General features: G+C 61.6%; 52 protein-coding genes and 1 pseudogene. 32 read left to right on the plus strand and 21 right to left on the minus strand.

What is annotated here, in order from left to right; genetic code table 11:
- Positions 1 to 47: 47 nt before the first annotated feature.
- The 7 genes from IVB27_RS09680 to IVB27_RS09710 all read left to right on the plus strand — a co-directional run bounded on the left by IVB27_RS09680 (position 48) and on the right by IVB27_RS09710 (position 11,366).
- Positions 48 to 1,919 (plus strand): N-6 DNA methylase, encoded by a 1,872-nt coding sequence (locus IVB27_RS09680; protein WP_247443162.1) that lies wholly within the window; start codon positions 48 to 50, stop codon positions 1,917 to 1,919.
- On the plus strand, positions 1,912 to 3,210 hold the full coding sequence (locus IVB27_RS09685; protein ID WP_247443164.1) for a restriction endonuclease subunit S: 1,299 nt from the start codon (positions 1,912 to 1,914) through the stop codon (positions 3,208 to 3,210). Before IVB27_RS09680 ends, IVB27_RS09685 begins: the two co-directional genes overlap by 8 nt.
- Positions 3,207 to 6,464, plus strand: coding sequence for a type I restriction endonuclease subunit R (locus tag IVB27_RS09690; protein ID WP_247443165.1), 3,258 nt, complete (start codon positions 3,207 to 3,209; stop codon positions 6,462 to 6,464). Before IVB27_RS09685 ends, IVB27_RS09690 begins: the two co-directional genes overlap by 4 nt.
- Positions 6,461 to 7,162, plus strand: coding sequence for a M48 family metallopeptidase (locus IVB27_RS09695; protein WP_247443167.1), 702 nt, complete (start codon positions 6,461 to 6,463; stop codon positions 7,160 to 7,162). Before IVB27_RS09690 ends, IVB27_RS09695 begins: the two co-directional genes overlap by 4 nt.
- 130 nt (positions 7,163 to 7,292) lie before the next feature.
- Positions 7,293 to 7,961 carry a recombinase family protein gene (locus IVB27_RS09700; protein WP_247443169.1) on the plus strand — a complete coding sequence of 223 codons (669 nt, stop codon included), beginning with the start codon at positions 7,293 to 7,295 and terminating at the stop codon, positions 7,959 to 7,961.
- 625 nt (positions 7,962 to 8,586) lie between these two features.
- Positions 8,587 to 9,567 (plus strand): hypothetical protein, encoded by a 981-nt coding sequence (locus IVB27_RS09705; RefSeq protein WP_247443172.1) that lies wholly within the window; start codon positions 8,587 to 8,589, stop codon positions 9,565 to 9,567.
- 131 nt (positions 9,568 to 9,698) lie between these two features.
- Entirely contained in the window at positions 9,699 to 11,366 is a 1,668-nt protein-coding gene (locus IVB27_RS09710; RefSeq protein WP_247443174.1) for a nitrilase-related carbon-nitrogen hydrolase, read from the plus strand.
- 788 nt (positions 11,367 to 12,154) lie between these two features.
- On the opposite strand, the gene IVB27_RS09715 is transcribed toward IVB27_RS09710, so the two are convergent.
- Positions 12,155 to 13,003, minus strand: a complete 849-nt coding sequence (locus tag IVB27_RS09715; protein WP_247443176.1) for a hypothetical protein — start codon at positions 13,001 to 13,003, stop codon at positions 12,155 to 12,157.
- A 47-nt stretch (positions 13,004 to 13,050) separates the two neighbouring features.
- Between IVB27_RS09715 and IVB27_RS09720 the strand changes: the two genes are divergently transcribed.
- The 4 genes and pseudogenes from IVB27_RS09720 (at position 13,051) to IVB27_RS09730 (ending at position 16,004) form a co-directional block, all read left to right on the plus strand.
- Positions 13,051 to 13,656, plus strand: a complete 606-nt coding sequence (locus tag IVB27_RS09720; RefSeq protein ID WP_247443178.1) for a hypothetical protein — start codon at positions 13,051 to 13,053, stop codon at positions 13,654 to 13,656.
- Between the two features lie 481 nt (positions 13,657 to 14,137).
- Complete coding sequence (locus IVB27_RS09725) at positions 14,138 to 14,686, plus strand: hypothetical protein (protein ID WP_247443180.1); 549 nt, start codon at positions 14,138 to 14,140, stop codon at positions 14,684 to 14,686.
- Positions 14,686 to 14,850, plus strand: a pseudogene (locus tag IVB27_RS43580) (helix-turn-helix domain-containing protein); the annotation flags it as partial. The gene IVB27_RS09725 and the pseudogene IVB27_RS43580, both read left to right, overlap by 1 nt.
- Before the next feature lie 29 nt (positions 14,851 to 14,879).
- On the plus strand, positions 14,880 to 16,004 hold the full coding sequence (locus tag IVB27_RS09730) for a tyrosine-type recombinase/integrase (RefSeq protein WP_247443183.1): 1,125 nt from the start codon (positions 14,880 to 14,882) through the stop codon (positions 16,002 to 16,004).
- A gap of 362 nt (positions 16,005 to 16,366) precedes the next feature.
- On the opposite strand, the gene IVB27_RS09735 is transcribed toward IVB27_RS09730, so the two are convergent.
- The 3 genes from IVB27_RS09735 to IVB27_RS09745 all read right to left on the minus strand — a co-directional run bounded on the left by IVB27_RS09735 (position 16,367) and on the right by IVB27_RS09745 (position 18,476).
- On the minus strand, positions 16,367 to 16,921 hold the full coding sequence (locus IVB27_RS09735) for a TIR domain-containing protein (protein WP_247443191.1): 555 nt from the start codon (positions 16,919 to 16,921) through the stop codon (positions 16,367 to 16,369).
- A complete protein-coding gene (locus IVB27_RS09740; protein WP_247443193.1) occupies positions 16,921 to 17,787 on the minus strand; it encodes a macro domain-containing protein in 867 nt (288 codons plus the stop codon). The genes IVB27_RS09735 and IVB27_RS09740 overlap by 1 nt, the downstream gene beginning before the upstream one ends.
- 449 nt (positions 17,788 to 18,236) lie before the next feature.
- The gene (locus tag IVB27_RS09745; RefSeq protein ID WP_247443196.1) at positions 18,237 to 18,476 is read right to left on the minus strand and encodes a hypothetical protein; all 240 of its coding nucleotides are present in this window, start codon (positions 18,474 to 18,476) and stop codon (positions 18,237 to 18,239) included.
- 318 nt (positions 18,477 to 18,794) lie between these two features.
- Between IVB27_RS09745 and IVB27_RS09750 the strand changes: the two genes are divergently transcribed.
- From IVB27_RS09750 to IVB27_RS09760, 3 genes are all read left to right on the plus strand, one after another.
- Positions 18,795 to 19,703, plus strand: a complete 909-nt coding sequence (locus tag IVB27_RS09750) for a dihydrodipicolinate synthase family protein (protein ID WP_247443199.1) — start codon at positions 18,795 to 18,797, stop codon at positions 19,701 to 19,703.
- 144 nt (positions 19,704 to 19,847) lie between these two features.
- The gene (locus tag IVB27_RS09755; protein WP_247443201.1) at positions 19,848 to 20,819 is read left to right on the plus strand and encodes an SDR family NAD(P)-dependent oxidoreductase; all 972 of its coding nucleotides are present in this window, start codon (positions 19,848 to 19,850) and stop codon (positions 20,817 to 20,819) included.
- A gap of 264 nt (positions 20,820 to 21,083) precedes the next feature.
- Positions 21,084 to 22,196, plus strand: a complete 1,113-nt coding sequence (locus tag IVB27_RS09760; protein ID WP_247443204.1) for an alpha/beta hydrolase family protein — start codon at positions 21,084 to 21,086, stop codon at positions 22,194 to 22,196.
- A gap of 14 nt (positions 22,197 to 22,210) precedes the next feature.
- Here IVB27_RS09760 and IVB27_RS09765 read toward each other — a convergent pair whose 3' ends face one another.
- Complete coding sequence (locus tag IVB27_RS09765; RefSeq protein ID WP_247443205.1) at positions 22,211 to 22,717, minus strand: MarR family winged helix-turn-helix transcriptional regulator; 507 nt, start codon at positions 22,715 to 22,717, stop codon at positions 22,211 to 22,213.
- A gap of 405 nt (positions 22,718 to 23,122) precedes the next feature.
- Between IVB27_RS09765 and IVB27_RS09770 the strand changes: the two genes are divergently transcribed.
- Positions 23,123 to 24,652: a porin gene (locus IVB27_RS09770; protein ID WP_247349399.1), complete on the plus strand. Its 1,530-nt coding sequence runs from the start codon at positions 23,123 to 23,125 to the stop codon at positions 24,650 to 24,652.
- Positions 24,653 to 24,916: 264 nt separating this feature from the next.
- On the opposite strand, the gene IVB27_RS09775 is transcribed toward IVB27_RS09770, so the two are convergent.
- The 3 genes from IVB27_RS09775 to IVB27_RS09785 all read right to left on the minus strand — a co-directional run bounded on the left by IVB27_RS09775 (position 24,917) and on the right by IVB27_RS09785 (position 26,819).
- The gene (locus tag IVB27_RS09775) at positions 24,917 to 25,408 is read right to left on the minus strand and encodes a GcrA family cell cycle regulator (protein ID WP_247443209.1); all 492 of its coding nucleotides are present in this window, start codon (positions 25,406 to 25,408) and stop codon (positions 24,917 to 24,919) included.
- Positions 25,409 to 25,480: 72 nt separating this feature from the next.
- Positions 25,481 to 25,678, minus strand: coding sequence for a hypothetical protein (locus IVB27_RS09780; RefSeq protein ID WP_007603456.1), 198 nt, complete (start codon positions 25,676 to 25,678; stop codon positions 25,481 to 25,483).
- 199 nt (positions 25,679 to 25,877) lie between these two features.
- Positions 25,878 to 26,819, minus strand: a complete 942-nt coding sequence (locus IVB27_RS09785) for an acetamidase/formamidase family protein (RefSeq protein ID WP_247443210.1) — start codon at positions 26,817 to 26,819, stop codon at positions 25,878 to 25,880.
- A gap of 164 nt (positions 26,820 to 26,983) precedes the next feature.
- Here IVB27_RS09785 and IVB27_RS09790 point away from each other — a divergent pair, with 164 nt between their 5' ends.
- Genes IVB27_RS09790 through IVB27_RS09800 form a run of 3 tightly spaced genes read left to right on the plus strand, consistent with a single transcriptional unit; the run spans position 26,984 to position 29,779 of the window.
- The gene (locus IVB27_RS09790; protein ID WP_247443299.1) at positions 26,984 to 27,751 is read left to right on the plus strand and encodes a YdcF family protein; all 768 of its coding nucleotides are present in this window, start codon (positions 26,984 to 26,986) and stop codon (positions 27,749 to 27,751) included.
- Positions 27,752 to 27,808: 57 nt separating this feature from the next.
- The gene (locus IVB27_RS09795; RefSeq protein WP_247443217.1) at positions 27,809 to 28,591 is read left to right on the plus strand and encodes a DUF169 domain-containing protein; all 783 of its coding nucleotides are present in this window, start codon (positions 27,809 to 27,811) and stop codon (positions 28,589 to 28,591) included.
- 9 nt (positions 28,592 to 28,600) lie between these two features.
- Positions 28,601 to 29,779 (plus strand): saccharopine dehydrogenase family protein, encoded by a 1,179-nt coding sequence (locus tag IVB27_RS09800; RefSeq protein WP_247443219.1) that lies wholly within the window; start codon positions 28,601 to 28,603, stop codon positions 29,777 to 29,779.
- Between the two features lie 137 nt (positions 29,780 to 29,916).
- Here the strand turns inward: IVB27_RS09800 and IVB27_RS09805 are convergent, their stop codons facing one another.
- Positions 29,917 to 31,113, minus strand: a complete 1,197-nt coding sequence (locus IVB27_RS09805; protein ID WP_247443220.1) for an FAD-dependent monooxygenase — start codon at positions 31,111 to 31,113, stop codon at positions 29,917 to 29,919.
- Between the two features lie 146 nt (positions 31,114 to 31,259).
- Here IVB27_RS09805 and IVB27_RS09810 point away from each other — a divergent pair, with 146 nt between their 5' ends.
- Complete coding sequence (locus tag IVB27_RS09810) at positions 31,260 to 31,736, plus strand: MarR family transcriptional regulator (RefSeq protein WP_247349489.1); 477 nt, start codon at positions 31,260 to 31,262, stop codon at positions 31,734 to 31,736.
- Here the strand turns inward: IVB27_RS09810 and IVB27_RS09815 are convergent.
- The 3 genes from IVB27_RS09815 to IVB27_RS09825 form a co-directional block, all read right to left on the minus strand.
- Positions 31,705 to 32,961: an O-antigen ligase family protein gene (locus IVB27_RS09815; RefSeq protein WP_247443221.1), complete on the minus strand. Its 1,257-nt coding sequence runs from the start codon at positions 32,959 to 32,961 to the stop codon at positions 31,705 to 31,707. The two genes, IVB27_RS09810 and IVB27_RS09815, sit on opposite strands and share 32 nt — an antisense overlap.
- Positions 32,962 to 33,130: 169 nt before the next feature.
- The gene (locus IVB27_RS09820; protein ID WP_247443222.1) at positions 33,131 to 34,681 is read right to left on the minus strand and encodes an undecaprenyl-phosphate glucose phosphotransferase; all 1,551 of its coding nucleotides are present in this window, start codon (positions 34,679 to 34,681) and stop codon (positions 33,131 to 33,133) included.
- Positions 34,682 to 34,801: 120 nt separating this feature from the next.
- Positions 34,802 to 35,935 (minus strand): glycosyltransferase family 4 protein, encoded by a 1,134-nt coding sequence (locus IVB27_RS09825; protein WP_247443223.1) that lies wholly within the window; start codon positions 35,933 to 35,935, stop codon positions 34,802 to 34,804.
- Between the two features lie 205 nt (positions 35,936 to 36,140).
- Here IVB27_RS09825 and IVB27_RS09830 point away from each other — a divergent pair, with 205 nt between their 5' ends.
- On the plus strand, positions 36,141 to 38,411 hold the full coding sequence (locus tag IVB27_RS09830; protein ID WP_247443224.1) for a GumC family protein: 2,271 nt from the start codon (positions 36,141 to 36,143) through the stop codon (positions 38,409 to 38,411).
- An 11-nt stretch (positions 38,412 to 38,422) separates the two neighbouring features.
- On the opposite strand, the gene IVB27_RS09835 is transcribed toward IVB27_RS09830, so the two are convergent.
- Positions 38,423 to 39,604: a GNAT family N-acetyltransferase gene (locus IVB27_RS09835; protein ID WP_247443226.1), complete on the minus strand. Its 1,182-nt coding sequence runs from the start codon at positions 39,602 to 39,604 to the stop codon at positions 38,423 to 38,425.
- A gap of 128 nt (positions 39,605 to 39,732) precedes the next feature.
- On the opposite strand from IVB27_RS09835, the gene IVB27_RS09840 reads away from it, so the two are divergent.
- Positions 39,733 to 40,776, plus strand: a complete 1,044-nt coding sequence (locus tag IVB27_RS09840) for a polysaccharide deacetylase family protein (protein ID WP_247443233.1) — start codon at positions 39,733 to 39,735, stop codon at positions 40,774 to 40,776.
- Between the two features lie 5 nt (positions 40,777 to 40,781).
- On the opposite strand, the gene IVB27_RS09845 is transcribed toward IVB27_RS09840, so the two are convergent.
- Positions 40,782 to 41,003: a DUF2842 domain-containing protein gene (locus tag IVB27_RS09845; protein WP_247443234.1), complete on the minus strand. Its 222-nt coding sequence runs from the start codon at positions 41,001 to 41,003 to the stop codon at positions 40,782 to 40,784.
- 94 nt (positions 41,004 to 41,097) lie between these two features.
- Here IVB27_RS09845 and IVB27_RS09850 point away from each other — a divergent pair, with 94 nt between their 5' ends.
- Positions 41,098 to 42,180, plus strand: coding sequence for a COX15/CtaA family protein (locus tag IVB27_RS09850; protein ID WP_247443237.1), 1,083 nt, complete (start codon positions 41,098 to 41,100; stop codon positions 42,178 to 42,180).
- Between the two features lie 19 nt (positions 42,181 to 42,199).
- Here the strand turns inward: IVB27_RS09850 and IVB27_RS09855 are convergent, their stop codons facing one another.
- The 4 genes from IVB27_RS09855 to IVB27_RS09870 all read right to left on the minus strand — a co-directional run bounded on the left by IVB27_RS09855 (position 42,200) and on the right by IVB27_RS09870 (position 45,598).
- A complete protein-coding gene (locus IVB27_RS09855; RefSeq protein WP_247349380.1) occupies positions 42,200 to 42,544 on the minus strand; it encodes a hypothetical protein in 345 nt (114 codons plus the stop codon).
- 119 nt (positions 42,545 to 42,663) lie between these two features.
- Positions 42,664 to 43,944: an O-acetylhomoserine aminocarboxypropyltransferase gene (locus tag IVB27_RS09860; RefSeq protein ID WP_247443239.1), complete on the minus strand. Its 1,281-nt coding sequence runs from the start codon at positions 43,942 to 43,944 to the stop codon at positions 42,664 to 42,666.
- A gap of 138 nt (positions 43,945 to 44,082) precedes the next feature.
- Positions 44,083 to 44,667 carry a CoA-binding protein gene (locus IVB27_RS09865; RefSeq protein WP_247349378.1) on the minus strand — a complete coding sequence of 195 codons (585 nt, stop codon included), beginning with the start codon at positions 44,665 to 44,667 and terminating at the stop codon, positions 44,083 to 44,085.
- A gap of 106 nt (positions 44,668 to 44,773) precedes the next feature.
- A complete protein-coding gene (locus IVB27_RS09870; protein ID WP_247349376.1) occupies positions 44,774 to 45,598 on the minus strand; it encodes an enoyl-CoA hydratase in 825 nt (274 codons plus the stop codon).
- An 86-nt stretch (positions 45,599 to 45,684) separates the two neighbouring features.
- Here IVB27_RS09870 and IVB27_RS09875 point away from each other — a divergent pair, with 86 nt between their 5' ends.
- The 6 genes from IVB27_RS09875 (at position 45,685) to IVB27_RS09900 (ending at position 49,371) form a co-directional block, all read left to right on the plus strand.
- A complete protein-coding gene (locus IVB27_RS09875) occupies positions 45,685 to 46,113 on the plus strand; it encodes a PaaI family thioesterase (protein ID WP_247443241.1) in 429 nt (142 codons plus the stop codon).
- A 158-nt stretch (positions 46,114 to 46,271) separates the two neighbouring features.
- Positions 46,272 to 46,736 (plus strand): 50S ribosomal protein L13, encoded by a 465-nt coding sequence (rplM, locus tag IVB27_RS09880; protein WP_247443243.1) that lies wholly within the window; start codon positions 46,272 to 46,274, stop codon positions 46,734 to 46,736.
- 1 nt (position 46,737) lies between these two features.
- Entirely contained in the window at positions 46,738 to 47,217 is a 480-nt protein-coding gene (rpsI, locus tag IVB27_RS09885) for a 30S ribosomal protein S9 (protein ID WP_247443245.1), read from the plus strand.
- Positions 47,218 to 47,446: 229 nt separating this feature from the next.
- Positions 47,447 to 48,679 (plus strand): GGDEF domain-containing protein, encoded by a 1,233-nt coding sequence (locus IVB27_RS09890; RefSeq protein WP_247443247.1) that lies wholly within the window; start codon positions 47,447 to 47,449, stop codon positions 48,677 to 48,679.
- Positions 48,680 to 48,735: 56 nt separating this feature from the next.
- On the plus strand, positions 48,736 to 48,972 hold the full coding sequence (locus IVB27_RS09895; RefSeq protein WP_247443256.1) for a hypothetical protein: 237 nt from the start codon (positions 48,736 to 48,738) through the stop codon (positions 48,970 to 48,972).
- Between the two features lie 102 nt (positions 48,973 to 49,074).
- Positions 49,075 to 49,371 carry an antibiotic biosynthesis monooxygenase family protein gene (locus IVB27_RS09900; RefSeq protein WP_247443260.1) on the plus strand — a complete coding sequence of 99 codons (297 nt, stop codon included), beginning with the start codon at positions 49,075 to 49,077 and terminating at the stop codon, positions 49,369 to 49,371.
- Between the two features lie 6 nt (positions 49,372 to 49,377).
- Here IVB27_RS09900 and IVB27_RS09905 read toward each other — a convergent pair whose 3' ends face one another.
- Complete coding sequence (locus IVB27_RS09905) at positions 49,378 to 50,511, minus strand: AI-2E family transporter (RefSeq protein ID WP_247443261.1); 1,134 nt, start codon at positions 50,509 to 50,511, stop codon at positions 49,378 to 49,380.
- Between the two features lie 137 nt (positions 50,512 to 50,648).
- Between IVB27_RS09905 and IVB27_RS09910 the strand changes: the two genes are divergently transcribed.
- The 4 genes from IVB27_RS09910 to IVB27_RS09925 all read left to right on the plus strand — a co-directional run bounded on the left by IVB27_RS09910 (position 50,649) and on the right by IVB27_RS09925 (position 54,597).
- A complete protein-coding gene (locus IVB27_RS09910) occupies positions 50,649 to 51,353 on the plus strand; it encodes a hypothetical protein (RefSeq protein ID WP_247443263.1) in 705 nt (234 codons plus the stop codon).
- Between the two features lie 90 nt (positions 51,354 to 51,443).
- On the plus strand, positions 51,444 to 52,217 hold the full coding sequence (locus tag IVB27_RS09915) for a gamma-glutamyl-gamma-aminobutyrate hydrolase family protein (protein WP_247443265.1): 774 nt from the start codon (positions 51,444 to 51,446) through the stop codon (positions 52,215 to 52,217).
- 242 nt (positions 52,218 to 52,459) lie between these two features.
- Positions 52,460 to 53,839: an NfeD family protein gene (locus IVB27_RS09920; RefSeq protein ID WP_247349363.1), complete on the plus strand. Its 1,380-nt coding sequence runs from the start codon at positions 52,460 to 52,462 to the stop codon at positions 53,837 to 53,839.
- Positions 53,839 to 54,597, plus strand: coding sequence for a slipin family protein (locus IVB27_RS09925; RefSeq protein ID WP_456649665.1), 759 nt, complete (start codon positions 53,839 to 53,841; stop codon positions 54,595 to 54,597). Before IVB27_RS09920 ends, IVB27_RS09925 begins: the two co-directional genes overlap by 1 nt.
- A 77-nt stretch (positions 54,598 to 54,674) precedes the next feature.
- Here IVB27_RS09925 and glnA read toward each other — a convergent pair whose 3' ends face one another.
- A complete protein-coding gene (glnA, locus tag IVB27_RS09930) occupies positions 54,675 to 56,084 on the minus strand; it encodes a type I glutamate--ammonia ligase (RefSeq protein ID WP_247443273.1) in 1,410 nt (469 codons plus the stop codon).
- A gap of 150 nt (positions 56,085 to 56,234) precedes the next feature.
- A complete protein-coding gene (locus IVB27_RS09935; protein ID WP_007603495.1) occupies positions 56,235 to 56,573 on the minus strand; it encodes a P-II family nitrogen regulator in 339 nt (112 codons plus the stop codon).
- Positions 56,574 to 56,710 lie beyond the last annotated feature (137 nt).

Consider the following 56,710-nt stretch of genomic DNA (forward strand, 5'->3'; position numbering starts at 1 on the left):
CGTAAACCTGCCGCGCATGATCGTCTCCGCCGATTCGAGATGATAAAGTGAATCATCAAGTCCCCTCCCTGGCGAGGCGTTTTTTCAGCAGACTGCTAGCGAAGCCTCAGCACCGGGCCTCCGACGGAGAACTGACCCGCTTCGATCGCGTGCTCGCCAATCCGCCATTCAGCCAGAGCTACAGCGCCAAGGACATGGAGTTCAAAGGCCGGTTCGTAAAATGGATGCCGGAAAAGGGCAAGAAAGCGGATTTGATGTTCGTTCAGCACATGCTGGCGGTCCTCAAGAGCAACGGCCACATGGCGACGGTGATGCCGCACGGCGTGCTGTTTCGCGGCGGCGAGGAGAAGGAGGCGCGGGAGCATTTCATCAAGCAGGGTTGGCTTGATGCGGTCATTGGTCTACCGCCCAGCCTATTCTACGGCACCGGCATCCCGGCCTGCATCCTCGTGATGAACAAGGAGCATGCTGAGACCCGCAAGGACGTGCTTTTCATCAACGCTGACCGGGAATATCGCGAAGGCAAGGCGCAAAACTTCCTGCGGCCCGAGGACATGGCGAAGATCGTTGACGTCTACCGCCGGCGGCAGGACGTGCCCGGCTATGCCCGCGTCGTGCCTGTCGGAGAGATTGAAGCGGAAGAGTTCAACTGCAATATTCGCCGCTATGTTGACAACGCGCCGCCACCCGAGCCGCAGGATGTCCGCGCGCATATTCATGGTGGCGTACCAGTGACGGAAGTTGATGCGTTGGAACGCTTCTGGCTCAACTATGGCGGTCTGCGCGATGCCTGTTTCTCGCCGCGCCATGGTGATGCGGCCTATTGCGATTTTGCCTTCGCCATCGCCCAAAGGCGCGACATTGCCGAATTGATCAAGGGCCATCCCGGTGTCTTAGCCTCGCATCAAGATTTCATGAACCGGCTGACGGCTTGGTGGGGCACCATTGAGCCAATGATGCAAATGCTCGCAAGCGGAAATGCGCGCGCAGACAACGTCTATGCTCTTCGGCGAGCGCTGATGGAAAAAGTCATCGAATCGTTTGCCGGAGAAACCCTGCTTAACCCCTTCCAGATTCGCGGGGCTATGGCGCGCTATGTCGATGGCCTGAAGACCGACCTCAAATCGGTGGCTGCAAGCGGCTGGGGCGCGGAGCTGATCCCCGACGATGAGATCCTGCAAAGCGAGTTTCCGGAACTGATCGAGCAACTGGCCGCGAAGCAAGCTCGGATAGACGAGGTGCAGACGCTTTTTGCTGCTGCCGATGAGGAAGGCTATGAGGACGAGGATGACAGCGGCGTTCTCGCTTCGACCGAGGTCAAGCGACTGAAGGACCTGCTCAAGTCGCAGGGCGCGGAACTGAAGGCGTTGGTCGGAACGGCGCAAGGGGCCGCGCCTGATCTGGTTGTCGAACTGGGGCTGCCCAAGGCCGCCGCGAAGCTGGGTAAGCTGGGCGATCCCGATTTCGCGGCTGTGCACCGGTTGGCTGCGGAGGCCGAAAAGGTGGGTGGCACTTCGCACTTTGCCGCTCCAATTCTAGCACTAGCGCAACAAGGGCAGGCGATAGTGGACGCCCTGGCAAACGCGGAAGGTCGACTGGTCCGGCACAAGGCGCTGGAGGATGAGGCCAAGGTGCTAAGGGCGGAGCTGCGCACGGCGGAAAAGAAGCGGGACGAACTCGTCGCAGCCGCCCGCGAAAAGATCACGCCGGAAGCCGCGCGAAGCCAGATCCTCGCCCGCTTTCGCAAAACCCTTTTCGACACTTATCGCGCCTACCTCGAAGCCGAACGACGGATCATGACGGCGGCTGTCGAGAAGCTGCACGACAAATATGCGGTGACGATGCGAGAGATAGAGGAAAGGCGCCGCAAGACGGCGAAGGAGCTGGACGATCATCTGAGAGCGTTAGGTTATGTCTGAGCAACTGCCCGTTGGCTGGTCGATCAAGCTACTCGGCGATCTGGCGCAGGTCGTCAGCGGCGGTACTCCTTCAAGGAACGTGCCCGACTTCTGGGATGATGGAACGATCCCTTGGGTCACTCCCACGGACATAACTGCTGCAAATGGAAGATACATCTCGGAATCGAAAGATAAGATTACGAAGCTAGGTCTAACGAGTTGCTCCGCGAGCATGCTGCCTCCCGGCAGCATCCTCATGACGTCACGCGCAACTCTTGGTGAAGCGAAGATTTCCACCATGTCAGCGTGTACCAATCAGGGTTTCAAGTCGCTGGTGGCTAACAAAGGCGTTTCGAGCGAATTTCTATACTACCAAATCCAGCGAACCAAACAGGAATATGCCCGTTTCGGCTCGGGCAGCACCTTTCTAGAAGTTAGCAAAAAGGACACCCTTGGCTTTCGCGTGTTGCTTCCGAAGGAAGCGAGCCAGATCAAAATCGCGGAAGTCCTCTCGCTGGTCGACGCCCAGATCGAGGCGACGCAGGCATTGATTGCCAAGCAGGAGCAGGTACGCGCCGGCTTGATGCAAGGCCTGTTCACGCGTGGCGTCGATGAACACGGCCAACTCCGGCCGCCCCGCGAAGAAGCTCCGCACCTCTACCACCAGACAGAACTCGGCTGGTTGCCCAAGGGGTGGGGCGCTGCTCGACTGTTACACCTAACTTCACGAATTGTAGATGGCGTGCACCATACGCCAACCTACGTCCCGCAGGGTGTGCCATTCATCACCGTGAAAAGCTTAACCGCCGGCAGAGGGATTGATACTCAACAAGGGAATTTCATTTCGCTTAGTGATCATCGCGTTCTCCAGATGCGGGCTGATCCAAGAGCAGGTGATGTCCTCGTGTCGAAAGACGGCACGTTAGGAGTAGCTCGTTATGTCAATGAATCAGTTGAAGAGTTCAGCATATTTGTTTCAGTCGCAATGCTGCGACCGATTGCCAGTTTGCTTCATCCGGCTTTCTTGTGCGAGTTTTTTGGAACGAGATTTTATGAGGCCCAGATGGGTTATCTTTCAGCGGGATCGGGACTAAAGCACATTCACCTCGAACACTTTCGAAAGTTTGTTCTGCCGCGGCCAGAGCTGTCGGAACAAGTCAATATTTTGGAAATTCTAAGTTCCGCCGATCAATGTCTTGTCGGATTGGAGGATGCGCTTGAAAAGCTCCGTCTCCAGAAATCTGGTCTGATGCAGGACCTGCTCACTGGCAAGGTGTCGGTCATGCCGATACGCGAAAGTGCCGCCGCATGAGCGAATACGCTCACGTCGAAAAGCCGTTGCTGACCCAGCTTGCTGGGCTCGGCTGGACGGTGATCGACCAAGGCAGCCAGATGATCCCCCAGGACGCAGCGGCGTCGCTGCGGTCGAGCTTTCGCGACTTGATCCTCCCGCAGGTGTTCCGCGACAGTGTCCGCGCGCTCAATCCGCTTCCCGATGGTCGCGGATGGCTGACCGAACGGCAATTGGCGGGGCTGATTGATGATATCTTCCGCCAGCCCGGCAAGGGCTTGCTAGATGCTAACGAGACGGTGCAGGCGCTCTTGTTCAAGGCGCAGGTGGACCGTAATGAGTTGACCGGTGAGAAAGACCCGACCGTCCGTCTGATCGATTTCGCCAACCCAGACCGCAACAGCTTCCACGCGATCAACCAGTTCCGCGTCGATACGCCGGGGTGCGTAAAGAGCTTCATCATTCCCGACGTGGTGCTGTTCGTGAACGGTCTGCCGCTGGTGGTGATCGAGGCCAAGATCGGCGACGCCAATACCGCAAACCCGATGCACGAGGCCTTCGTGCAATTGCAGCGCTATCGCGACGCCCGTCCGGAAACCGGCCGCGCCGGACTGCGCGAAGGCGAGCCAAAGATGTTCTACACCAACCTTGCCGTGATGCGGACCTGCGGCGAGGCGGCCGAGTTCGGCACCATCAGTTCAGCCCCCGAACACTTCTTCGGCTGGCGCAACATCTGGCCAGAGCAATTTGCCGCGATCACTCCACCGCTGGGTGAAGTCCGCGCGCAGGAGGAAATGGTTCAAGGTCTGCTCAACCCGCATTGCCTGCTCGATATGCTGCGCACCTGCTCGGTGTTTATGGACCTACCAAATGGCAAGCGGGTGAAGGTACTCGCCCGCTATCAGCAGCACCGTGCCGCACACCGCATCGTTGAGCGTCTGCGCACCGGCGAGACGCCGATGGAGCGCAGCGGCGTCGTCTGGCACACGCAGGGTTCGGGCAAGTCGCTCACCATGGTCTTGGTCGGCCGGATGCTGCGCGCCAGCCGCGACCTCAACGACATCAAGATCGTTATGGTGGTCGACCGCGCCGATCTAGAAGACCAGCTATCCGATACCGCCAAGCTGATCGGGGGGAAGATCAACCTAGTCGACAGCCGCACCGCCGCGCGTAATGTTCTCGCTTCTCCCGCCTCCGACGTGAACATGGTCATGGTCCACAAGTTCGCTGAGACGAAGGACGAGCTTTCCGACGGCCTGCGCGAGAAGCTGGGGCGCTATGCCCCGCCCCCCAGCGCCGAGACTTTTGGCGTCGTCAATGATTCCCCCCGCATCCTCATCATGGTGGACGAGGCCCACCGCACGCAGGGCTCCGACATGGGCGACAATTTGTTCGAGGCATTCCCAAATGCCGCCCGCGTCGCCTTCACCGGCACCCCGCTGATCACCGAGCGGCATGGTGGCAAGCAGACCGTGAAGCGGTTCGGCGAATATATCGACACCTACAAGCTGATGGATTCGGTCGAGGACGGGGCTACCCTGCAAATCCTTTACGAAGGACGCACTGCTAACACCGCCCTGCGTGACAAGGCCGCGTTCGATACGGCATTCGAGGACCTCTTCGCGGATCGTTCGGCCGAAGACCTGCTCGCCATCAAGAAGAAGTATGGAGCCACCGGAGATATCCTCGAAGCGGAAAACCGCATCAGCGCCATTGCGCGCGATCTGGTCGGCCACTACATCGACAACATCCTGCCCAACGGGTTCAAGGCGCAGGTCGTCTGCCATTCCAAGTTGGCCGCGGTGCGATACCAGCGCGCCTTGCGCAAGGCCTTGTCGGAACGGTTCGAGGCGGAGCGTGCAAAGCCGGAGCCTGATGCTGACCTGACAAGCCGAATCGGCTTCCTCAAGGTGGCGGTCGTCGTGTCGTCAGACGCGACAAACGAGCCTGCAGAAATCACAGCTGCCCGCAGAGAGGCGCGGGAATGGAATGCGGTCGAAAATTTCTGTAAGCCATTCAATCTAGATGACTCTGACAAGGTCAACACCGGCATCGCTTTCCTCGTCGTCTGCGACATGCTGCTGACCGGTTTCGATGCCCCGATCGAGCAGGTCATGTACATCGACAAGCGGCTGAAAGAGCATAACCTGCTGCAGGCGATCGCCCGCGTGAACCGCGTGACGCAGGGCAAACAGCGCGGGTTCATAGTTGACTACATCGGTCTCGCCAACCACCTCACGGACGCGCTGAAAATTTACGCCAGCGAGGATCTTGCGGACCTTCAGGCCGGGCTGAAGAATCTGACCTCGGAACTGCCCATCTTGGAAGAACGCTATCGCCGGCTGCTCCAGCATTTCCAGGGCTTGGGTGTGCAGGATATCGAGCCGTTTCTCACCGGCTTGCTTGGTAATCCCGACGAGGAAGTTAGCGTGGTCCACAAGGCCGTCGATGCGCTCGAACCCATCAAGGCGCGTGCGGACTTCGAAGTCTATTTCAAGAAGTTTCTAACGAGCCTCGACCTCGTCCTGCCGGGCGCTGCCGCGCATCGGTACCGCGGACCGGCGAGACGGCTTGGCTATCTGATGCGCATGACCAAAGAGCGGTTCAAGGACGACTCCATCAATTTTGCCGGCGTTGGCGAAAAGGTCTCCGCACTGATCAACAAACATCTCATAGCGCTGGGCGTCGACCCCAAGATTCCCCCCGTTGAACTGCTGGACGCGGAATTTGTCGCGCAGGTAACGGGGCATGCACAGGGAAATCCTCGGGCAAAAGCAAGCGAGATGGAGCACGCCATCCGCAAGCACTGCACCATTCATTTTGATGAGGACCCGGCCTTCTTCAAGCGGATGAGCGAAAAGCTCGACACTCTGATTGCGAAGCATGGTGACGACTGGAAGGCGTTGGCCGAGCACTACGAAGAACTGCGTTCGGAAATCAGGGCGGGGCGCGGAGAGGCCATGGCCGAGCGCCCCCCCGAAGTGCTCGTCTTTCGTGATAACCTCCTCGACCTGATTGATGATGGGGCTACGCTTTCGGTTGAGGATGCTGCCCTGCTTGATGTGCTCTCTGCTCGTCTGGTCGGCGTCATCCGTGAATCCATTTCGATCGTCGATTTCTGGCGTAAGCCGGATCAGGTGCGCCGCCTCAGGGCAACTATCGATACTGAGCTGATGGTCTCAGGAATTGGTCCGGTTCAGGACCAGCACCAACGAATCGCCGTGGAATTGACCAAGCTGGCCGAGAAACGCCACGCGGAGTTGATCCAGTCATGAAGATGTGCGCCCAAGATATTGAGTTCACCCTGATCCGTAGCGACCGGAAAACAGCCGACATCGTGATCGAACGTTCGGGCGACGTGGTCGTTCGCGCGCCCGTCGGGATCGGTGACGAAAAGGTTCTCGAAGCCGTCGCAGACCGGGCTCTGTGGGTGCATCGCTCACTTGCGGAATGGGAAGACCTGAACTCTAGCCGGAGGCTTCGGCCGTTGGTTCAAGGTCAGGGCTTCGCCTATCTTGGTCGATCCTATCGGTTAAAGTTCATCGCCGATTCCGACATTCCGCTGCGCCTCAAGAACGGGCGTTGGGAGTTGTCAGAAGCCTTCGTCGCCAAGGAAGGAGAGCCTGCCGTCCGAAAGGCTTTCCGGGATTTCTATATCGCTAAAGGCATCCAGATTTTCACGGAACGGGTTCAAAGCCTTGCCCCGTTGGTTGGCGTGGAGCCTGGTGACGTTGCCGTCAAAGAGCTGGGCTACCACTGGGCATCATGCGGCGCGGGCGGCGCATTGAACTTCCACTGGAAGACCCTGATGGCTCCGCAGACTGTCATTGACTACATCGTCGTGCACGAACTTTGCCACCTGCGACAGCGTGATCATTCGGATGCATTTTGGAACGAGGTGGACAAGGTGTCGCCGCGATACCGAGAGCACAAGGAATGGCTGAGGGTGAACGGAGCTTCACTGGACCTGTAGCCGGCGATGGTTAGCTGAGTGGTGACGCTGCTATAGCCGAGCGCCAGCGGAACGTACCCTTAGGCTTGCAAACCGATTGGCGGTCTGTTACAAATCAATCAACGAAGGTTGACTGGTTTGTAAGGATATCATGGCAGAGGGAAAATGGATCAGCTACCTCCGCGTTTCGACCGACCGCCAAGGCAAATCGGGCTTAGGCGTCGAGGCACAGCGCAATGGGGTGGCTGAATACCTAAACGGCGGTAACTGGTCGCTGGTGAAGGAGTTTGTCGAAGTCGAGAGCGGCAAGCGCTCCGATCGCCCCAAGCTTGACGAGGCTATCAAGGCTTGCCGGATCTATGGTGCCAAGCTGGTGATTGCCAAACTGGACCGGCTGTCCCGCGATGCCCACTTTTTGCTCGGTCTGGAGAAGGCCGGCGTCGACTTCGTGGCGGCCGATATGCCGAACGCCAACCGGCTGACCGTGGGGATCATGGCAATGGTTGCTGAGGAAGAGCGTCGCATGATCAGCAAGCGCACTAAGGACGCGCTGGCGGCCGCGAAAAGGCGAGGGACCAAACTTGGCGGTCATCGGGGTGTCGTTCCGAGCAAAAAGGCGCGGGACATGGCTGCAGAGCGCCTCCAGGCGCGGGCCAACGCGAGGGCTTCGGACTTGGCGCCGATGATCAGGGAGCTACAGGCGGCCGGCAAAACGACCCTCAGAGCCATTGCTGAGGGGTTGAACGAGGCAGGGATCCTCACACCGCGGAACGGTAAATGGTCAGCGGTCCAGGTGCAGCGTTTATTGAGTCGAATCTAGTGTGTCAGATTGAGAAGCGAAGATTCCGCCACAAAGTCGCGGCGCGGATTTTGAACGGAAGAGTTATTTTGGCGGCTGCGAGGCGGTTTCAGCCTGTGGACCCCGGCGCAGCGGGTGCTCGCGCTCCATTGCACCTGGGGCAACCTGTTTCGCTTCCTTCCGCAACCGAATAGCCTCTGCTGCAAGGCTCACTTCTAAGGACCGGGTTGCTTGCTCGCGCTCTCCGGGTGCCATCTCACGAAGCGCTGCGCTCCCGATCTGATGACGGACTGTTGAATTCTAGTGCCATGGTTAAGGCCCATACGGCTCGCTAAGTGCTCCTCCATCGATTTTTGGAGAGGTTAGGCAACAAGGAATACCGGACCTGATTCGACACGCTGTGCGTCGAGCCAGTCGGAGCTACTACTAATTGTATCGTTCCTGAGCTATCCTATGAGAAGAATCGATGCGCGACTTTGCCGCCCCGTGGAAACTTCGGCCGTCTCGCCGGTTAATGGAGTGTTAGTTGCATACTTGCAACTGTTGGGCACAAAGCGCATGCTCCCAGGAGCGCAGCATTTAGTCGGCCTGGCGATTGCTTGTAGATTTAAGGAGCTGCCGAACCTGTTTACCAAGCCGAGCGACCATGACATTTAATTTAGCAACGAGTTACTCCGGTTTATTTTTTAAGGAAACAATTCCTTCGAGCGCGGGCGAGCATCTTGTCGCAGATTTAAGAACTAAGATTACCAACGCCCAACAGACCAAGTCTTACATCTCCACCAGCAAGAAGTTGCTGGATATCGCCAAGGAGATCGACACCAAAGCGTCTCTCGAAAAATCACGCGCAACATCGACATCACTCCCAGACGTTGTCGCCTCTTCTGCCGACAATGATCTCAACACCGGGATATTTACGGGCTTCTTTCCTTGCACCACACTTCATTGCCGTATCAGAGAGGTCGACTGGCACATCGCCATTCGAGCGTCCGTCGCAGTCGCAGAAGCACCACAGCAACATACAAGGATTAGTTTGTGGTGGAGTTTTGAAGGCGTGCCGGATGCAAGTGGCCGAAGACCAGAAGAGAGCGACGCCTCATCCTTTTGCGATCTTACTAATAAGATGAGCAACAAGGTGATGCCGGAGCTCAAGGCCGCTTATGAAAAGGCCGCTCAGCAGCTAACGTCATCCGATATGGTTCGTATCTGGCTCGCCGATTTCCACTCTCGCCCTTTTGCCGAATTGCTCGACACACTTTATTTTTCGAACAAGAGATCTCTCTCAGACATCACAGAAACTGAGCCTGTTCGAGGGCTCACTGAGCTGCGCGACTACGCCTACGATGTCGGTGGACTCAATCTCAACGACTCAAACTTCAATCTTGCGAAGAAGATCCCAGGCATCAAGGCAGCTTTCTGTCGGGCCGAGACACACAATCCCGATGGGCACATCGTTTCAATTGCGGGTTTCGCACATCCTGCCGGTCTAGCCACCGCTTTAGGGCGGCCTCGTAAGAGTGAGCGATACGTGCGTACAATGTCGGCCGCCCGGACGCTCAGCAGTCGTCTCGCCGAACAAGAAATCGTCGAGTTCAGTCGGCGCCATCTTCAATCTTCTCGACCATAATTTCCCCTCGCGCTGTCAATTAGCGACCGACCCGGCACAGCCTACGATGGCGTCGCCTGACTGCGGCATTGCAAAGAGTTGCGGCCGGAATACACTACAACTGAGTTTATAAGAAATTTTTTGAGGAAACTATGCCGAAGCGCAGGGTGGTCGACCTGTACCAACGTATTTTCGCCGCCGACCCGCTCTTGCTGCAACCGAAAAATCAGGCGGAATTCGGCAACGAAATACTGCGCAACCTCTTGGTCTTTCGTCCGCAAGCGACGAGCGCGCCTCATCTTATCGATGTGCTGGCGCCGCTCACAACATCAAAGCCGGCGCCGCCGCCGAAGCCTGATCAGAATCTCATCAAACGATATTACGAGTCTCTTCGCGATCGCACAAAGCTTGCCATAGGAGACTTCAAAGCCCTTGCCGATGTCACAATGATCGCGCGCGGCGAGATTACTGAAACACGCGGCATCCTGCATCAGTTCGTGCATAAAACGCAATCGGCCGCCGAGAACAGTCTGACGACGCGTGAAAAACGCGAAGCCTTCGATGCGCGACTGAAAATCGCTGCCATCGGTTATCGCGTATTGATCGCGAAGCTCGACCCAGCCTATGTGAATGAAGATCTTTCCCCGTTACCCACGTTCGTCGATGCGACTGTCCAAAAGACGTCGGAATCCTTCAAGTGGTCCAGCGAGGTCGGGCGTACCGTCCGAACGCCTAAGAGCGATCCGCACGATTGGGAGAACGAAGTCGCCAATCACCTCGGCGTCGCTATCAAGCAGCAGGCAGACTTGATTGTGTTCCCTGAGTTTAGTTTGCCACCGCAGCGCGTGAGGCAAGGCGAGACACAGGACCAGGTTACCAGACGCCTTGAGGGTGAGCTGAACACAACGCCCCACGATCATTTTGTGTTTGCCGGCAGTCGTCACGAGGACCGCTACAATCGTGGTCTCATTCTCAAGAAAGAAGGTAGCCGAATTTCGTCGGAGTATTGGCACTACAAGCGCGCCTCGGCGCGGGGGCTGGGCGAAAATGTGATCGGCGCGCGTGCAACGACGATTCCGTCTTACACAACCAGCATTCCGTTCCTGACCAAAGGAACGTTCGCGATTGGGATCGCAATTTGTTACGACACTTACGATCCGACGACCTTCCTTAGCTTGGTCCTTGAGGCCGCTTATTGCTCGCGCGAATATCTACCCAAGATCCTTATCGTACCGTCGTTCAACACATCGCAAGACTTCGTGGCTTTGCTCCGCGACCTGAGCTTTGTCGCGCGCTGTTCGGTGGTTTATGTTAACGGCTTACATGGCGACGCGGAAATGTTCATCTGCGGCGTTCGCGTTGCAGATTTTGCAGGCGCGCCCAATCGTCAAGCCATACTGACGAGTCTTGTGGATAAAAAGAGAGAGCTTGGCGATCAGCTCGAAGAGGAAAAGAAAGATTTCGTTCGACGCGCAACCACCACGCCCGGTCTCGTTCGAACACCAAAGGAAAAGACTTGGGTCGAAAAAACTCAACGCGAATATGAGGCTGTTTCTGATCTCGAGCGGGAATTGACGCGTCTCGAAGCCGAGGGTGCCCTCGATCACATTGAAACGATCGAAGATTGCGGCCACTGCATGGGCGGGACACATCTTCTTCCAGATCGGCGCTGTCGGCGGGATATCCTCTACTACAATCTCGACAAAGATCTGATCGCGGCTCTCCTGGAGTTTCGTGCTGGTTATTTTGGCCAGGAAGAATTTCTGCCCGGACCTTTCCGTCGTGATGAACTTGATGCCGTATGGGGTTTGAAGCCGTAGTCGATCGCCGCGTCTTGAACCCGCCCGACAGGGGGGGCCCACGTCCATGTCATTCTGCTTTTAACGCAGCTTGTCAGTTTGTTGCGGAGTTCCTGGATGAACTGGACCGACGCAAAGCTGGCGCCGGATCGGGCCGGCCATTTCGATCCGCGAACGGCTGCAATGAGGGGCCGCCGGCGCCGCCACATCCACAACCCTTCGGCCTCTCCCTAGGACGGTCGATTTTCACAACCCAACGGGTGCCGTCAACATCGAGCGCATATCACCGGTGATTTCCTTCAATGCTTGGTAGACTCTTCTTCAATCGGCTGAGTGATGGATGCTGCCAGCACAACTGCAAAGATCATAACCTGCCCCTTAGATCGGAGAAGCGCAGTGCAGCTTTGAAAGCGGTATCGACTTGAGCTGCGTTCACTTTTGAAATGTGGGCGGTGTCTCTAAAGTTGGCTTGTCCGTTGCGTACGAGCAATATCCGGTCAAACATGAGAATGACAGCAACAACGATGACCCCGCCTAAGTGCGGGGTTTTCTTTATGGCTGTTTCGGATTAAATGCGCGCGGAGGACGAAGCAATGACCCCAAGCGATCCCGCGAGAAGGGCGCCGACAGTGTGCGTGTGGGCATCAAGCATGTGCAGAGCCTGGCGATCAGCTACACGGCGAGCTCTAGCAATATCGAGTTCGAGGTTGAGAACTATTCGTGGAAGGTGACGAAAGATGGCGACGCCCAGGGCATCGAGGACCCGAAGAAGCCGAACCACGGGATGTCGGCGGTCCGGTATGGTCTTACTATATTGGTGGGTCCAGGGACCAGTTACGATCCTCATCGTCAGGAGCGGGAAGGTATTGAAGTATCCGTGACCAGGCGGAAGCTAAAACAGAATGGGGCTCGTTAGAACGGCTACCCGGGTTTGGGTCTATATCAACCTCGGTCCAAAAGAGATTGCGTTTTATAAGGAAAGCGAACCGATCTCCGTCTTTCCTTCTGTCGTATTGCTTCACCGGGATCGTTGTGAACCCACAGGGGACGACCTTTGACCAGGATGGACTTCCCATTGCGTCAAGTTCGAAGCCGATGCAAAGCTCAATCTCATATTGGTTCAAAGAGCCCGGTCTAGCGTTTGCTCCACGGGCTTCAAACATAAGCTCCAGGCCGTGTTCGTGCTTGAGGGGTTTGTATTGCAGATCATACGGCTTGATTACGGTTGGTTCAAAGACGTAGTAGTGTCCATCCGTCTGCGTTGAGTTCTGATTGTCTGTACAGGACGCTTTCTCACCAGTTTTTAGCGGTTGCGCTAATTTGACCCACACGCCTCTCACCACAACGGGGCGCGAACCAGAATTTATGAACGTCACTCCCTGCGGCGCAACGACATAAATTCTAGGCCTCCTTAACCCGATATCTTCTTCGACGCTTCCGCCGTCATCTGTGAAGTAAACTTTGCCGACTGATACTGATGGACGAAGGAATGAAACACTCAGTTCGTCACTGTGGTAAAAGAAAGTGTTGAAGAATGTGGTTGTAGAGAAAATGAGAGCTAACCACGCAGTCGGTGAGCCGATTTGTTGGTGCCATTTGACTTTCGAGCGGTTTAGTTCGCGTAGACGTTTGCGGAACGCTTCCAGCCTTTCGTTCATTGCAGCCTCCCATAGGTTGCAGTACCTGGAGATGATATACTGACTTCGTGGAAACCATCTACACGTTTTTAGCCAAGCAGCGGGATAGTTACCGCTCCGACAAGATCATCACTGAGGGCTACGACTTCTCGCAGTACGAAACGCAGCGCACCATTGAGCTATACGACAACGACAAATTTCTGAGCGGCAACGAGGACAGTCTTGGCCGCGAAAAACCCTTCTTCAACATCGTCTCATTCCGCAAGAACGTCGCCATTCGCGCCACCGACCTCGACACCAAGGATGTGCAGATACAAGGCGACCGCATCACGAAGACGAGCTACGCCGAGACATTCTTGCTCAACCTCAAAAGCCGCAACTGGATGAAGCTTGCGGGTTTCGCTGGCTTTCTCAATAAGATGGGTGCGACCCGAGCCAAGTACGGTAGCGTTCTGGTCAAGAAGACTGAGCGAGATGGGGAGCTCGGCATCCATGTGGTGGCATGGCTCAACTCAATCACCGACCAAGTAGACATCAAGAAGGGGACCAAGATTGAGCGCCATCCGTACACGCCGGCTGAGCTAAAGACCGAGGCTCCGAGAATTGGAAGAATAACCACCGCTGCAAACAGCGCGCTGGTTCCAACGAGGAGGAAGCGCGGGTCTTCTTGGTAAGCTGCGAGGCGTTGCCTCAACCTCGGAGCTTTTCACATGATCTACGCGACGCCTTCCTTCACACTTCCCGCCATTTGCAGTGCGGGCTTCATCCCAAGGCGCTGTCATCCAAGATCTCAACCTCGTCCGGCATCGTCTAGGTGACCGGCATAGCCTTTCGAGTGGATGGCACCTACCTCCGCATTTGGCTCGGGTCCTGATCGAGCCGATTGTTCTTTTGAGTTTTAGGATAAGCGCAAACTGTTGACGCACCGGGCATCGCACACCTCTATTTGCCTGAAGATGGTTGAGCCGGGTTGGAGTTGCCGATCCGGCCGCAGAGGCGGGAGCGCGAGCTCTCAGCACCGGCGCCCAACGGACACAACCGGCGACGTGGCCGCCAACTACCGTATTGGATGGCCAAGCTGCCGATGGATTTGTTAGAAAAATAAGGCAGAGGTCAATGTCAGCTGACATTGACGTTCGCGCAAATCGGAGGTAAATGTCAGCTGACATTGAGGGCGGGTTCATGTTTTTTGACAATAAGGACGATCCAATATCGTGGTTCTTCCAAAACCTTGATAAGCCACGTTTTAGTCAGGCTGAAGTCCTCCTGCTAGCTGGCGATCGACTAAAGCCGAACACGCTGCAAAATTGGACCAATCGGCACTACGTAAAGCCGAAAATGGTCGGCGGAAAGCGTCGCTACAGTGCGCTCGAGGTGGCCCAAATATTACTTGCTCAACCGTTGGTTCTCAACCTAGAGGTCGACCCTTCGACCGCCACACTTATCATCGTGACAGCGATGCTCATTTTCCATCGAAAATTAAGATCCGAGGAGTTGTCGCTCAAAGAGGCACCGTATCTGCTCAGCGTCTTCAAAAAGGCGATTGAGGACCCGATTTTTATTGATAGTAGGAAAGCAGCTCTGAAGGCCTTCGAAACGGAGGAGGCGTTTATAGTTCTCCCGTTTGGTCGACTCGTAAATGATCTTGCCAAGAGGCAGAAGGAACTAGTCGACTCGCGGCTAAAGATCCGGAAGTCCGGTTGATGTCGACGCCGCTCCGATCTCCACAAAGCGCGGCCGAACGGCTGGGTGTCTCGGTGAAGACACTAAACGGCTACGTCAGTGATGGCGAACTACGCTACATCAGCGTGGGGCGGGGCACCAAGAAAGTGCGCCGCAAATTCACGGACGAGGACCTTGAGGAGTTCATTGAGCGCCGCGCGCAGAGAGACATGCCATGTCGGTCTATAAGCACCGGGACAGTCCATTCTACCACTTCGACTTCCAGTACAAGGGTGATCGCTTTCACGGCTCTACGGGATGCACGAACAAGCGAGAGGCTGAAGCCGTCGAGCGCGCCGAGCGCGACCGGGCGAAGCAGCAAGTAAGGGTCGCGGCATCACCGGTATCAACAAAGCTGGATGACGTTGCAGGCCGGTATTGGAGCGAGATCGGGCAACATCATGCCGGTGCCGATACGACATGGCGGGACTTGGAGAGACTTATCAACTATTTCGGACCGACCAAGCTGCTGACTGAGATCGGCGATGACGACGCGGCTAGGCTGGTCGCCTGGCGGCGCGGACACCGCGTTACCCGCCATGGCAAGGGAAAGAAGAACGCTGCGGTTGCACCTCTAGTCGCGCCGGCGACCGTCAATCGCAGCACCACCGAGGTTCTGAAGAAGCTTTTCACCCGTGCCAAGGCCTGGGGGATCCGGTTCGATCGAGAGCCGAACTGGAAACAGCATTTGCTGAAGGAGCCAGAGGAACGCGTCCGCGAGTTGCACCGGGGGGAAGCTGACCGACTGGACCACGCCACCCGAGACGACTACCGGCCGATCCTCGACTTCGCCGGCGCCTCTGGTCTGCGGTTGAACGAATGTTTGCTTCGGTGGGCGGAAGTAAACTGGGATGTGCGGAAGATCGAGAAGCGAGGAAAGGGCGCCAAGCGGGTGTCGGTACCGATCACGGACGCCATCCGCGAGATCTTGTGGCCGCTGCGCGGTCACCATCCCGAGATGGTTTTCACTTATACCGCTAAGCGGACCAGGAAGAAGCAAAGCCTGATAAAGGGTAGCCGGTACCCCATTACTTACAGCGGCCTGAAGTCGGCCTGGAAGCGAATCAGGGCCTGCGCTGGCATCACGGATTTTCGATTTCACGACTACAGGCACGACTTTGCGACCAAGCTTCTGCGCGAAACCAAAAACCTGAAGCTGGTGCAACGGGCGCTCAACCACGCCGACATCAAGACCACGACCAAGTATGCGCACGTTGTCGACGATGAGGTCGCGGCCGGCGTGGACGCGATGCAGAAGTCCCGAAAGAAGTCCCGAACCCCAAACCGCAAGGCAAGCTAAGTTGCTGAAGGAAATAGAGAATGCTGGAATGTGAGCATCCCACTGGGAGACTAGGGGTCGGAGGTTCAAATCCTCTCGCTCCGACCATTTTTCTCAAATCATCTGTCGGGTGGATCGGCGGTCGGCGTGGAGCCAGCTGCCGCTCGTGACGCATGCGCCGCGATCAGTGGCGGGGCTGCTTCGGTGGCCGGTAAACCAAAAGACCGAAAACAACCCCATGCACAGTAGCGAAGTCATTGGCGGGATGAGGTTTTTCCGAAGCGAATTGACGTGTCGGGCAAAACAGGGGCATGATGTCATTGTGCCAACCTCTGGGATTGGGGAGGCGTCTACGGCAGCTGGTTAAGTGCGTTGCCGGGTGGTCAACTGATTGCTATTCCAAAGGAGCGATGGGCCTCTACGGTATAGTGGTTCAGCGATGTCGCTGGCATGTTGTCGTGATTAAATTGTCGAATGGCGTCATCGATTGCCTTCTGCTTGAAGGGAATATGTATAGCGCGAACAGTCCCACTATCTATCCGAGAAGCGAACGCGGGCGGCCACAATGAGCGCAGCTCCGCCGGAACGGTGATCCACTCGTAGCCTATATAAGTCGCGATTATAGGAAGCTTGCAGCTATCAACCGCGTAGCCGATCTCGAACGGAACCCAGTCCATATCAAAACGCGTTGTCGAACCAATGATGAGCACCATGTTCTTTGAATTGTTCAGTCGTTGGACGAGGCTGCGTCGCAGCGTTGCCTTCGTGCTGGTGTCCCGAACTCCGGATACCTTGTCGTGGCTGTTTATGAATTCGAATTCGATGTCGTCATGCTCGTGCCAAGCCTTCAGCATCCGATAGTACTTAATGTCGGAGGCTGTCGGGTCCGTGGTGCCGCCAGCGTGGAATGCGATGTACGTGCCGTTGCGATAGGCCACTATCGTTTTCTCCAGTCGCGTCTAATCTCCCGAATGTCGAGTGCCTCGAAGCAGTCCTCGGGCACAATGATGTTCACCTCCCTTGGGAGGCCCGTCCTTCTGCCGTAGTCCACGAGTGCGAGCACGATCAGCCTGAGCAAGTGTTGCGGCGCGATGTTGACGCTCGACTGCCCGTTGCCAATCAGAGGCAGCGAAAGCGGAGCGCCGTTGCCGTGATTTCGTACGCTGGTTAGCGCACCCCGCAACGCGTTCCACAACGTAGGAACGTCCGAGGAAGCCTTTGATGTCTCTGGGTCCGTGTGCGACATCGCGACCAGGAATACTTTATGCGGGCTGCGCGCGAGGACGGCAGTGGTTCCAATGTCGTACTTTGTTTTGGGCGTGATAGGTCGCTGAGTCCGAGTGCCTTTGACGCCAGTCAACGCGTTGTCGACGAGGGCGCGAAAAAGCATCGTGTCGCCGCCATATGTAGCGCTGATGAGTTTCCCGTGAAGCGAGTTCTGCGACACCACGTGCCCGACGTCGCTGTCAAAAAACTCCCCCACGCCAATAAGCCAGTCAGTCGACTCCTCGAACAGGTCCCCGTAGCGAATTTCTATTCGCGTATCAGTAGTAGGCAGGTTGAATGCGACCGACCGCACTTCATAGACGTGCCAGAGAAACCAGATGGCCGACACAGCAAGAACGAACGCGCTGTAATAGTTGCCGTGATCTTTAATCCAGTGCTCAGCTGTGTCCGAGACCTTCGTGCTAATCTCCGTTACCAGCCAGATGGCGCCTGCCGCACTCAGCGCTTGCGTGAGCCCCGTCATCCAACGCCGACGGATGCCCACACCGTATGACTTGATAACCCCGCCGAACGTCATGATTCCCCCAAAGAGTAACCATAGCGTCAGGTTTGGACAATTCCAAGTTGCGCGCGACGGTTAGCCAAGTTGTGCAGCAGCCGCCGCCTTCTGGTCGGACCGGATGATGAAGCGCCTAAAGCTTCTGAAGATGTTCGTCTTCCAGATGATGTGCGCCGCCCGATGGGCTTTTCCCCTTTCGACAACTAGGACCCTTCGCAGCCCGCCCTCCCGGTCGAGTTGCTCCGCGACCAGCCGCACAATTGCGCGCTGATGCCAACGCCAGAGGGGCGACGCGCGCGTGCGATCATTCTGCGGGCGGTGGCCTAAAAGGGAAGGTGTGATCGTTGTCACAAAGTGCGCCGCCGCAATGGGTCTGGCGCTGTCGATGCCCGCGCGGAAAGGCCAGTCGGCCCCCGGGGCGTTTCCTCATGTATCCGTCGTCTTGGTATCAGTAATTTTGCGGGGCCTTAGGCGTGGCTCTTGATCTCGTAGCGACCCGGCACGCATTTGTAGCGATCGAGGCGCCAGTTGGCGTGATAGATCGGATGCTCGCCCATCCATTTCGCCAAGGGCGCCTGTGCGCCGATCGCGCACTGCATCATCGACATCTCGGGAGTCATGTTGCTGTCGGTCACGATTTCCTCGATGCAACTGCCTGAGCTGGCTGCACTCAGCCGGCAGAGCACGGCAACGACGGTCACGAACATTCCAGTCACCTCATCGGTTGTTTCTGACCACGAGGATGATGCAAGCGGAGTGCCAGAGCCTGTGACGCAAACAACACGCGGGCCCAGCCGACTCGACCCAGCCTCCGGAGTCCATTTGACGATTCGGATTGTAAAAAATTGCCCCAAACCGAAGCCCGGCAAATACGGGGAACCGGGAAGGGATGACCGCAGGGATGTTGAATGCTGGGGGCAGCGCCGCGCGGGCAGCCCTTCACAGGGCCTGCACAGCCGATAGGCTCGGCTCGTGCGGATCCTCGCCAAAAGAGCGGGACCGTTATGGAAACGCGAGGACAGACCATGAAGGCACGACCGACCGGCGTGATTCCGCCGATGACGACGCCGTTCCGCAAGGATGGCGAGATCGACACCACACTCGTGGCAGCCCAGGTCGACTGGATGATCGGCGCCGGGGCGCATGGCGTCGCGGCCGGCGGCTCGACCGGCGAGGGGCATACGCTCGATCACGAGGAATATCGCGACCTGATGGAAGCGACCGTTACGGCAGTGAGGGGGCGCATTCCCGTGATCGCCGGCATCATCGTCGATTCCACGCGCGATGCGATCCGCCGCGGCAAGCTCGTGCGCGACATGAATGTCGCCGCGCTCCAGGTCACGCCGGTGCATTATCTGTTCAAGCCGGACGACGAGGCGATGGTGGCGCATTTCCGCGCCATGGCTGACGAGACCGGCATGCCCATCATCATCTACAACGTGGTGCCGTGGTCCTACCTTTCGCCGGCGCTCTTGACGCGGATCATGACGGAGGTGCCGCTGGTGGTCGGCGTCAAGCAGAGCGCCGGCGATCTCAAACTGTTCGCGGACCTCATGATGATGGCGCCGGACAAGCTGATCTACAGCGCGGTCGATGCGCTGATGTATCCGTCCTACACATTGGGGGCGCATGGTTCGATCGCCGCGATCCTGACCGCGGCGCCGCATGCCTCGGTCGCACTGTGGGATGCGGTGAAGGCGGGCGACCATCCGCGCGCGCTCGACCTGCACAAGAAGCTGCTGACGCTTTGGAACGCTGTGATCGCCGACAATTTGCCGGCCTGCACGCGCTATGCGCAGACGCTCCAGGGGCTGCCCAGGACTTATCCGCGCGCGCCGATGCCGGAGGCCTCGCCCGCGCAGCAGGCGGCGGTCCGCAAGGCGCTGGACGGTCTCGGCGCGTTGAACGGAGCGCGCGTCGAAGTGGCCGAATAGTCCGCGCCCCGAAATTACTGATGAAAATGGCAGCGCCGATCCGCTTTTACCTGCGGATGCGGCGCTGCTACATTTTGCGCGGCGCCCAGATGCGCGGCGCGGCCATGAAGAAACACACCGACAAGGGGAGGGGCCGAAAGTCCCATGAAAGATTTTGCAGGAAAGATCGCAGTCATCACCGGCGGCGGCACGGGAATGGGACGTGAACTCGCGCGGCAGCTCGTAGCCGAGGGCTGCAATGTCGCTATGTGCGACGTCTCGGAAGCCGCGATGGCCGAGACCAAGCGGCTGTGCGAGGTCGAGAAACTGCCGCAGGGCCTGCGCGTCACGACCCATGTCGCCGACGTCTCGATCGAGGATCATCTGAAGCGATTTCGCGACGAGTTGGCCGAGCAGCAGAAGACCGACCGGATCCATCTCCTGTTCAACAATGCCGGCATCGGTGGCGGCGGCAGCCTGTTCACCAACACGCGCGAGCAGTGGGAGCGCACCTTCAACATCTGCTGGGGCGGCGTCTATCTCGGCGTCCGCACCTTCCTGCCGATGCTGGTCGCGGCGGACGAGGCCCACATCGTCAACACCGCGAGCGTCAACGGCTTCTGGGCTTCGATCGGCATGGGGCAGGCGCACACCGCCTACAGCTCGGCGAAGTTCGCGGTGAAGGGATTTACCGAAGCGCTGATCAACGACCTCCGCCTGCACGCGCCGCACGTCAAATGCTCGGTGGTGATGCCTGGCCATATCGGCACCTCGATCGTGTCCAACTCGCGCAAGGTGCAAAGCGTCGACGGCTCGGAGCGGCTCAACGCCGACGAGGTCGCGCTGACCCGCAAGCGCATGGTCGCGGCCGGCGTTCCGGATGCTGACAAGATGTCGGACGACGACGTCCAGGCGGTGTTCGCCGAGCGCGCCCGCAGCTTCCTTGAGGATGCACCGACGACCGCCGCGCAGGCCGCGAAGATTATCCTCGACGGCGTCAAGGCAGAGCAGTGGCGCATTCTTGTGGGCGAGGACGCAAAGCGCCTTGACGAGCGCGTTCGTGCTGCGCCGGAGCACGCCTATGAAAGGTCCTTCTACGAAAGCTTTACGCAGGAAGTCGGCTGGCGGCTTGGTTGAAGCTGCTTGCTGAGGCCGTCGGCGAGCGCGCCCATATAAGTATGATGATCATCATGGCAAGAGGCGCGCAGGTCATTTTACGTGCCACCTCTTGCCAGTGCTCGGCCACTTATGACGAATTGGAATGTCACGCATGCGACACATTCCATGCGTTCAAGCGATGGTGATCTCGAACGGCTCTCATTCAGTGCACGCCAGCTTGGTCAGGGAACTGAAATAGTTTAGTCAGTGATCTGTAAGGCGATGACCAGAGCGTAGCTCCCGATGATACCCGCATGTCTCTCCGACGACTGGATGCTTTGCCCGGAGCGAGAGGACATCTCCGCTGAATTCACGCGGCTCCTCACCGCGGCCCAGGAGGGCGGCGCCACGATCGCGGAATGCCTGATGATCGCGCGGCGGCTGAAGCGGGGCGAAGACCAGTCCTGGCATCGCGAGTGGAAGAAGCTGGCGCAGGCCAATCGACATCGCGCCGAGGCCGCGTTCGCCGAAGGTCACAGGGCGACCGCGCAGCGCAACTGGCTGCGCGCCATGAATTACTACAGTGCGGCCGCAATGCCGCTCGATCAGGCTGACGAGCGCCGCTGGGTCGCGGTGCTCGCGATGCAGGATTGTGCCCGCCGCTTCCTCGCGGCGCGCGACCCGGCCGGGGAAGTCGTGACGATCCCCTGGCTCGACGGACATTCGTTGCAGGGCTATTTTCTGCCCGCGCCGTCGGGAAGAGTGCGTGCCCCGACCGTGATCTGCATCGGCGAGCCCGGCCACCGCAAGGAGGAGTTCCTGTTCAAGCTCGCGCCGCATGCGCGCGAGCGCGGATTCTCGTTGCTGGCGCTGGATCTCTTTGGCGACCAGCGCGACGATTATCTCGACGCGCTGTTGCGGCGCCGGGATCTCGAGAGTTCGATTCCGTGCGTCATGGACTATCTGGAGACGTGCAGCGACGTCGATTTCGATCGCGTCGCGATCGTCGCCGATGGCTGGGGCTCTTCCTTCGTGGCGCGCGCGGTGCTGCAGGAGCCGCGGCTTGCCGCCGCCGTCTGCGACGGCGGACTGTGGGACCTGCACGAGCGGGCCTTCTTTGCCAGCCGGTTCGCCATGAGCGACGTCAGCATCGTCCCGGTGCCGCATGCTCCGCTGATGGCGTCCAGCGCCGACTGTCCGGTGCTGATCACGCTGGGCGAGGACGGCTGGCTCAAGGCCGATCGGGCGCGTCAGATCGTACAGACGTCCCGGCTCGGCAGCTCGGATGTCATGCTGAAGGTGTTCACCGCGGCCGAAACCGGCGCGGCGCAGGCCCATGCGGACAATCCTAGCCTTGCCAATGAATACATCTTCGACTGGCTCGAATCGCGGCTCGGGGCCGCCGGGCGCATCTAGCAGCGACCGCTGCGTCAGAAGTCGAGCGTCAGGCGGACGCAGGCCTTTTCGAGGCGGGTCTTCAGCGTCGCGAGCTTGGTGGTGAATGCCGTCAGTTCTTTCTCGTCGAACTCCTGGAAGACGAATTCCTTGATCGTCTTGTATTGATCATTGAGGCTCGCCAGGTGCTTCTGCGTCTTCTCGGTCAGGGACAGCCGGACCACCCGCGCATCGGTCGGCGAAGGGCGACGGCGCAACAGGCCCTTCTTCTCGAGCAGCTTGGACTGGGTGGTGACGAACGAGGGATCGACGTGGAGGAGTTTTGAGACGACGTTGACCGGAATGCCGTCGTCCTTGTCGAGGTCGGAGATCGCCATCAGGATCAGCCATTGCGGGCCGCTGATGCCGAGCGTTCTCGCCCAGAACTGACGCAGCTCCTCCAGATACATGTTGATCGACGATATCTCCCAGGTGAAACGCCTGATGATATCCAGATTGCCGATGGGGCGGAGGCGCGCCCCTTCTTTCCTCGTCGCTGACACAGCGTCACTCCCGTGATCTGACTTGTTTGCGGCCGGTGTCGTGCAAGCCATAGTCCACGCAAGCCTGCCCTGACGCAAGTGCAGAGCAACCTAATTTTGTCACTAAAACTACAAACATGATCTGCTCAGCTGAATCGTTCCTCCCGGGTGTTGCGCGCGGGGCACAGGTTTAATGAAACCCATAAGGCTGACTAAATAAACTATTTTGATTAGGGAACAGCGGATGCATATTGATCCGTGACGGTGGGGGGTACTCGATCGTCCCGTTGCAGGTGGTCCGCTCACGTCCCTCGCGTCGAAAGCGGGTGTGTCCGAAAGCGCGAAGCGGCCGAGCGGATTTAGAGACGGGGATCTGGGGGGCCTCACGGTCCAGTCTCCGTAAAATGAGCAACTTGGAGGTTTTAAATGAAAATGGTGAAGAGCCTTTTGCTCGGCACTGCGGCGGGTCTGATCGCCGTCGGTGGAGCTCAGGCGGCTGATCTTCCGGTCAAGGCCAAGGCGGTCGAGTACGTGAAGATCTGCACGCTGTACGGCGCGGGCTTTTACTATATCCCGGGCAGCGATACCTGCATCAAGCTCGGCGGCTACCTGCGTGCTGAAGTTGCGCTCAATGCGGGTGGCAACTACAGCGGTGCGTATAGCAGTGTTGCCGCTGCGAACAACCGTCTGGCGAACTACTACTCGACTCGCGCTCGCGAGGACCTCAACATCGATACACGTACCGCGACCGAGTACGGCGTGGTTCGTACCTATTTTGACGCGGTGTTCACCTGGACGACCGACATTTATACGGGAAGCGGCACGACGCCGGGTGCGACCGTTTACTCGCAACTCGGAAGTACCGGTGTGTCTGCGCCGAACAACGCAAGTTCAGGCACGATCTCGGGCGGTTCGCTCGGCGTCTACTACGCCTTCATCCAGTTCGCCGGCTTCACCATGGGTAAGTCCGTGTCGCAGTTCGACGCGCCCTGGATCAACTATCCCGGCAACAACTTCGACCAGCTCGTCGGCGGCAGCGGCACCACCAACGGTGTCAATCAGTTCACCTACACTGCCGATTTCGGTCAGGGCGTGACGGCGTCAATCTCGGCGCAGGACCAGTCGCTGGCCTTCCAGACCAACGTCTGGAACACAGCCGCCATGTCCACGGCCGGCGTTCTCGGCGGAGCTTATGGCGCGAACGATCTCGGTGGCACCACTGCGCCCGACATCGTTGGCATGGTCCGCGTCGACCAGGCCTGGGGCCTGTTCCAGGCATCGGTTGCCGCACACGACAACCATGTCGGCTACTACGGCGCAACCGAAGCCACCGGTCATCCCGAGGACAAATGGGGCTGGGCGGTCCAACTCGCACTGTCGATCAAGAACATTCCAACGGGCGCGGGCGACCAGATCAACATTTCGGGCGTCTATACCGATGGCGCGAGCCGCTACAACTTCCAGGAGCTGGCAGCGACCAGCTACTCGATGTTCGGCAGCTCGAGCTCCGCGTATCAGAGCATCGGCTTTGCCGGCGTGTCTGATGCGGTGTTCGGTGCCGGCGGCGGCCTCGAGCTGACCAAGACCTACGGCTTCCGTGGTGCCTACACCCACAATTGGAACCCATACTGGAACTCGGCGCTCTATGGTGCGTGGGCTGCGGTCAACTACAGCGGCACGGCCAAGGGCCTGATCTGCGGAAGCGCTGCGTTTGCTTCGCTGACCGGTACCTGCAACCCGGACTTCAACATTGGCCAGATCGGCGTCATCACCCGCTGGACGCCGGTCAAGAACCTGACCTTCTCGGCTGACTTCGTCTACAGCCACCTCGACCAGAAGTACTCGGGAACGATCACGGCGCCGACGCTGGCAAGCGTTGCCAAGCCGGCGGCTGCATACGAGCTGAAGGACCAGGACACCTACAGCCTGCTGCTGCGCGCCCAGCGCAACTGGTAAGCTAAGGTCTTCGGATCTGAACTAGCCCCGGCGGGAAACCGCCGGGGCTTTTTACGAGATGGGCTTTCGGAAAATCCGGCAGCCCGTGCGGACCACGAAGACGAGCCATGCGATTCGACCGGCCCAAACTTATTTACTTACCTGAGTTACTAAGCTATATGGACTGCAGCCGATTTACGAAAGTTGCGGCTCTTGGCGTGATGCTAAGCCTCCAGAAACCTCCGGCAATGCCCTGCCGGAGGTTTTTCGTTTTTGGGACACGGCTCAGCCGCGCATCACGCGCGCCCGGGAGTTTGGCCGGTAGGCGAGGCGGCTGTGGCCGGCGCAATAGGACTGGCCGTCGGATGCGGAGTTGCCGCAGAAGCAGAAATCGTCTGCGCCAGGCGTGGAGATCGGCCAGCGGCAGCGGTTCTCGGCAAGCTCCAGCAGCGAGCAGCGATTGGCATCGTCGATCGGGCCGGTGACTACGGGCGCGCCGGTCTCGCCATAGATCGTGGCGAGCATCTCGTATTGCAGCCGCGGCACGGTCCGCGGCGCGCGCGCCGGCGCGGTGCCCCTGTTCTGAACCTTGCGGTCGTCGATGGTCCGGCCGCGCGTCAGATTCAGGCGGGACAGCTTGCCGATCACGGCGTTGCGGCTGACGCCGATGTCGGCGGCGATCTCGCGGCAGGAGAGGCCGGCCTCGAAGTGCTGCTTCAGAAGTTCGATTCGTTCGTCGGTCCAGGTCTGTGAAGAAGTCGGTGAGAGAACAGGCATTGTAGCGGTCCCAGGTTGCAGATGTCGGCCATCCGCCTCTCGAGATCCGTCCGCCTCACGCCCAGTGCGCGCTCACGTCCTGCCATTGTCGCGAATCGACAAAAGCCCGTCCTTGATGGCGAGACGAATGCCTTCCTCGATCAAGGTACGTGCGACGCCGGGAACGCTGGTGCCGTGGGTGCCCTGTCTCACCAGCTTCTCCAGATAGGTGATGGTCGAGAGCGCCAAGGTTACGGGAATGCGGTCAGTCTCGGCTTTTTCGGTGGCCATGCCTAAACGCTAGCCTCATACGCGGGTACATAAAAGTAACGATTAAGAGTCTATTTAGGTTTGGAGGTGGAAGTCAAATCCGGCTTCGGCCGATGCGTCAGCCCATTGGAATCGCTGGGGAAGTTCGGCACGGCATGGCGCGCCGCGCGAGAGACCGGGCGGCGGTGTGGCGTCGATGGGTCAGAAAGGGCGGGCCGGATCAGCCGTGCACGACCGTCTTTTCGATCATGCAATGGATGCCCTTGCAGCCGTTGACGGTCTGGGTCACCCGCAGATCGGCTGCCAGGCTGCACAGCGTATAGGCGTCCTCGCGCGACAGGTTTCGCTTCTCGCCGAGCAACACGATCATATCGCGCAGCGCCCGCACCACGCACTGGTCGAGATCGGGGTCCATCGCCATGGTCATGTAGTGCGTCGCCGTCTCGCCGCGGGGATAATCGAGCCTGAGGTCCTTGCGCAGCGTCAGGCGGAAGCGGCCCTGGAGTGCGGTCTCGATCGCGGTGACGCAGACCTCGCCGTCGCCCTGCACGGCATGGCCGTCGCCGCAGGAGAACAGCGCGCCGGGAACGAATACCGGCAGATAGAGTGTCGCACCGGCGCCAAGCTCCTTGTTGTCGAGATTGCCGCCCATGGCGCGTGGAACGAGCGAGGAGATGCGGCCCCAGGCCGGCGGCGGCGAAACGCCCATCACGCCGAAGAACGGCTTGAGCGGCAGGTCGAGTCCCCACGGCATGCGGCCGACCATCCGCGACCGGTCGAGCGGGATGTTCAGGATGCGCGTCTCGTGGAAATCGTCGGGCAGGGTGCCGGACAGCGGCTTGATCATGTTCCAGCCCCAATCCTGGCGGAGCTGGACGTCGAGGATCTCGACCGCGAGCACGTCACCGGGCTCGGCCCCTTCGATCGCGATCGGGCCGGTGAGGATATGGCCGGGGAGCATGCGCTCGTTTTTGGCATGAATCTCGAACATCTCGGGCGGGATGTGAAACTTGCTGCGGTCGGGCAGCATGTCAGGGCCGCCGCTGATGGTGTCGACCGTCACCTCGTCACCGCTCGCGATGGTGAGGACGGGCTTGAGCGCAGCTTCGAAGAAGCCCCAATGGCAGGTTTCGGGGCTGGAATGCAGGTGGTGATGGGTCATGTGGCTTGTCCGTCCGGTTTCATCGAGCCCGGGCTTGACCGGATGATCGATCCTCTTTCAAGAAGATTTCTGAAGATGGACGGGCTGGTCAAGCCCGCACATGGCACGATCATTCCAGCGAGGCTCCCCTGTATTTCGTTCTTTCCAAGACCATCGGCACCGCGCTGCTGCCGATCAATCTCCTGATCGAGCTGGGAATCCTGTCGCTGCTGCTGATGCCGACGCGTTTTTCCGCGCTCGGCCGCAAGCTCGCCGTGACCACGCTGGTGCTGCTGGCACTGGCTGCGTTCTCGCCGCTCGGTAATCTGCTGCTCTATCCGTTGGAATCGCGGTTTCCGGCATGGGACCCGGCGCGCGGCGCGCCCGACGGCATCATCGTGCTTGGCGGCTCCATCGACACGGATCTGTCGGCGGCGCATCGCACGCCAGTCGTTTCGCACGCGGCCGATCGCTTGTTTGCGCCGGCCGGGCTCGCGCGCCGCTATCCCAATGCGCGCATCGTCTTCACCGGGGGCACTGCGAATCTTGTCGAAACCGATTCCAGGGAGGCCGACTACTCCGCGCCGATCCTCGAAAGCCTCGGCATCGCGAAGGATCGCCTGATTCTCGATCGCGATTCCCGCAACACCTGGGAGAATGCGATCTTCACGAGGCAATTGGTATCGCCAAAGCCGGGCGAACGCTGGCTCCTGGTCACGTCGGCCTTTCACATGCCACGCGCGATGGGGATCTTCCGCAAGGCCGGATTTGACGTCGAAGCCTATCCCGTGGACTGGCGAATGGGCGGGCGTGGCGCTCTCCTCTCTTTCACCAATGTCGGCGGCGACGGTCTTGCCAGGACCGAAGTGGCGGTGCGCGAATGGATCGGGCTCGTTGCCTACCGCCTGATGGGCCGGACTAGCGAGTTGCTCCCGGGACCGGCGAAGGACTAGAACCGTTCAAGAAACAATAAATAGCGCCGGCGCGCGACCGCCGGCCGGGAGGACGCCATGCAACAGCAGAGTGCAGACAGCATCGATCTTGCCGGCCTTGTCGCCGATCTCAACAGCCTGCTGCGGCTGAAGACCACAGTGATCGGCATGAAGCTGTTCGCGCGTACCGCGGAGATGGAGGCGATCCCGAAAATCCGGCGGCCGAACGCGGTTCACACGACAGACCAGATCGTCAGCATGGCCTCGCGGCTCGGCTGGACCGTCGGCATTACCGGCAACGATCTCGTCGGCGCGCAATGCCGCGCCGTGATCGGCCTTGCACCGCAGGACGAGAAATGGCTCGCCGGCGAAAACTATGTCGGGGTCTGGCACGGCACGGCAGAGGACGCGCGCAAACGCCAGGAGGCGCTGGACGTCGTTCCGTTCGGCCAGTACCAGGCGCTCGCGGTCAGCCCGCTCGCCAGCGGCCGGCTCGATCCGCCCGACATCTGCCTCGTCTACGCCACGCCGGGACAGATGATCATCCTGATCAACGGTCTGCAATATACCGGCTACAAGAAGTTCGAATGGGGTGTCGTCGGCGAGACCGCGTGCGCGGATTCCTGGGGACGGGCGCTCAAAAGCGGTGAGCCCAGCCTGTCCTTGCCATGCTATGCCGAACGGCGCTATGGCGGCGTGCCCGACGAGGAGATGCTGATGGCATTGAAGCCGGAACATCTCGCCAAGGCGGTTGTGGGCATGAAGGCGCTGGCCAAGAACGGCCTGCGCTATCCGATCCCGCCCTACGGTATTCAAAGCGACGTCCGTGCCGGCATGGGCGTGAGTTACGCGAAGAAGTAAAGGCCGACCATGAGCTCTGCGAAATTCGACATCATCGTCTACGGTGCGACCGGTTTCACCGGTCAGCTCGTCGCCGAATATCTGACCCAGCATTACAAGAGCGACAAGACGCTCAAATGGGCGATGGCAGGCCGTAGCCTTGGCAAGCTGAAATCGGTACGCGATGCGGTCGGCGCGCCCGGGAACACGCCGCTGATTGTCGCGGATGCGTCCGACGCGGCTTCGCTGAAGGCGATGGCGGAACGGACGATGTCGGTGGTCACGACGGTGGGTCCGTATCAGCTCTACGGCGAGGAACTGCTCGCGGCCTGCGTCGCCACCGGCACGGATTATTTCGATCTCTGCGGCGAACCGATCTGGATGCGCCAGATGATCGACAAGTACGAGGCGGCTGCAAAAGAGAGCGGCGCGCGCATCGTGTTTTCATGCGGCTTTGATTCCGTGCCGTTCGAGCTCGGTGCGTTCTTCGTGCAGGAAGAGGCCAAGCGCATGTTCGGCGCACCGGCGTCGCGCGTGAAAGGTCGCGTGCGCGATATGCGCGGCACGCTCTCGGGCGGCACCGCGGCGAGCGCGAAGGCGACCTTCGATGCGGTTGCCAAAGACATCAGCCTCATCACGATCCTGAACGATCCGTTCGCGCTGACACCGGGTTTCACCGGCCCGAAGCAGCCGAAGGGCAACAGGTCGCTGCTCGAGGAGGACCTGCAATCCTGGGCCGCGCCGTTCACGATGGCGCTGATCAACACGCGCAACGTCCATCGCTCCAACATGCTGATGGGCTTCCCCTACGGCCAGGACTTCGTCTACGACGAGATGGTCCTGACCGGCCCCGGCGAGAACGGCGAGGCCAACGCCAAGCTCGTGATGGCGGCCAATGCGGGCAAGACCGGCCCCGACGCACCGAAGCCGGGCGAGGGGCCGTCGAAGGAAGAGCGCGAAAACGGTCTCTTCGACCTGCTCTATATCGCGATCGCACCCGATGGCCGCATGGTTCGCGCCGGCGTCACCGGCGACCGCGATCCCGGCTACGGCTCGACCTCGAAGATGATCTCCGAATGCGCCATCTGCATGCTGCGTGACGCGACAGACGTCGCCGCGGGCTTCTGGACGCCGGGCGCAGCGATGCAGCACAAGCTGATCAAGCGGCTGGTCGAGCACGCCGGGCTGACATTCGCCGTGGAGAGATAGAGGCGGTCACTTGCCGCAATCGCGGTGTCATCGTCCGGCTTGACCGGACGATCCGGTATCCCAGAGATGGCACTGATCGAATCGAGAGGTCGCGGCGTACTGGATGCCCGCCTTCGCGGGCATGACAGCGTTCGCAACTACACCGCCCGCGCGTCGTACGCGTACATGAACTCCATGCTCTTCGAACCCAGCGGCAGCAGCCACTTCATCATCTGATTGCGGATCCAAGCGCCGGTGGCGCTGAATTCGCGCTTGCTGTTGCCGTTCCGGCGCGCCAGCGCGACGATCTTTTCCGCGCGCGGGCGTCGCTCGGCCTCGAAGGCCTGGAAGGTGGCGCCGAGCTCCTGGCCTTGCTGCATCAGCCGGGCGAGGCGCATCGCATCCTCCAGCGCGAGCGAGGCGCCCTGGCCGGCATGCGGGCTGGTCGCATGCGCGGCGTCGCCGATCAGCAGCGAGCGCTTTCGCGACCAGGTCGGCAGGGTCGCGACGTCGAGCGTGTCGGTGACCACGATGTTCTCGGCCGCGTCGATGATGGCGGGGATCGGATCATGCCAGCCGCGATGGAAGCCGCGCAGGTGCTGCTTCAGTGTCGCGGGGTCGAGCGCGCGGAACATCGCCGCGTCCATGCCGTGTGCGGGCTGCGTGCTCCACCACATCACGCCGTCGTTCGGATCGGGACTGCAATAGCCGTAGCCGAAGAAGCCACTCTGCCCGAACGTGGTCTCGACATTCCGGCCGATCGGCCGGCCGTGGAGGACGGCGTACGGAACGAAGCCGCCGAAGCCGATCAGTCCGGTGTCGAACGGCTGCGGTCCGTCCGGCACGACGTGGCGCCGCGCAACCGAGTGCACGCCATCAGCGCCGATCAGGAAGTCGCCTTCGGCGGTGGTGCCGTCGGCGAAATAGGCGATGATCGGCTGGTCGCCGCGGTCCTCGATCTTGATCAGGCGCTTCTCGAAATACAGCGACACACAGGCGCACCAGGCCTTGTCGATCAGCATCTCGTTCAGCGTGGCGCGGCAGACGTTGACCGCCGGCTGGCCGAAGCGCCGCGCCATGTCGCGATTGATCGAGCCGAGCCTCTCTCCGCCCTGCGAACAGAAGTCGAACGACTCCGCGATCGAGCCGCGGCTGATCAGCTCGTTCGAAAGGCCGATCTCGTCCATGACTTGCATGCCGTTCGGTGCGATCTGAAGGCCGCCGCCGATGCCTTTCGAATAGGGCCAGGCCTCGTAGATCGCGGACTCGATGCCGGCGCGGCGCAACAGGACCGCGGCGACGGGGCCGGCGATGCCGGCGCCGATGATCAGGGCCTTGCGGGGACGGTTGGACATGGCTTGCTCCCGACGTTTCCGTGGTGCTAGGAGAATTAAGGTCGCTAAATCTCTTAGTGACTAAGATATATATCGACTAAGATATGAGGTCGGCCTTGTCAAGGACGAAGGCGCGCGCTGCGCTGCTGCAGGAACTCGAGGAGGCGATGCGCAGGTCGTCCGCGCAGGGCGTGCTCTATGGTCAGACCGTTGCGAACGTTGCCGGAATTGCCAATTCCGACCTCGAATGCATGGACATCCTGTATCTCGAAGGCCGCGTCACCGCCGGCCGGCTCGCCGAAGTCACCGGCCTGACGACGGGCGCCATCACCGGCGTGGTCGACCGTCTTGAAAAGGCGGGGCTGGTGCGCCGGGAACGCGACGATGCCGATCGCCGCAAGGTCTTCATTGCTGTCGTGTCAGAGGCGATAGAAAGGCTCGGCCAGTTCTACGTGCCGATGCAGCAGGCGATGGAGAAGGTTTTTGGCGGCTATTCCGACGCGGAATTGCGCTTGCTGCTGCGCTTCGCCAATGAGGGCTACAAGGGGGTGCTCGCGGCGACCGCGGCGCTGAAGGGCCTGCTCGACACGCCGCCGGAGAAGCGTCCCGATCTCAAGCTGAGGAAGCTTCGTCGCCAGCCCTAGTCTTGTAGATCTGTGCGGCCGCGATCATGCCCCACATCGCGCCCAGCATCATCCAGAAGTGCCGCCAGTGGTCGGTGTCGATCACGAAACTTTCGCCGACTGTGCCGACGAAGGCGGAGAAGACGGCGAGATAGGCGCGCTGCCATGGCACGCGAACGAAGATGTGTCGAAAGCCCATGATGACGGTCGTGAAGACCAGCGCGGGATAGCAGATGCCGGACAGCCAGCCGCCGGACATGAAGGCGTTGAGGTAGGAGTTGTGGGTGTCCTCGGGGAAGAAGCGGTGGAATTGCAGGGGGCCGATGCCGAACGGCAGGTCGAGCGCCATCTCCGCACCGAGGATGTGCCGGCCAAACCGGCCGAACCGGCCTTCGTCATAGCTCTGGTCGAAGCTCGCGCGCTGCTTGAACATTTCGGCGATGGAATCGAACGACATCAACACCGCGATCAGCGCCAGGCCCAGCACCGCGGCCAGGATGGCCATGACAATGATGCGCGAGCGCTGCGCGTTGGTGCGGCTGGTCAGCACCATCAGCGCCAGCATGAAGGCGGATGTCAGCACCAGCCCGCCCCAGGCGGCGCGGGAGAAAGCGAGCAGGATCGCCAGCGACATGATGCCGAAGGCGATGACGTTGCGGAACGCCTTGCCGAGCTTGTCGGAAACCACGCTCTGGAGCGAAAACAGCGCCGGCAGGATCAGGAAGGCGCCGAGCACGTTCGGGTCCTTGAACGTGCCGCGGGCGCGTCCATAAAGTGTGAGGAGGTCGTCTCCGCCGGGGACCAGGTGGAAGTAGCCGGCGACCGCCGACAGGGAGGCAACCATCGCGCCGATCACGAGTCCGCGGCGGAGCATGTCGAGCCGGGCCGTGGTGTCCTCCGATGTGACCATGGCGAAGAACAGGACCGTCACCGCCATGTACCAGGAGGTCGCAATCCAGCTCACCACCTCGGACTGTTCGAACAGCGGGATCGCGCTGATCGTGTAGCCGACATTGAGCAGGACCAGCATCAGCACCAGCGGCATCAGGGCGAGCCGCAGACGCAGGCCGGTGGCGAAGAAGGTGACAGTGGCCAGCAGCGTCACGATCTCGTAGGGGCTCGGCTCGATGAAGACGATCGCGCCGGAGGCGCCGACCAGCCACACCAGCGCACGCTGAAGGGCCAGCACGCCGGGCGCAGCGCGAACCGCTGCATTCATCTCCCCCGCTGTCGCCGCATACGCCATCACACGCTCACGCTACCGGTACGCCACAAAACACGCTCTCATCGTCCGGCTTGACCGGGCGATCCAGTACTCCGAGACAGCGAGGCTCTATGGCGGCGCCGCGGCGTACTGGATGCCCCGCCCCAGTACGCAATTGCGGACAAGGCGGAGCATGACGGAGAAACTCAGCTCAATACGCGTTCTCGTTCTTGGTCAGCAGCGACATCGGCGTCTTCAGCAGAATGACGAGATCGAACAGCACCGACCAGCTCTCGATGTAATAGAGGTCGAACTCGACGCGCTTCTGGATCTTCTCTTCGTTGTCGATCTCGCCGCGCCAGCCGTTGATCTGAGCCCAGCCGGTGATGCCGGGCTTGACCCGGTGGCGGGCGAAATATCCGTCGACGGCTTCGTCGAACAGGCGGCTCTGGAGCTTGCCTTGCACCGCATGCGGACGCGGGCCGACCAGAGAGAGATTGCCGGAGACGACCACGTTGAAGAGCTGCGGCAGCTCGTCGAGGCTGGTCTTGCGGATGAAGCGGCCGACACGGGTGACGCGCGAATCGTTCTTGGTCACGACCTTCGAGGCCGTCGGATCCGCCTGATGATGGTACATCGAGCGGAACTTGTAGACGTCGATGCGCTCGTTGTTGAAACCGAAGCGCTTTTGCCGGAACAGCACCGGGCCGGGGCTGTCGAACTTCACCGCCAGCGCCACCAATCCCATGACCGGCAGGGCCGCGAGCAGCGCGAGGGTGCCGACGATGCGGTCGAACAACCATTTCATCACCAGGTCCCAGTCGGTGATCGGCGCCTCGAACACGTCCAGTGTCGGCACCTCGCCGATATAGGAGTAGGAGCGGGGACGGAAGCGCAGCTTGTTGGTGTGCGCGGAGAGGCGGATGTCCACCGGCAGCACCCAAAGCTTCTTCAGCATCTCCAGGATGCGCGTCTCGGCGGAGATCGGCAGCGCGAACAGCACGAGATCGACGCGGGTGCGGCGGGCGAACTCGATGATGTCGTCCACCTTGCCGAGCTTGCGCGCGCCGGCACAAGTGTCGAGCGCGCGGCTGTCGTTGCGGTCGTCGAACACGCCGAGCACGTGGATGTCGGAATCCTCCTGCACTTTCAGCGCCTCGACCAATTGTTCGCCGTTGCGGTCGGAGCCGACAATGATGGTGCGGCGGTCGAGCCGGCCCTCGCGCGCCCAGGCGCGCACCAGCGAGCGCAGCACCAGGCGCTGGCAGACGAGCGCGGCGAGCCCGAGGAAGTAGAAGGCGGCAAGCCACAGCCGCGATATTTCGCTGCCGAATTTGGCGAAGAAGGAGATGCCGATGAACAGCAGGAAGACGAACGACCAGGAGGAGATCATCCGCGTCATCTGCCGGAGCTGACCGCGGAACAGCTGCACTTGATAGATGTCGGCGGCCTGGAAGCAGACCACGGCGGAGACCGCGACGGCGATGATCTGCGCGGGATAAACCCAGCTGAAGGAGCCGGCGAGCGGCATGACATAGCCGAGATAGAGAGCAATGCCGACGAGGCTCAGCAGCGCGAAATCGGCCAGGCGGACGAAGCCGGTGATCACGATCGGCGAATAGGCGCGGGCGACCTTCTGGTTGACGATGTCGAGCGCGGCGGGCGAGAGCCGTCGGCGGCGCTCCACAAAGGGCTGGTCAGCCGGCTTCGCCGCGACGCTGGTCGCGGCATCGAGCATCGAGCGTGCGTTGAGCGGTTCCACGGGCGTCCACGTCCATTCCAAAAACCCGCGGGACACGTCCTTGCGCCCCGGGCGAGCATCCCCTGGCACATCGAGTATCGAACAAATCGGAAGATTCTCTAAAGCGGGCCTTAAGGATGGTTAGTGTTTGGTAAATGCGTCGCGATATCCCGCGAGCACGCCATCAACCATCGCCTGCTGAGAGAAATGCGCGGAGATGCGCTCGCGCAAGGACGATGCGCGCTGCACGGTCGCTTGCGGATTGTCGAGCGCGGCCGCAATCGCCTCCGCCATGGCCTCCGCGTCGCTCGGCGCGAACAGCGCCGGGCTCTCCGCCCCAAAAATCTCGGGGATGCCTCCGATTTTGGACGCGATCATCGGAATGCCGGCAGCACCGGCCTCGATTACGACATAGGGCATGGAATCGCCACGCGAAGGAACGACCAGCAGCCGCCCCTTGGAAAAGCCGTAGCGCGCCTTGACATGGCCGATGAAGCGGATGGCACTGGTCAGGCCAAGCCTCTCGACCTGCGCTTTCAATGCCGCGGTCTCCTCGCCATCGCCGCCGAGCGTCAGGGTGACCCTCTTGCCGCCCTCGTGCAGGCGCGCCACCGCATCGACCAGCAGATCGGCGCCCTTGATGTGCCTGAACTCACCGACATAAGCGAGGTCGGTGGCGTCGCCGGCGATGATAACAGGCTCGAATTCTTCCGGCGTCACACCGTTGAAGACGCAATGCACCACGCCCTTCGGCGTGCCGACGATGCGCTGATAGGTGTCGCGGGCAAACGCGCTTTCGAACAGAAAAAGGTCGGTCGCGCCCATCAGCGTGCGCTCGAGCCGCGCATAAAACTCGCCCTTGAGCGTGTTGAGGGGATAATGCAGCGAGCCGCCATGCGGGGTGTAGATGCGGATGGTGTCGTCGGAGCGCCGCCGCATGCGGATGAAAGCACCGGCCTTGGCGCCGTGGCCATGCATGACGTCGGGCTTGAGCGTAGCGATCAGGCGCCGCAAGCGAAGCCAGACCAGGACATCGTCCGGCGACGGTTCGCGGCGGATCGCCATCCGGTGCACGCCGAGCTTCAGTCGCGGTGCGAGCTCGGCAAGGGCCTTGTCGGCGCGCTCGCCGCCGGTGAGGTTGTCGGCGAGGATGCCGACATGATGGCCGCGGTCGACCTGGCCGTTGGCGACGTCGAGGATGTGGCGGAAGATGCCGCCGACCGGAGCGCGCACGGCGTGCAGGATGCGAAGCGGCTGGTCTTGAGAGGGGGGCATGATCAAAACCAGCGCTCGACGGCGAATGCTCGAACAAAACTCACGAAATAATCGAGACGGATTAAGAGCCCTCGTGGTTAACAAACGGTGACGAGCGCGCCCGCGCGGGCTGTCGGATGCCGCGATTAACCCAGCGGCAACCTTAATGGAGTGTAATCGCCCCGGTTCAGGTAAGTTCGTGGCGTTGCGCTTGCGGGAGTGTTCGATGCGTTTAGCGTTCTGGCGTGGCGGCAAGGACAGGGCGGTGGTCGAGCGGGCCGTCTCGAAGGCCAAAGCCGAAACCAAGCGGGCCGAACTCGCGCCCAGGATCGAAGCAAAGCCTGCGCCCGTTGCTCCGACGCAGCAGCCAGTCGAATCCGGCGACATCGACCTTCACGCGCTCGGCGCGGCATTGGCGCGCAAGCGCGGCTGGATCATCGTGCCGACGGTGCTGGCGCTCGTCGCGTCCGTCGCGATCGTCAATCTCGTCACGCCGCGCTACAAGTCTGAGTCCCGCATCCTGATCGACGGCCGCGAGAACGTGTTTCTGCGCCCCAACAGCGATCGCGCCGAGGAGCGGCAGGCGCTCGACGCAGAGGCCGTCACCAGCCAGGTGCAGCTCGTGCTGTCGCGCGACCTCGCGCGCGAGATCATCAAGAAGAACAAGCTTGCGGAGCGGCCCGAGTTCGATCCGGTGCTGCAAGGCATTTCGCCGCTGAGGTCGCTTGCGGCGCTGGTTGGCATCGGCCGCGATCCGTTCTCGATGACGCCGGAAGAGCGCGTGCTCGACGCCTATTACGAGCGCCTCCAGGCCTACGCCGTCGACAAGTCGCGCGTGATCGTGATCGAATTCCAGTCCGCCGATCCCGATCTCGCCGCGCGCGTCGCCAATTCAATCGCCGACGGCTATCTCGTGCTCCAACAGGATGCGCGCCAGGACCAGGCCCGGAACGCGAGCCAGTGGTATGGCGGCAGGATCGACGAGCTGCGACGGAATGTCTCCGAGGCCGAAGCGAAGGCCGAGGATTTCCGCTCCAAGTCGAGCCTGTTCATCGGCACCAACAACACGACGCTGTCGAACCAGCAGATGGGCGAGGTCAACACCCAGCTCAACAATGCGCGCGCGCTCAAGGCCGATGCCGAGTCCAAGGCGCGCCTGATCCGCGAGATGATCCAGAGCGGCAAACCGATCGAGTCGTCGGAAGTGCTGAACTCGGAATCGATGCGCACGCCCTCCCAGCAGCGCGTGGCGTTGCGGGCGCAGCTGGCCGAGCAATCGTCGACGTTGCTTGGCAACCACCCGCGCATCAAGGAATTGAAGGCGCAGCTCGCCGACCTCGACACCCAGATCCGCGACGAGGCCGCCAAGCTCGCCCGCACGCTCGAAAACGATGCGCGTGCCGCCACCGGGCGCGTTCAGGAATTGTCCGCAAGCCTCGAGCAGCTCAAGAAGCAGGCGACGTCAACCAACGGCCAGGACGTGCAGCTCCGCGCCCTCGAGCGTGAGGCAAAAGCGCAGCGTGACCTGCTCGAGACCTATCTCGCGAAGTACCGTGAAGCGAACACCCGCGAGACCATCGATACCGCGCCGACGGATGGCCGCATCATCTCACGCGCCATCGTCTCGAACATGCCGGCCTATCCGAAGAAGCTGCCGATCGTGCTGATCGCGACGATCGCGACACTGTTGCTCTCGTCCGGCGTCGTCGTCACCGGAGAGTTGTTGCGCCAGACCGCGCCCCGTGCAGTCGCTGTATTCACGCCAGCGCAAACGCGGGCGTCGGCTCGCCAGGAACAAGTTGTTCAACCGATGGTCATCGAGCCGTTCGTCGATCCGGTCATGGCAGAGCCCGCGCCGCTTCAGCCGGAGATGACGGCGGATGCTGATGTCAGCGGATTCGCGGAGATCGAACGCCTGGCCGTTAGCCTGCGCGCCGCCGGGGCTGGGGCGAAGAAAGTCACGGTGCTCGGCACCGCAGCCGGCGAAGCCGTCACGCTGTCGACGCTGACACTGGCCCGGTATCTCGCGCGCGATGCGCGGGTTGTCGTGGTCGATCTTGCCGCGTCCTCGCCGACCATGGCCGCCGTATCCGTCGACGCCTCCGCACCCGGCCTTGCCGAGCTGATGCAGGGCGAGGCGTCGTTCGCGCAAATCATCACCCGGGACAAGCTCTCGCGGCTGCATCTGGTCTTGCCCGGCCGTCCCGGCTTCGATCGCAGTCTGTTGCAGTCGCCGCGGGTGACCCTGGCGGTCGACGCGCTGCTGCGCGCCTACGACCACGTGCTGCTCGATGCCGGCAGCGCCTCCGACCTGCCGGCCGAACTGCTGACGGCGAATGCCCGCGCCGTCGTGGTGCCCGACGCGTCGATGGCGCCGGATGCGCGCGCGCTGATGTGCGAGCAGCTCAGCGCCGTCGGCTTCAGCGAAGTCACGATGCTGAGCAAGCCGGTGCAGCCGTCGAATCCGGTGGATGCGCCGCGCGTCGTGGCGGCGTAGGCAAAGACAGATTACCCGAACGCGCGTCGCAGCCGCTGCGCGAGGTCGAACAGCATCTGGTTTTGTTTCACCAGCCGCTTGCCGTGGCTCAGCGAGGACATTGCCATCGCCGCGAGTTTTCCGCGTGACGTCAGCGGAACAAAACTGTCGAAAATGTTCTGGTCGTCCTTGCAGAACATCCGCTTGTACTCGTCCGAGCCGATGCCAAGGTCGAGCGAACGGTAGCCGCGCTCGGCATAGCGGTCGATGATGTAGCGCATCAGGATCAGCCCGGGGCTGTAACGGGCGTGCTCGGACATCGTGTAGGTGTTGAACATCATCGAGTAGCGCTGGCCATCGGCGACGCCGGCGAAGATCGCGATCACCTCGTCGTCGCATTCGAGCGCGTGGATGTCGATGACGCGGCCTTCACCGCGCAGCGCAAGGCAGGCGCTGCGGACGAATTGCTCGACGCCGGGCTCGGCGAAGACGTTGGGAAGCTTCTGTTCGGCCATCCGCGCCGGCTTGACGCGGAAGAACCAGTCGAGCAGGCGGGTGACGTCCGTATCCGTGGTCGCCAGGTGATAGCGATAGCCGGCGAGAGCCTGGAGCTTCTTCTCCTTGCTCTTGAGACGACGGCGGAGCGAATTGCTGATCCGCGACGCCGGCGGACCGCCCGGCTCCATCGTGAGCAGCGGGCAACCGTTGATCGCGCTCTGGCGCGGCAGGAGCACAAACGGATTCTGCTGGTCGTGCCAGTGCAGCGGCTGCTGCGTCAGTGCGAGCACGTCGACATGCTCGCGCAAGGACGCAAGCAGCACGTCGAGATCGGCGATGGCGACCTGCGCTGCAAACTCGGCGTTCCACAAGCCCATGTTGAAGGAGGTATGCTTGCCGCCCATGAAGCAGGCCGTGCGCACGCCGTGGTTTTGGCGCAGCGAGAGCGGCAGCAGCAGGAGCGGCCGATGCTCGGCGTCGCGGGCAATGACGATGAAGGGGCGGGCGCGTTCGTGTTCGCCGACCAGGCCCTGCCAGGGACTCAGCAGGTCAAATCGCTGATAGGGCGTGAAGAGGTGACCGGGCTCCTCGAAGGCGCGCCAGACCGCCTCGGCCGTGCCGAGATCGGTGACGATATCGACATGCGCGATGCGGCTCGCTTTCGACCGCGCTGGCGATTCTGCCGTCCGGCTTTGCATCGCCGCAGCCATGGTCATTCGCGAAACCTGTCGAGAAATCAAAATGTGCGTAATTCGGCCTGTGGCCGACCTTTGCAAAGAAATGTCAACAAAGGGTAATGACTATGGGGAGGGGGAACGGGCGCCGACGGGCGTGAAGGTGGGATATGGCATCCGACGACAGATGGCTGGAACGGCTGCGCCTCGAGCTGACCTGGTTCACCGGCCAGGCGGCGCTGCGTAGTCGTGGTGCCGGCGCCATCCTGCGCCTTGCGCATGTGCGGCCGCGGCGGCGCGGCGGGTTTCAGCCGCTGCGCGAGAACGAGATCACGCCGCACTTTCTCGATCGCGCCATTCGCGCGTTGAAGCGGTGGAATTATGATTTTCTCGGCATGGACGAGGTCTGCCGGCGCGCGGTGACGCTGCCGGAAAAGCGGCGCTTCGTGGCGCTCACCTTCGACGGCGCCGGCAAGGATCTGATCGACTTTGCCTATCCGGTGCTGGCGCGCCACGGCGTGCCCTTCACGATTTATGTGCCCACGGCGTTTCCCGACGGCGTCGGAGAAGCCTGGTGGCTCGGACTCGAGCAGGTGATCGCGCGCGAGAGCCGTGTCAGCCTGTTGATGGGCGAAAAGGAGCAGCGCTTCACCGTCACAGGCAAAGCCGAGAAGCAGGCGCTGTTTTCGTTCGTCGAGTGTTGGCTGCGCTCGCTGCCGCCGGCGGATGTGTCGGCTGCGATCGCCGATCTCTGCACGCGCTACCGGGTCGACCTCGCCGCGCTCTCACGCGATGCGTCGATGAATTGGGAGGATCTGGCGAAGCTTGCGGCCGATCCGCTGGTGACGATCGGCAGCGCGACTGTGAACTATCCCGTGCTCGCCAACATGAAGGATGCAGCCGCGCTGCGGGAAATGACGATGGGCAAGGCGGTGGCGGAAGCGGCCTTCCATCGCGACATCCGGCATCTCGCCTTTCCGTTCGGCGATCGCGCCTCATTCCGGCGCAGCCATGTCGTCATGGCGGAGGAGGCGGGCTTCGCCAGCGCGGTGTCGACGATCCCGGGCATCGTGGATGCGGAGGGACGCACCAATCTGCGCGCGCTGCCGCGCATTTCCTGGGATGGCCGGGTGCGCTCGCTGCGCATGCTACGCGTGCTGGTGTCGGGCACGGGCTTTGCGCCGGTGAAGCCGACCGGCACCGCTACGAACTAGAGGCGCTACGACCTGGACTTGGCCCGGTCGGGCCGCTGCATCCAGCTCACGATCGGCATCGCCGGCAGCACCCAGCCCATGCCGACCACCACGTAATAGATCGCCTGCCGCCAGCCGGACTCGGCGATCCATGGCATCTGCGCCAGCGCCATACCGAGCAGGGCCCAGACGGTGGCGAGCACCAGGAGGAGGATGGTGCCGAGGAACTTGCGGGTACGGATCGTCATGACGGAATATTGCGGCTTTCGCGTAACTTGCGCTGCGGGAGCGGGGGACTATAAGGGGCACGCAGTCCGGTTCAAGCTCTGGTTTTTGCCTCGAATGACGACGATTTCCGCCCCGTCCGAGCCGCATCGCGCCGTGCGCTGGTGGCTGATCTCCGTGGCGGCGCTGATCGCGCTGATGGTGCTGGTCGGCGGCGCGACCCGGCTGACGGAATCCGGCCTCTCGATCGTCGAATGGAAGCCGGTCACGGGCAGCGTGCCGCCGCTCTCCGAAGGGCAGTGGACGGCGGCCTTCGAGGCCTACCAGAAGATCCCGCAATATCGCGAGCTCAACGCGGGCATGAGCCTGTCCGAGTTCAAGGAGATCTTCTGGTGGGAATGGACCCACCGGCTGCTCGGCCGCTTCATTGGGGTCGCCTATCTGCTGCCGTTCCTGTTCTTCCTGTGGCGCGGCGGCCTGTCGGGTGAGTTGAAGCGGCGGCTGTGGCTGCTGTTTGGGCTTGGCGGGCTCCAAGGCGCGGTTGGCTGGTGGATGGTGGCCTCGGGACTGTCCGAACGGGTCGAAGTTTCGCAATATCGGCTGGCGACGCATCTGGTGCTCGCGCTGCTGATCTTCGCCGGCATCGTCTGGACGGTGCGGCGGCTCGCCGAGCGGCCGCAGATCGCAGCACCATCGCGGCTGCGCTTCACGAGCGCCTTGCTCCTCGTCGTGACCTTTATTCAGATCTATTTCGGCGCGCTGGTTGCCGGCCTGCGCGCCGGGCGCGCCTACAACACCTGGCCGCAGATCGACGGCGCGTTCATTCCCTCGGCTGAGCGGCTGTGGTTCGAGACGCCATGGTGGCGCAACATGTTCGACAATGTGCTGACGGTGCAGTTCGAGCACCGCATGACGGCCTATGCGTTGTTCGCGCTCGCGGCATTGCACGCGTTCGATGCGGTGCGTTCACGCGCAGGTTCTGCGGCAAGCGGCGCGCTTTTGCTGTTTGGCGCGGTAAGCCTGCAGGCAGTGCTCGGCATTCTCACGCTGCTCAACCAGGTGCCGATTGATCTCGCGCTGGCGCATCAGGCGGTTGCGCTCGTGGTGCTGACGCTTGCGGTGATGCAGACAGAGCGGCTAGCTGCGCGTGGCTCAACCGAAGCGCAGCCGCGGGCGATTCCTGTCAGTCAGCCCGGCTGATCACTACCAGCCCGGCTGATCAGCAATAGCCGTAGATGCCGCACGAGTAGGGCAAGCGCCAGAAATAATCGACCTGCTTCCCGCCGTAATACGGGCCCTGATAATCGTAATCCCACGGGCGGCCGTAATAGCCCGGCAGCGTGTGGGAGCCCGGCAGCAGTGGCGTACCCGGCAGGTTGCGGATGTAGCTGCCGATGCCATAGGCCGGCGAGATCAGCGCATCCGGATCCGTCTCGACATAGACCTGCGGCGGCTCCTGCGGCGGAGCGGCGGGCCGCCGTTTCGGCGTGGCCGGCAAATCGGCGGCAATCGCAGCTGAGACCGTCAGCATCGCCGCAAGGGCAGGCACCATCCAGCGCAGCATCGTCGGCTCCGAATCAAAGGGGCGATCCAGTGACGATGTATGCGGCAGATATGGTTAATGACTGTTAACGGAGGCCGTCTTCCGGGACGCACCCAAGCGCCCCGGAATGACCGAGAAAGCTACGCGCCCAGCGCCTGTTCCAGATCGGCGATCAAGTCTTCCTTGTCCTCGATGCCGATCGAGAGCCGCACCACGTCGGGGCCGGCGCCGGACTTGACCTTGGCGGCGTCGTCGAGCTGGCTGTGCGTGGTCGAGGCCGGATGGATGACGAGCGAGCGGGTGTCGCCGACATTGGCCAGATGCGAGAACAGCTGCAACTTCGACACCAGGCTGACGCCTGCGTCGTAGCCGCCCTTCAGGCCGAAGGTGAACACGGCGCCGGCGCCCTTCGGCGCGTATTTGCGCGCAAGCTGGTTGTACTTGTCGCTTGCAAGCCCCGCATAGTTCACCGAGGCCACCGCCGGATGGCCGGCGAGGAATTCGGCGACCGCCTTCGCATTGTCGCAGTGCTTCTGCATGCGCAGCGGCAGCGTCTCGATGCCGGTGAGGATCATGAAGGCATTGAACGGCGACAGCGCGGGGCCGAGGTCGCGCAGGCCGAGCACGCGGCAGGCGATCGCGAAGGCGAAATTGCCGAACGTCTCCTGGAGCCGGATGCCGTGATATTCGGGCCGCGGCTCCGCCAGCATCGGATATTTGCCGCCGGTCGACCAGTCGAAGGTGCCGGCATCGACGATGATGCCACCGATCGAATTGCCGTGGCCGCCCAGAAACTTCGTCAGCGAGTGCACGACGATGTCGGCACCGTGATCAATCGGCCGGATCAGATAGGGCGAGGCCAGCGTGTTGTCGACGATCAGCGGTACGCCCGCCTTGCGCGCCACCGTCGAGACCGCCTCGATGTCGGTGATGCTGCCGGCGGGATTGGCGATGGACTCGATGAAGATCGCTTTCGTGCGCGGCGTGACCGCGCGCTCGAAGCTCGCGATGTCGTCGGGATCGGCCCACACCACGTTCCAGCCAAAGCTCTGGAACGCATGCGTGAACTGGTTGATCGAGCCGCCATAGAGCTTTCGCGCGGCGATGAACTCGTCGCCGGGCTGGAGCAATTGCTGCAGCACCACGACCTGCGCGGCATGGCCCGAGGCCACAGCAAGCGCGGCCGTGCCGCCTTCGAGCGCCGCGACGCGTTCTTCCAGCACCGCATTGGTGGGATTGCCGATGCGGGTATAGATGTTGCCGAACGCCTGCAGGCCGAACAGCGAGGCGGCGTGGTCGGCGTCGTTGAAGACAAAGGATGTGGTTTGATAAATCGGAGTCGCGCGCGCACCGGTGGTGGGATCGGGCTGTGCACCGGCATGCACGGCGAGGGTCGAAAATCCCGGAAGGCGATCGCTCATTGAGGGCGTCCTGTTCTCGTGGTCTGAAATCGCGCGGTATGCTGATTGGCGCCGCGGCTGGCGTCAAGGCGGCGCTTCATATCAGAATGATCGTGCTACGCATTGTCGCGTTCGCGAAATGAACCCGTCGCAATTGCGTCAGCTTTGCTCGGTCTTGTTTTTGGCGGCGCGATCCGATGCCGCGGTCTCGCCACCGCCGACACTCATCCGATTGAGGGATAAGCGCATCCCCTGCGTCGGTGCCGGGGGGCGCTTGGAACTCAGCGTGCGCGAATTGACGCCCATCCAGGAGATCTCCGAGGACAGACGGCCATATTCGATCTTGGGGCAGCGGTTCATCACCACCTTGATACCGACCGATTCCGCCTTCAGCGCCGCCGCATCGTCGCGAGCGCCAAGCTGCATCCAGATCACCGTCGGCAGCGGATCGAGTGTGAGGGCTTCCTCGACCACCGGCATGATGTGGCTGGAGTTGCGGAAAATGTCGATCATGTCGATGGGGCGCCCGATGTCGGACAGCGAGGCGACGAAGGGCTTTCCGAGCAGCTCCTTGCCGACATGGCCGGGATTGACCGGAATCATGTCGTAGCCGCGCTGGGCCAGATATTTGAACGCGAAATAGCTCGGTCGCACGTTGACCGGCGAGGCGCCGACCATCGCGATCGACTTCACGCCGTTGAGGATGCCCCGGATGTAGTTGTCGGGATAGCTGTCGTGGTTCATTGGCTCTTCTTCTTGCTGTCATTGCGAGGAGCGAAGCGACGAAGCAATCCAGACTGTCACCGCGGAGATATCCTGGATTGCTTCGCTTCGCTCGCAATGACGAATTTCACTCGTCCCGCCATGTCGGCGTGCGCTTCTCGATGAAAGCGCCGATGCCTTCCTCGGCGTCGCGCGCCATCATGTTCTCGGTCATCACCTCTGCCGCATAGCGGTAGGCGTCCGCAAGGCTCATCTCGGCCTGGCGGTAGAACGCCTCCTTGCCGAGCTTGACGGTGTAGGCGGATTTCAGCGCGACCTGTTCGGCCAGCGCGATCGCGGCCTCGCGCTCGGTGCCAACGGCGACGACACGATTGACGAGTCCGATCTCGCGGGCGCGTGCAGCCGGGATCGGCTCTCCCGTCAGCAGCATCTCCATCGCCTGCTTGCGCGGCACGTTGCGCGACAGCGCCACCATCGGCGTCGAGCAGAACAGGCCGATGTCGACGCCGGGGGTGGCGAAGCTCGCAGCTTCCGAGGCGATCGCGAGATCGCAACTCGCCACGAGCTGGCAGCCGGCGGCGGTCGCGATGCCCTGGACGGATGCGACCACGGGCTTGGGCAGGTGTACGATCGCCTGCATCATCGCGCTACAAGCGGTCATCATCTCGGCGAAGAAGGCACGGCCGCGATCGGGGTCGTCGCGGCGCGCGGTCAGCTCTTTCATGTCGTGGCCGGCGGAGAAGGCGGGACCATTGGCCGCGATCACGACGCCGCGGACAGCCTTGTCGTCGCGGATCTCATTGAGCTCGGCATGCAGGCTTGCGATCATCGCCTCCGAGAGGCTGTTGCGGGCGGCCGGGCGGTTGAGGGTCAGGACCGCGATGGGACCTATGGTCTCGCGCAGCAGGATCGGCGGTTGCGGGGAGGGGGCGCGGGCGGCCTGGACGGACATCGAAGCGTTTCCGGTTGGATTATTGCGATTGGATGACGCAGATAACTTAATGTAACAGGGGACGTGAAGCGAGGGTGAGGGGTAGCATGGCGTTAGCGAAAATGAGCGTGGCGGATCTCGAGCAGTTTCTCCGCAACGAGTTTCCTCAGGCCTTCAGCGGCGACGACATCACGATCGAGAGCGCGGACGGCCAAGCCTGCCTTTTGCGTCAGCGCTACAGCGAAAGGATGCTGCGGCCGGGTGGAACCGTGTCCGGCCCGACGCTGATGGCACTCGCCGATTTCGCGATGTACGTGGTGCTGCTGTCCGCGATCGGGCCGATCGGGCTCGCCGTGACCACCAATCTCAACATCAACTTCCTGCGCAAGGGTCAGCCCGGGCAGGACGTGCTGGCGGAGGCGCGGCTGCTCAAGCTCGGCAAGCGGCTGGCGGTCGGCGAGGTGAACCTGTTGTCCGGCACTTCGCCCGATCCGATTGCCCATGTCACCTCAACCTATTCCATTCCAAATGCTTGAGCTTTTCGCGGGTATCTCGATACCATATTTTTAACCCGTTGATATTGAACATTTAAATTGCGCCTTTGGGCATTGACCATGGCGCCTCTGTTCTCTAGAAAACCGCTCAGTCCGGTGCGGTGTTCGCGCCGATGCTCCCCGTTCACGGAAACTTTGACATGAAAACCTTTTCGGCAAAGCCGGCTGAGGTGACGAAGAAGTGGGTACTGATCGACGCCAAGGGTCTGGTCGTCGGCCGTCTCGCCACCATCGTCGCCATGCGCCTGCGCGGCAAGCACCTCCCGACCTACACCCCGCACGTTGATTGCGGCGACAACATCATCATCATCAACGCGCAGCATGCGGTCCTCACCGGTCGCAAGCGCGAGCAGAAGACCTACTACAAGCACACCGGCTATGTCGGCCACATCAAGGAGCGCACCGCGCGCCAGATCCTCGAGGGCAAGCATCCCGAGCGCGTGCTCGAGAAGGCCATCGAGCGCATGATCCCCCGTGGTCCGCTCGGTCGCGTCCAGATGGGCAACCTCCGCGTCTATGGCGGCGCCGATCATCCGCACGAGGCGCAGACGCCCGAGAAGATCGACATCGCCAAGTTGAACCGCAAGAACACGAGGGCCGCATAACATGGCCGAATCCATCCAGTCGCTCGACCAGCTCTCGCAGCTCAAGACGGCGGCCTCGCCCGACGCGCCCAAGCACGAGAAGAAGGTCGACAAGTTCAACCGCGCCTATGCCACCGGCAAGCGCAAGGACGCGGTCGCCCGCGTCTGGATCAAGCCGGGCGCCGGCAAGGTCACGGTCAACGCGCGCGAGGTCGAGGTCTATTTCGCCCGTCCCGTGCTGCGCATGATGATCGAGCAGCCCTTCTCCGTGGCCGCGCGTTCCGGCCAGTACGACGTGATCTGCACGGTCGCCGGCGGCGGTCTGTCCGGACAGGCCGGTGCGGTGCGTCATGGTATCTCCAAGGCGCTGACCTATTTCGAGCCGGAGCTGCGCACCGTGCTCAAGAAGGGCGGCTTCCTCACCCGCGACTCCCGCGTGGTCGAGCGCAAGAAGTACGGCAAGGCCAAGGCCCGCCGGTCCTTCCAGTTCTCGAAGCGTTAATCGCTTCGGTCACATTCGCCGCGAAAGCGGCTTCAATGAGATGCAAAAGGGCGCTGATTTCAGCGCCCTTTTTGCTGTTCGTTTGTATGCAAATTGATGGCGTGTTTCCTGAAAAGTTGGGTCTGGATAAAAACCTGAATGGAAGGCGCGAGACATAGCGTCGCATCTGGAAGGGCGCGCAAATCGGCTGAGCCGATCGCGTAACTGCTATGTCTAGAAGGGGGCCGACATGACGTCGCTCGATAGCATCACGCTCTATTTGGTCGCCACCATGATTGCCGCACTGCTCGGCGCCATGATGGTGTTTTTCGGCAGGCAGGAGAACAGCCCTGCGTTGAAATGGTGGGGCACCGCGTATCTCCTCGGCGCCGCATCGGTCGCGCTGTGGACTGCGGCCGGCGAAAAGCTCGGCCCGCATCTTTACCTCGCGCTGAACGCGGTCGGCTTCGTCGCCTGCGGCATGGTGTGGAATGCGGCGCGCGTCTTCCACGGCCGCAAGCCGAACTGGCCGGGTCTCCTGGTCGGCGCGCTCGCCTGGGCCGCTGCCGCTACGCTGCTCGATCCCACGGCGTCCATGCTGCGCATGATCGCGGGCGCCGGCATCGTCTCGGTCTATGCGGCGCTGACCGCGAGCGAGCTCTGGGTCGAGCGGCGCAAGAGCCTGCAACGGCGCTGGCCGGCCTTCGTGGTCCCGGTGATGCACGGCTGCGCCTTGATGCTGCCGATCCTGCTCGGAAGTTTCCTGCGTCCGAACGATGCCGGCTTCTCCGGCAGCATCTGGGTCACCGTGTTCGCGGTCGAGCTCGTGCTTTATGCCGTCGGCACCGTGTTCGTGATCTTCATGCTGGTGTCCGAGCGCACGGTCACGGCGCACCGGACTGCCGCCTCCACAGACCCGCTGACCGGCATGCTCAACCGCCGCGGCTTCTCGGAAGCCTGCGGACGCGTGATCGAGCGCGAGGCCAAGGCCGGCCGTCCCGTCACCGTGATGATCTTCGACATCGATCATTTCAAGTCGATCAACGACCGCTTCGGCCATCCCGCCGGCGACGAGATGCTGAAACTGTTCTCGACCGTCGTCGTCAGCAATCTTCGCATCACCGACATGTCGGGCCGGATCGGCGGCGAGGAGTTTGCTGCCCTCTTGCCCTGTTCGCTGGAGGAGGGCGTGCTGGTCGCCGAGCGCGTGCGCGAGGCGTTCGAGACCTCCGGCGTTGTGGTCGATGAAGGCCCGGTCGACACCACAGTCAGCATAGGCGTCGCCGGCGGTCCGGCCGGCACCGAGCTCGAGATCTTGCTGGCCTCGGCCGACACCGCGCTCTACCAGGCCAAGCGCGGCGGCCGTAACCGCGTCGAGGCGGCGGAGGAACTGCCACTGTCGCTGGAGAACTGGCGCCGCCAGAGCGCCGCGCGGATCGGCCTGCCCAAGACCCAATCCGAGACGCAGCCGGCGACAGCCTAGGCAAAGGAGGCCTGGGGTAAGCCCCTGTTTACCATTCGATCCCTAACATTGCGGTCATGGAATCGATCCGTCGACAGAACCCGCAGGCTGCCCTGATGTCGCTCGAAGCCCGAGCGGCCTCGGCACGCGGCGGTTTCGCCTGCCTCTTCTCTACCGCGGATGAATACGAGCGCGCGCTGATCAGCGCGCGCCGCGCCCAGGGGCGCTATGCGCAAGGCCGCAACTACTGGCCGCTCGCGCTGTTCGCCGGTTGTGCGCTCATGGTGGCGGGCACCGCTCTGCTGCTCGCCTGAGTGGTCTGCATTTTTGGACCGGGCAGGGCGCCGTTTCGGCGCCTTTTTCTTTGCCGCCGGCTGCGCTAGACACGCCCATCGAACGAAAATGGGTGGAAACAGATGATCACCGAGATCGCGCAAATCGACGTCAAGCCGGGCAGCGAGAAGGACTTTGAGGCCGCCGTCGCCAAGGCCAAGGCCGCTTTCGGCCGCTCCAAGGGTTTTCATGGTTTTGAGCTGCACAAGTCGATCGAGAAGCCGCAGCGTTACCGGCTGATGGTGAAATGGGAGACGCTGGAAAGCCACACCGTCGACTTCCGCGGCTCGGAGAATTTCACCGAATGGCGCGGCCTCGTCGGCCAGTATTTTGCGTCGCCCCCGGAGGTCGAGCACACCGAGACCGTGCTCACAGCCTGATGCCGGTCAGGCCGCCTCCGCCAAAGGCGGCGCCTCATACGCTTTGAAATGATCGATCATGACCTTGGCGATGGCAACCAGTGGCAACGCCAGCGCCAAGCCCCAGATTCCGAACACAACGCCGAGCAGGATCTGGAACGCGAATAGCGTGGCCGGCGGGATGTCCAGTGCCTGGCGCTGGAGGATCGGCGTCAGCAAATAGCTCTCCATGGCGTGCACGCCCAGGAAGAGGATGAAGGCCGACAGCGCCGGGATCCAGCCCGAGGCGAGGCTCGCCAGCACCACGACGACCCCGGCAATGATGGCGCCGACGGTCGGGATGAAGGCCAGCAGGCCCGCCTGGATTCCCAGGATGAACGAGCCGGGAATGCCGATGACGGCAAGCCCGATCCAGGTCACGACCCCGACCGCAAGCATCACGACGATCTGCGCGATCAGCCAGCGCTCCAGCGTCTCGCCGATGCGGTCGATGATCAAGGCCACGCGAGTGCGATGCTTCGCCGGTGCAAGAAATAACAAGCCATCGTGATAGACGCTGGGCTGGGCGGCGAAGGCGAGCCCAAGAAACAGCACGATGAAGATGTTGCCGACGGCGTTGATCGTGCCGAGCAGCAGCTTAAAGGTCTGGCTGACGATCGCCCCGCCGCTCGAGGCGAGCGCGCCGGCACCGCTCGGCAATCCATGCGGGGCGGAACTGGGGGCGGACGTCGAGCCAGCGTCGGTGGAGGCGGCGGGTCCGGCATTGCCGAGATCGAACACGCTGGTGTCGATGCCGTGGTTGTCGAGGAAGGACTTTACGTTCGTGATCTGCGACTTGATGGTCTTGCTCAGCACCGAAGCCTGGTCGGCGATGGTAGCGCCGCCGAGATAGCCGACGCCCGCGAGCATTACGGCCAGCGCGGTGCAGACGATCGCGAGCCGGACCGCATGGGGCAGGTGAACGCGCCGCCCAAGCGCGTTGGTCAGCGCGTTGAGGCCAACGCCGAGCAGCATGCCGGTGAAGATCAGGAGCAGGGTGGTGGCAAAATACCAGCTGAACACCAGCATTGCTGCGAACAGCACGATGCCGATGCCCCCGACCGAGATCGACCAGGCCAGATCGTTGCGGGGCCGGGGCCGTTCATCTCTGGGAATGGTCACTTCGGGTCCTTTTCGAGGGCGGAGGGCGGGGCACTCTTTCGGCAAACGCGCTTCCGATCAAGACCGCGGCAACGCGCTGGTTTGACGCTGCCGCGCGAACGGCGCAGAGCGATGAGGAAAGAACAGGTGGGGGACGCTTGAGTTTCATCAGCAAATGGGCCGGTCTGCTTGGGCTTCTGGCCGTGCTCGTGATCGGCGATCAGATCCGGATCAACCGGCCCGGGCACAAATTTCGCCTCACGGTCGAGATGACGACGCCTGACGGGATCAAGACCGCATCCGGCATTCTGGCCGTCGTGCCCGACCGCAACTATAACCGCGGCGGCCACACTACGATGCGCGGGGAGGCGGTCTTCGCCGACCTCGGTCGGGGCAAGAACCTGGTGGCATTGCTGGCACATCAGCAGGGCGGCAAGCTCGACCTCGATGACATCAACTACGTCGCGCTCCGCGCCTATGGCGCCGCGCGCGGCAACCGCGTCTCGTTTAGCGATATCAACCGGCAGACCGGCACCGTTCCGGTGCAGGGCGACCTCATTCCCGTGCTCGTGAGCTTTGGCGATCCCATGGAGCCAAATACCGCGCGCCTTGTTGCCGCCGACAATGCGGAGGCGGTGCTGGGCGACGGCTACTCGATCCGCGGCCTCACCGCCGAGGTGGTGCCCAACGGATTCTGGCCGATGGATTTCGGGGGCGTGCTCGGGGAGCCCGTGACGCGCGGAATCGAGGCAAAACTGCCCTGGCTGGCTGCACAGGGCGAGGCGGCGGCCACCGCAGGGAAGTCCGCCGGCCTGCCCGTCGGCGGCGAGATCGAGGCCCGGGAGGCATTTGCGCGAAAATAGCATTGCCGTCCCGCGAAGCCTTCTGTTGAATTTGTTCCACCCCAAGGGCATGTTTGGAGAATCTTCTTACTGGAGAGGTCGGAACGGGAGATGAGAAAGCCGGTCGTCGGCGTGATCGGGAACGCCCATCGCGTCGAAAATCGATTTCAGGTCCAGATGGTCGGCGAACGCAATTTGCGTGCGGTGGCCGAGGTTTCCGGCGGCTTGCCGGTGATGTTTGCGGGAGCACCCGACATCACCGATCTCGGCGCGCTGCTCGATGTGGTCGACGGGATCGTGCTCACCGGCGCCCGGGCTAACGTCCATCCGACCCGCTTCAATGTCGATCCGTGTGAACGGCACGAGCCCTACGACATTCACCGTGATGAGGTGGCGCTGGCGCTGTCCATCGCCTGTGTGTCCCGCGGCATCCCGCTGTTCGGCATTTGCCGGGGCCTGCAGGAGATGAACGTCGCCTTCGGCGGCTCGCTGCACCCCGAGATCCGCGAAATCCCGGGCCGCATGAACCACCGCATGCCGAGGCTCGAAAACGGCGAGATCCATCCCGATCCGACCGTCGTGTTCGCCGACCGTCACGACGTCGATCTGACGCCCGGAGGCGCGTTCGCAACGCTGCTCGGCTGCGAGAAGATCAGGGTCAATTCGCTGCACGGCCAGGGCATCCTCGATCCCGGCAAACGGGTGCTGATCGAGGGTGTCGCCGAGGACGGCACCATCGAGGCCATTCGCATCGCGGAAGCGCCGACCTTTGCGCTCGGGGTGCAATGGCACGCCGAATACGACCCGCAGTGCAATCCGATCAACCGAAAACTGTTCGAGGCGTTTGGCGAAGCCATAGTCGAACGCCAGCGCGCGGCGGCGTAGTTGAACGCGGTGTCGGAAGCTCTAACGCGAGCGCATTCCGCCCCATCGTTGCGAGCGCAGCGACGCAAATCCTGACAATTTGCATCTCAAGTCGAAGCGCGTTGCTGAGCTCCACATGCCTGCCACGGGTTGCCGCAGTTCGATCCCGTCCATTGCATCGCACAATCGCAACCGCGGACGACAAGCCACCACATTGAGGTTTGGGAGAGGAACACCATATCTTTGGCAAGGGAGCCCTTGCCGTGCAGACCATGAAGGCGGCCCTCGTTGCGACAATCGGCATCGTCGCTTGTCTTTTTTATCTCCTTCCCGGCTCAGCGGAGGAGAATCGTCCTCTTGCAATCACTGTCACGATCGGGGGAGCCATTGGCCCGGCATCGGCAAGCTATCTGAAAGAGGCGTTGGTCAAGGCAGGCGAACGACGCGCCGAGATCGTGATTCTTCGAATGAACACCCCCGGCGGTCTCAACTCCAGCATGCGCGAGATCATCGCAGATGTGCTCGCCTCGTCCGTTCCTGTGATCGGCTACGTCGCGCCGGCAGGCGCCCATGCGGCGAGCGCCGGGACATATATCCTGTATGCGACCCATATCGCAGCGATGGCGCCAGGCACCAATATCGGTGCCGCGACGCCGGTGCAGATTGGCGGACCGCTTCCAGGCCTGCCGAGTGGCACGCCCGACAAGGACGGCAAGGACAAGAAGGACGAACCGAAAGACGCGATGACGGCGAAGGTGACGAACGATGCCGTCGCCTTTATCCGCAGCCTCGCCGAACTGCGCGGCCGCAATGCCGATTGGGCCGAGAAGGCGGTCCGTGAGGCCGCCACCCTGTCCGCCAACGGCGCGTTGCAGGCGCACGCCATCGACCTTGTCGCGCGCGATCCGGCCGATCTGCTCAGGCAAATCGATGGTCGCGACGTCGAGGTTGCGGGCGGCAAGACGCAACGCCTGGCAACGCAGAACGCCGTCATCGAAGCCGTCGATCCCGGGTGGATCTCCCGATTCCTGGCGGTCATCACCGATCCCAACGTCTCGTTCATTCTCCTGATGGTCGGCATCTACGGCCTGATCTTCGAGTTCATGTCCCCCGGTGCAGTCGCTCCGGGAGTGGTCGGGTCGATCTGCCTGCTGCTCGGTCTCTACGCCCTCAATTTGCTGCCGATCAATTATGCCGGCCTCGGCTTGATGCTGGTCGGGATCGCGCTCCTTGCCATCGAGGCGTTCAATCCGACCGTCGTGATCGGCCTTGGAGGCGTCGTCGCCTTCGTGCTGGGTGCCATCATGCTGGTCAGGGTCGAAGCGCCGGGCTACCGGCTATCGTGGTCGGTCATCGCCGTCGTCGCGGCGATGTTCACTGGTTTCGTTCTGGTCGTGCTCGGCGCGCTTCGGCGCGCTCGCCGCGGTCCGCCACGGGTCGGTGCGCAAGCGATGCGAGGCCTGGCCGCCGAGGTCCTCGATTGGAACGAGAAAGAGGGGCACGTCTTTACGCACGGCGAACGCTGGCAAGCGCGCGGCACTGACACCTTCAAGCCCGGCGAGAGGGTCGAGGTCGCCAATATCGTCGACCTGACGCTGGTGGTCCGGCGTCCGGGCGCTGTGAGCGAGGGAGGTCAACTCTGATGTTTGAATATTCGATTTACGCAGTGCTTGCGCTGATCGTCATCATGTTTCTCACCCAGGCCGTTCGCATCCTCAGGGAATACGAACGCGGCGTTATCTTCACGCTCGGGCGCTTCACCGGGGTGAAGGGGCCCGGCCTCATCATCCTCATTCCGATTGTGCAGCAGCTGGTCAAGGTCGACCTCAGGGTAATGGTGCAGGTCGTGCCGCCCCAAGATGTGATTTCGCGCGACAACGTCTCGGTCAAGGTCAATGCCGTTCTCTACTTCCGCATCGTCGATCCCGAGCGCGCCATCATCAAGGTCGGTGATTACATGGCCGCGACCAGTCAGCTCGCCCAGACCACGCTCCGTTCGGTGCTCGGCAAGCACGAGCTCGACGAGATGCTGGCCGAACGCGACAGGTTGAACGCCGACATCCAGGAGATACTGGACAAGCAGACCGACGTCTGGGGCATCAAGGTCACCGGAATCGAGATCAAGGACGTCGATCTCAACGAAACCATGGTGCGCGCGATTGCCAAACAGGCGGAGGCGGAACGGTTGCGGCGCGCGAAGGTGATCAACGCGATGGGCGAACAGCAGGCCGCCGAAAAGCTCGTCGAGGCCGGCCGGATTCTCGCGCAGGAGCCGCAGGCGATGCAGCTGCGTTACTTCGCGGCTCTGCACGACATCGCGGGCGAGCGGTCGTCGACCGTCGTATTTCCACTGCCAATCGGCCTGCTCGATCATTTGATGCCGCGGCGCGAGAACCCGTAGCTGGAAGGTCCTACGCTCTCAAACGAAAAGGCGCCCTCGCGGGGCGCCTTTTGCTTATCGCATAGAGTTCGAGCCCGTTAGCCCGAATAGTACATCTCGAACTCGACCGGATGCGGGGTCATTTCGAAGCGGGCGACCTCGGTCATCTTCAGCTCGATATAGGCGTCGATGAAGTCGTCGTCGAACACGCCGCCGGCCTTGAGGAAGGCGCGGTCCTTGTCGAGGTTTTCGAGCGCCTCGCGCAAGCTGCCGCACACCGTCGGGATCTGCTTGAGCTCTTCCTTCGGCAGATCGTAGAGATCCTTGTCCATCGCCGGACCCGGATCGATCTTGTTCTTGATGCCGTCGAGGCCGGCCATCAGCATCGCGGCGAAGCCGAGATAGGGATTGGCGAGCGGATCGGGGAAACGCACCTCGACGCGCTTGGCCTTCGGGTTCGCCGTGTAGGGGATGCGGCAGGAGGCCGAGCGGTTGCGCGCGGAATAGGCGAGCAGCACGGGGGCCTCATAGCCCGGGACCAGACGCTTGTAGGAGTTGGTCGACGGGTTGGTGAAGGCGTTGATCGCCTTGGCGTGCTTGATGATGCCGCCGATGTAGTGGAGGCAGGTCTCCGACAGGTCGGCGTATTTGTTGCCGGCGAACACCGGTTTGCCGTCCTTCCAGATCGACTGGTGCACGTGCATGCCCGAGCCGTTGTCGCCGAAGACCGGCTTCGGCATGAAGGTGGCGGTCTTGCCGTAGATATGCGCGACCTGGTGGATGCAGTATTTGTAGATCTGCATGTGGTCGGCCATCAGCGTCAGCGTGTCGAACTTCATGCCGAGCTCGTGCTGGGCGGAAGCGACCTCGTGGTGATGCTTTTCGACCTTCACGCCCATCTTGGCCATGGCGCCCAGCATCTCCGAGCGCATGTCCTGCACCGAATCCTGCGGCGGCACGGGGAAGTAGCCGCCCTTGGTGCGGACGCGGTGGCCGAGATTGCCGCCTTCATATTCAGTGTCGGAATTGGTCGGCAGCTCCGAGGAGTCGAGACGGAAGCCGGTGTTGTAGGGGCTGGCGGAGAAGCGCACGTCGTCGAACACGAAGAACTCGGCTTCAGGCCCGACGAACACGGTGTCGCCCACGCCCATCGACTTCACCATGGCTTCCGCTTTCTTGGCGATGCCGCGGGGGTCGCGGTTGTAGGGCTCGCCGGTGGTCGGCTCGAGCACGTCGCAGGTAATGACCATCGTGGTCTCGGCGAAGAACGGATCGATCGTCGCGGTCACCGGATCGGGCATCAGGCACATGTCGGACTCGTTGATCGCCTTCCAGCCGGCGATCGAGGAGCCGTCGAACATCGTTCCTTCGGCGAAAATTTCTTCATCGATCATGCTGATGTCGAACGTGACGTGCTGCCACTTGCCGCGCGGATCGGTGAAGCGCAGGTCGACGTATTTGACGTCGTTGTCCTTGATCGATTTCAGGACGTCTTTGGCGGTCTTCATGCATACCCCTTTTGGCTCTGCGGGTCGGTTTCCAAACTTCAAGCGACCGTGTTCACGCTTCTTGAGGCGCGCGAGGCACAAACAAAACGAGGCCGCCGAAGCAGCCTATTTCTTGTCAGAGTGTCGCCAAAATGCGGGATAGCACCCGGCTCAGATAGCGTCCAGCCCGGATTCGCCGGTTCGGATGCGGATCGCCTCTTCGATGTTGGAGACGAAGATCTTGCCGTCGCCGATGCGCCCGGTTTGCGCGGCGCGGCGGATCGCGTCGATGGCGCGTTCAACCAGATCGTCGCCGATGACGATCTCGATTTTCACCTTGGGCAGGAAGTCGACGATATATTCTGCGCCGCGGTAAAGCTCGGCGTGGCCCTTCTGGCGGCCAAAGCCCTTGGCCTCCGTGACGGTGATGCCCTGAAGGCCAACTTCCTGAAGCGCTTCCTTCACCTCGTCGAGCTTGAATGGCTTGATGATGGCTTCGATTTTCTTCACTGCGCGCCTCCCGGCCTGTCGATCAAATAGCAACGTCTTCGTCAGGATGCGCTTTTCTTAACGCACGATCTTGTCTTCGCTATGCCGGAATAACCTGACCAGTCCGGCAACAACGGCCGGCCACACCATGATATATG

The organism is Bradyrhizobium sp. 197 (genome assembly GCF_023073375.1).
GTDB lineage: Bacteria > Pseudomonadota > Alphaproteobacteria > Rhizobiales > Xanthobacteraceae > Bradyrhizobium.

Coding starts and splice junctions, on each gene's coding strand:
- IVB27_RS09740 (WP_247443193.1), bottom strand. CDS start 17,787: ATGACGTTCGGCGGGGTTATCAAGTCATACGGTGTGGGCATCCGTCGG.
- IVB27_RS09815 (WP_247443221.1), bottom strand. CDS start 32,961: ATGGCGTATGCGGCGACAGCGGGGGAGATGAATGCAGCGGTTCGCGCT.
- IVB27_RS09775 (WP_247443209.1), bottom strand. CDS start 25,408: ATGCCTGTTCTCTCACCGACTTCTTCACAGACCTGGACCGACGAACGA.
- IVB27_RS09840 (WP_247443233.1), top strand. CDS start 39,733: ATGGCATCCGACGACAGATGGCTGGAACGGCTGCGCCTCGAGCTGACC.
- IVB27_RS09685 (WP_247443164.1), top strand. CDS start 1,912: ATGTCTGAGCAACTGCCCGTTGGCTGGTCGATCAAGCTACTCGGCGAT.
- IVB27_RS09860 (WP_247443239.1), bottom strand. CDS start 43,944: ATGAGCGATCGCCTTCCGGGATTTTCGACCCTCGCCGTGCATGCCGGT.
- IVB27_RS09800 (WP_247443219.1), top strand. CDS start 28,601: ATGAGCTCTGCGAAATTCGACATCATCGTCTACGGTGCGACCGGTTTC.
- IVB27_RS09730 (WP_247443183.1), top strand. CDS start 14,880: ATGTCGGTCTATAAGCACCGGGACAGTCCATTCTACCACTTCGACTTC.
- IVB27_RS09875 (WP_247443241.1), top strand. CDS start 45,685: ATGGCGTTAGCGAAAATGAGCGTGGCGGATCTCGAGCAGTTTCTCCGC.
- IVB27_RS09795 (WP_247443217.1), top strand. CDS start 27,809: ATGCAACAGCAGAGTGCAGACAGCATCGATCTTGCCGGCCTTGTCGCC.
- IVB27_RS09915 (WP_247443265.1), top strand. CDS start 51,444: ATGAGAAAGCCGGTCGTCGGCGTGATCGGGAACGCCCATCGCGTCGAA.
- IVB27_RS09755 (WP_247443201.1), top strand. CDS start 19,848: ATGAAAGATTTTGCAGGAAAGATCGCAGTCATCACCGGCGGCGGCACG.
- IVB27_RS09895 (WP_247443256.1), top strand. CDS start 48,736: ATGGAATCGATCCGTCGACAGAACCCGCAGGCTGCCCTGATGTCGCTC.
- IVB27_RS09690 (WP_247443165.1), top strand. CDS start 3,207: ATGAGCGAATACGCTCACGTCGAAAAGCCGTTGCTGACCCAGCTTGCT.
- IVB27_RS09700 (WP_247443169.1), top strand. CDS start 7,293: ATGGCAGAGGGAAAATGGATCAGCTACCTCCGCGTTTCGACCGACCGC.
- IVB27_RS09805 (WP_247443220.1), bottom strand. CDS start 31,113: ATGTCCAACCGTCCCCGCAAGGCCCTGATCATCGGCGCCGGCATCGCC.
- IVB27_RS09890 (WP_247443247.1), top strand. CDS start 47,447: ATGACGTCGCTCGATAGCATCACGCTCTATTTGGTCGCCACCATGATT.
- IVB27_RS09710 (WP_247443174.1), top strand. CDS start 9,699: ATGCCGAAGCGCAGGGTGGTCGACCTGTACCAACGTATTTTCGCCGCC.
- IVB27_RS09695 (WP_247443167.1), top strand. CDS start 6,461: ATGAAGATGTGCGCCCAAGATATTGAGTTCACCCTGATCCGTAGCGAC.
- IVB27_RS09845 (WP_247443234.1), bottom strand. CDS start 41,003: ATGACGATCCGTACCCGCAAGTTCCTCGGCACCATCCTCCTCCTGGTG.
- IVB27_RS09725 (WP_247443180.1), top strand. CDS start 14,138: ATGTCAGCTGACATTGAGGGCGGGTTCATGTTTTTTGACAATAAGGAC.
- IVB27_RS09770 (WP_247349399.1), top strand. CDS start 23,123: ATGAAAATGGTGAAGAGCCTTTTGCTCGGCACTGCGGCGGGTCTGATC.
- IVB27_RS09780 (WP_007603456.1), bottom strand. CDS start 25,678: ATGGCCACCGAAAAAGCCGAGACTGACCGCATTCCCGTAACCTTGGCG.
- IVB27_RS09900 (WP_247443260.1), top strand. CDS start 49,075: ATGATCACCGAGATCGCGCAAATCGACGTCAAGCCGGGCAGCGAGAAG.
- glnA (WP_247443273.1), bottom strand. CDS start 56,084: ATGAAGACCGCCAAAGACGTCCTGAAATCGATCAAGGACAACGACGTC.
- IVB27_RS09785 (WP_247443210.1), bottom strand. CDS start 26,819: ATGACCCATCACCACCTGCATTCCAGCCCCGAAACCTGCCATTGGGGC.
- IVB27_RS09810 (WP_247349489.1), top strand. CDS start 31,260: ATGCGCAGGTCGTCCGCGCAGGGCGTGCTCTATGGTCAGACCGTTGCG.
- rplM (WP_247443243.1), top strand. CDS start 46,272: ATGAAAACCTTTTCGGCAAAGCCGGCTGAGGTGACGAAGAAGTGGGTA.
- IVB27_RS09865 (WP_247349378.1), bottom strand. CDS start 44,667: ATGAACCACGACAGCTATCCCGACAACTACATCCGGGGCATCCTCAAC.
- IVB27_RS09750 (WP_247443199.1), top strand. CDS start 18,795: ATGAAGGCACGACCGACCGGCGTGATTCCGCCGATGACGACGCCGTTC.
- IVB27_RS09745 (WP_247443196.1), bottom strand. CDS start 18,476: ATGTTCGTGACCGTCGTTGCCGTGCTCTGCCGGCTGAGTGCAGCCAGC.
- IVB27_RS09870 (WP_247349376.1), bottom strand. CDS start 45,598: ATGTCCGTCCAGGCCGCCCGCGCCCCCTCCCCGCAACCGCCGATCCTG.
- rpsI (WP_247443245.1), top strand. CDS start 46,738: ATGGCCGAATCCATCCAGTCGCTCGACCAGCTCTCGCAGCTCAAGACG.
- IVB27_RS09925 (WP_456649665.1), top strand. CDS start 53,839: ATGTTTGAATATTCGATTTACGCAGTGCTTGCGCTGATCGTCATCATG.
- IVB27_RS09850 (WP_247443237.1), top strand. CDS start 41,098: ATGACGACGATTTCCGCCCCGTCCGAGCCGCATCGCGCCGTGCGCTGG.
- IVB27_RS09830 (WP_247443224.1), top strand. CDS start 36,141: ATGCGTTTAGCGTTCTGGCGTGGCGGCAAGGACAGGGCGGTGGTCGAG.
- IVB27_RS09705 (WP_247443172.1), top strand. CDS start 8,587: ATGACATTTAATTTAGCAACGAGTTACTCCGGTTTATTTTTTAAGGAA.
- IVB27_RS09835 (WP_247443226.1), bottom strand. CDS start 39,604: ATGACCATGGCTGCGGCGATGCAAAGCCGGACGGCAGAATCGCCAGCG.
- IVB27_RS09715 (WP_247443176.1), bottom strand. CDS start 13,003: ATGAACGAAAGGCTGGAAGCGTTCCGCAAACGTCTACGCGAACTAAAC.
- IVB27_RS09760 (WP_247443204.1), top strand. CDS start 21,084: ATGATACCCGCATGTCTCTCCGACGACTGGATGCTTTGCCCGGAGCGA.
- IVB27_RS09855 (WP_247349380.1), bottom strand. CDS start 42,544: ATGCTGCGCTGGATGGTGCCTGCCCTTGCGGCGATGCTGACGGTCTCA.
- IVB27_RS09825 (WP_247443223.1), bottom strand. CDS start 35,935: ATGCCCCCCTCTCAAGACCAGCCGCTTCGCATCCTGCACGCCGTGCGC.